Annotated in this window: 51 protein-coding genes and 2 pseudogenes (2 of these 53 cut by a window edge); 28 read left to right on the top strand and 25 right to left on the bottom strand. The window is 73.0% G+C overall.

What is annotated here, in order from left to right:
• Positions 1–306, bottom strand: partial view of an amino acid permease gene (locus ABZX30_RS03390; protein WP_355928212.1) — the beginning only. The gene continues 1071 nt to the left of window position 1, outside the view; 306 of the gene's 1377 nt are visible here — the first part of the coding sequence; the start codon lies at positions 304–306; the stop codon falls past the left edge of the window.
• Between the two features lie 126 nt (positions 307–432).
• Between ABZX30_RS03390 and mmuM the strand changes: the two genes are divergently transcribed.
• Entirely contained in the window at positions 433–1359 is a 927-nt protein-coding gene (mmuM, locus tag ABZX30_RS03385) for a homocysteine S-methyltransferase (protein WP_355928211.1), read from the top strand.
• A 249-nt stretch (positions 1360–1608) separates the two neighbouring features.
• On the opposite strand, the gene ABZX30_RS03380 is transcribed toward mmuM, so the two are convergent.
• A complete protein-coding gene (locus ABZX30_RS03380) occupies positions 1609–3174 on the bottom strand; it encodes a carboxylesterase family protein (RefSeq protein ID WP_355928208.1) in 1566 nt (521 codons plus the stop codon).
• A 350-nt stretch (positions 3175–3524) separates the two neighbouring features.
• On the opposite strand from ABZX30_RS03380, the gene ABZX30_RS03375 reads away from it, so the two are divergent.
• Positions 3525–4571, top strand: a complete 1047-nt coding sequence (locus ABZX30_RS03375) for a substrate-binding domain-containing protein (RefSeq protein ID WP_355928282.1) — start codon at positions 3525–3527, stop codon at positions 4569–4571.
• A 73-nt stretch (positions 4572–4644) separates the two neighbouring features.
• On the opposite strand, the gene ABZX30_RS03370 is transcribed toward ABZX30_RS03375, so the two are convergent.
• The 3 genes from ABZX30_RS03370 to ABZX30_RS03360 form a co-directional block, all read right to left on the bottom strand.
• Positions 4645–4899, bottom strand: coding sequence for a hypothetical protein (locus tag ABZX30_RS03370; RefSeq protein ID WP_355928206.1), 255 nt, complete (start codon positions 4897–4899; stop codon positions 4645–4647).
• Complete coding sequence (locus tag ABZX30_RS03365; RefSeq protein ID WP_355928203.1) at positions 4896–5759, bottom strand: isocitrate lyase/PEP mutase family protein; 864 nt, start codon at positions 5757–5759, stop codon at positions 4896–4898. Before ABZX30_RS03365 ends, ABZX30_RS03370 begins: the two co-directional genes overlap by 4 nt.
• 180 nt (positions 5760–5939) lie before the next feature.
• Positions 5940–6590 carry a ThuA domain-containing protein gene (locus tag ABZX30_RS03360; protein WP_355928200.1) on the bottom strand — a complete coding sequence of 217 codons (651 nt, stop codon included), beginning with the start codon at positions 6588–6590 and terminating at the stop codon, positions 5940–5942.
• A gap of 197 nt (positions 6591–6787) precedes the next feature.
• Between ABZX30_RS03360 and ABZX30_RS03355 the strand changes: the two genes are divergently transcribed.
• On the top strand, positions 6788–7189 hold the full coding sequence (locus ABZX30_RS03355; RefSeq protein ID WP_355928197.1) for a VOC family protein: 402 nt from the start codon (positions 6788–6790) through the stop codon (positions 7187–7189).
• On the opposite strand, the gene ABZX30_RS03350 is transcribed toward ABZX30_RS03355, so the two are convergent.
• The gene (locus tag ABZX30_RS03350; RefSeq protein ID WP_355928195.1) at positions 7172–7909 is read right to left on the bottom strand and encodes a helix-turn-helix domain-containing protein; all 738 of its coding nucleotides are present in this window, start codon (positions 7907–7909) and stop codon (positions 7172–7174) included. The two genes, ABZX30_RS03355 and ABZX30_RS03350, sit on opposite strands and share 18 nt — an antisense overlap.
• Positions 7906–9063 carry a YihY/virulence factor BrkB family protein gene (locus ABZX30_RS03345; RefSeq protein WP_355928194.1) on the bottom strand — a complete coding sequence of 386 codons (1158 nt, stop codon included), beginning with the start codon at positions 9061–9063 and terminating at the stop codon, positions 7906–7908. The genes ABZX30_RS03350 and ABZX30_RS03345 overlap by 4 nt, the downstream gene beginning before the upstream one ends.
• A gap of 95 nt (positions 9064–9158) precedes the next feature.
• Here ABZX30_RS03345 and ABZX30_RS03340 point away from each other — a divergent pair, with 95 nt between their 5' ends.
• The 16 genes from ABZX30_RS03340 (at position 9159) to ABZX30_RS03265 (ending at position 25344) form a co-directional block, all read left to right on the top strand.
• The gene (locus ABZX30_RS03340; protein WP_355928192.1) at positions 9159–10811 is read left to right on the top strand and encodes an acyl-CoA dehydrogenase family protein; all 1653 of its coding nucleotides are present in this window, start codon (positions 9159–9161) and stop codon (positions 10809–10811) included.
• Positions 10812–11234: 423 nt separating this feature from the next.
• Positions 11235–12521 (top strand): GAF domain-containing protein, encoded by a 1287-nt coding sequence (locus ABZX30_RS03335; protein ID WP_355928189.1) that lies wholly within the window; start codon positions 11235–11237, stop codon positions 12519–12521.
• 185 nt (positions 12522–12706) lie between these two features.
• On the top strand, positions 12707–14056 hold the full coding sequence (locus ABZX30_RS03330) for a hypothetical protein (protein WP_355928186.1): 1350 nt from the start codon (positions 12707–12709) through the stop codon (positions 14054–14056).
• A gap of 17 nt (positions 14057–14073) precedes the next feature.
• Positions 14074–14637, top strand: coding sequence for a GNAT family N-acetyltransferase (locus ABZX30_RS03325; RefSeq protein ID WP_355928184.1), 564 nt, complete (start codon positions 14074–14076; stop codon positions 14635–14637).
• 143 nt (positions 14638–14780) lie between these two features.
• Positions 14781–14864, top strand: coding sequence for a putative leader peptide (locus tag ABZX30_RS03320; protein ID WP_309486338.1), 84 nt, complete (start codon positions 14781–14783; stop codon positions 14862–14864).
• A gap of 126 nt (positions 14865–14990) precedes the next feature.
• Positions 14991–16691 (top strand): nitrite/sulfite reductase, encoded by a 1701-nt coding sequence (locus tag ABZX30_RS03315; protein ID WP_355928181.1) that lies wholly within the window; start codon positions 14991–14993, stop codon positions 16689–16691.
• Entirely contained in the window at positions 16688–16870 is a 183-nt protein-coding gene (locus ABZX30_RS03310) for a hypothetical protein (RefSeq protein WP_355928179.1), read from the top strand. Before ABZX30_RS03315 ends, ABZX30_RS03310 begins: the two co-directional genes overlap by 4 nt.
• Positions 16867–17577, top strand: a complete 711-nt coding sequence (locus tag ABZX30_RS03305; RefSeq protein WP_355928176.1) for a phosphoadenylyl-sulfate reductase — start codon at positions 16867–16869, stop codon at positions 17575–17577. Before ABZX30_RS03310 ends, ABZX30_RS03305 begins: the two co-directional genes overlap by 4 nt.
• A gap of 59 nt (positions 17578–17636) precedes the next feature.
• On the top strand, positions 17637–18173 hold the full coding sequence (gene cysC / locus ABZX30_RS03300; protein ID WP_355928175.1) for an adenylyl-sulfate kinase: 537 nt from the start codon (positions 17637–17639) through the stop codon (positions 18171–18173).
• Entirely contained in the window at positions 18170–19114 is a 945-nt protein-coding gene (gene cysD / locus ABZX30_RS03295) for a sulfate adenylyltransferase subunit CysD (protein WP_355928172.1), read from the top strand. The genes cysC and cysD overlap by 4 nt, the downstream gene beginning before the upstream one ends.
• Before the next feature lie 2 nt (positions 19115–19116).
• A complete protein-coding gene (locus ABZX30_RS03290) occupies positions 19117–20451 on the top strand; it encodes a GTP-binding protein (RefSeq protein WP_355928169.1) in 1335 nt (444 codons plus the stop codon).
• Between the two features lie 223 nt (positions 20452–20674).
• Entirely contained in the window at positions 20675–21778 is a 1104-nt protein-coding gene (locus ABZX30_RS03285) for an aliphatic sulfonate ABC transporter substrate-binding protein (protein WP_355928167.1), read from the top strand.
• A gap of 36 nt (positions 21779–21814) precedes the next feature.
• Positions 21815–22594 carry an ABC transporter ATP-binding protein gene (locus ABZX30_RS03280; protein ID WP_355928164.1) on the top strand — a complete coding sequence of 260 codons (780 nt, stop codon included), beginning with the start codon at positions 21815–21817 and terminating at the stop codon, positions 22592–22594.
• On the top strand, positions 22581–23465 hold the full coding sequence (locus ABZX30_RS03275; RefSeq protein WP_355928161.1) for an ABC transporter permease: 885 nt from the start codon (positions 22581–22583) through the stop codon (positions 23463–23465). Before ABZX30_RS03280 ends, ABZX30_RS03275 begins: the two co-directional genes overlap by 14 nt.
• 7 nt (positions 23466–23472) lie before the next feature.
• Positions 23473–24228 (top strand): sirohydrochlorin chelatase, encoded by a 756-nt coding sequence (locus ABZX30_RS03270; protein ID WP_355928160.1) that lies wholly within the window; start codon positions 23473–23475, stop codon positions 24226–24228.
• 246 nt (positions 24229–24474) lie between these two features.
• Positions 24475–25344 carry a transglutaminase-like domain-containing protein gene (locus ABZX30_RS03265; RefSeq protein ID WP_355928157.1) on the top strand — a complete coding sequence of 290 codons (870 nt, stop codon included), beginning with the start codon at positions 24475–24477 and terminating at the stop codon, positions 25342–25344.
• Here ABZX30_RS03265 and ABZX30_RS03260 read toward each other — a convergent pair.
• The 3 genes and pseudogenes from ABZX30_RS03260 to ABZX30_RS03250 form a co-directional block, all read right to left on the bottom strand.
• Positions 25310–25861 carry a DUF1697 domain-containing protein gene (locus ABZX30_RS03260; protein ID WP_355928156.1) on the bottom strand — a complete coding sequence of 184 codons (552 nt, stop codon included), beginning with the start codon at positions 25859–25861 and terminating at the stop codon, positions 25310–25312. The two genes, ABZX30_RS03265 and ABZX30_RS03260, sit on opposite strands and share 35 nt — an antisense overlap.
• A gap of 40 nt (positions 25862–25901) precedes the next feature.
• A pseudogene (locus ABZX30_RS03255) lies at positions 25902–26510 on the bottom strand (extracellular solute-binding protein); the annotation flags it as partial.
• Positions 26507–26887, bottom strand: a pseudogene (locus ABZX30_RS03250) (sugar ABC transporter permease); the annotation flags it as partial. The pseudogenes ABZX30_RS03255 and ABZX30_RS03250, both read right to left, overlap by 4 nt.
• A 150-nt stretch (positions 26888–27037) precedes the next feature.
• Between ABZX30_RS03250 and ABZX30_RS03245 the strand changes: the two are divergent.
• Complete coding sequence (locus ABZX30_RS03245) at positions 27038–27901, top strand: aminoglycoside phosphotransferase family protein (protein WP_355928153.1); 864 nt, start codon at positions 27038–27040, stop codon at positions 27899–27901.
• Positions 27902–28046: 145 nt separating this feature from the next.
• On the opposite strand, the gene ABZX30_RS03240 is transcribed toward ABZX30_RS03245, so the two are convergent.
• From ABZX30_RS03240 to ABZX30_RS03225, 4 genes are all read right to left on the bottom strand, one after another.
• Positions 28047–28772 (bottom strand): 3'-5' exonuclease, encoded by a 726-nt coding sequence (locus ABZX30_RS03240; RefSeq protein WP_355928151.1) that lies wholly within the window; start codon positions 28770–28772, stop codon positions 28047–28049.
• A 112-nt stretch (positions 28773–28884) separates the two neighbouring features.
• Positions 28885–30126: an SAV2148 family HEPN domain-containing protein gene (locus tag ABZX30_RS03235; RefSeq protein WP_355928148.1), complete on the bottom strand. Its 1242-nt coding sequence runs from the start codon at positions 30124–30126 to the stop codon at positions 28885–28887.
• 102 nt (positions 30127–30228) lie between these two features.
• Entirely contained in the window at positions 30229–31548 is a 1320-nt protein-coding gene (locus ABZX30_RS03230; RefSeq protein ID WP_355928146.1) for a copper amine oxidase, read from the bottom strand.
• Positions 31549–31623: 75 nt separating this feature from the next.
• Positions 31624–32445: a Tat pathway signal sequence domain protein gene (locus ABZX30_RS03225; RefSeq protein WP_355928143.1), complete on the bottom strand. Its 822-nt coding sequence runs from the start codon at positions 32443–32445 to the stop codon at positions 31624–31626.
• Between the two features lie 193 nt (positions 32446–32638).
• Between ABZX30_RS03225 and glgX the strand changes: the two genes are divergently transcribed.
• The 3 genes from glgX to ABZX30_RS03210 all read left to right on the top strand — a co-directional run bounded on the left by glgX (position 32639) and on the right by ABZX30_RS03210 (position 38834).
• Positions 32639–34756 (top strand): glycogen debranching protein GlgX, encoded by a 2118-nt coding sequence (glgX, locus tag ABZX30_RS03220; protein ID WP_355928140.1) that lies wholly within the window; start codon positions 32639–32641, stop codon positions 34754–34756.
• Between the two features lie 117 nt (positions 34757–34873).
• A complete protein-coding gene (gene treY / locus ABZX30_RS03215) occupies positions 34874–37276 on the top strand; it encodes a malto-oligosyltrehalose synthase (RefSeq protein ID WP_355928137.1) in 2403 nt (800 codons plus the stop codon).
• A gap of 304 nt (positions 37277–37580) precedes the next feature.
• The gene (locus tag ABZX30_RS03210; RefSeq protein ID WP_355928135.1) at positions 37581–38834 is read left to right on the top strand and encodes a M14 family zinc carboxypeptidase; all 1254 of its coding nucleotides are present in this window, start codon (positions 37581–37583) and stop codon (positions 38832–38834) included.
• Positions 38835–38887: 53 nt separating this feature from the next.
• Here the strand turns inward: ABZX30_RS03210 and ABZX30_RS03205 are convergent, their stop codons facing one another.
• On the bottom strand, positions 38888–39130 hold the full coding sequence (locus tag ABZX30_RS03205) for an SSI family serine proteinase inhibitor (RefSeq protein WP_355928280.1): 243 nt from the start codon (positions 39128–39130) through the stop codon (positions 38888–38890).
• Positions 39131–39238: 108 nt separating this feature from the next.
• Positions 39239–39790, bottom strand: coding sequence for a DUF1707 and FHA domain-containing protein (locus ABZX30_RS03200; RefSeq protein WP_355928132.1), 552 nt, complete (start codon positions 39788–39790; stop codon positions 39239–39241).
• 175 nt (positions 39791–39965) lie between these two features.
• Between ABZX30_RS03200 and treZ the strand changes: the two genes are divergently transcribed.
• Positions 39966–41714 carry a malto-oligosyltrehalose trehalohydrolase gene (treZ, locus tag ABZX30_RS03195; protein ID WP_355928130.1) on the top strand — a complete coding sequence of 583 codons (1749 nt, stop codon included), beginning with the start codon at positions 39966–39968 and terminating at the stop codon, positions 41712–41714.
• An 18-nt stretch (positions 41715–41732) separates the two neighbouring features.
• On the opposite strand, the gene ABZX30_RS03190 is transcribed toward treZ, so the two are convergent.
• The 6 genes from ABZX30_RS03190 to ABZX30_RS03165 all read right to left on the bottom strand — a co-directional run bounded on the left by ABZX30_RS03190 (position 41733) and on the right by ABZX30_RS03165 (position 49129).
• On the bottom strand, positions 41733–42758 hold the full coding sequence (locus ABZX30_RS03190) for an aminoglycoside phosphotransferase family protein (RefSeq protein WP_355928128.1): 1026 nt from the start codon (positions 42756–42758) through the stop codon (positions 41733–41735).
• Between the two features lie 82 nt (positions 42759–42840).
• A complete protein-coding gene (locus ABZX30_RS03185) occupies positions 42841–43968 on the bottom strand; it encodes an aminopeptidase P family protein (protein ID WP_355928126.1) in 1128 nt (375 codons plus the stop codon).
• 207 nt (positions 43969–44175) lie between these two features.
• Positions 44176–44736 carry a PDZ domain-containing protein gene (locus tag ABZX30_RS03180; RefSeq protein WP_355928123.1) on the bottom strand — a complete coding sequence of 187 codons (561 nt, stop codon included), beginning with the start codon at positions 44734–44736 and terminating at the stop codon, positions 44176–44178.
• 238 nt (positions 44737–44974) lie between these two features.
• Positions 44975–47134, bottom strand: a complete 2160-nt coding sequence (gene cyc2 / locus ABZX30_RS03175) for a germacradienol/geosmin synthase Cyc2 (RefSeq protein ID WP_355928121.1) — start codon at positions 47132–47134, stop codon at positions 44975–44977.
• A gap of 122 nt (positions 47135–47256) precedes the next feature.
• Positions 47257–48459 (bottom strand): damage-control phosphatase ARMT1 family protein, encoded by a 1203-nt coding sequence (locus tag ABZX30_RS03170; protein ID WP_355928118.1) that lies wholly within the window; start codon positions 48457–48459, stop codon positions 47257–47259.
• A 22-nt stretch (positions 48460–48481) separates the two neighbouring features.
• Positions 48482–49129 carry a ScbR family autoregulator-binding transcription factor gene (locus ABZX30_RS03165; protein ID WP_355928116.1) on the bottom strand — a complete coding sequence of 216 codons (648 nt, stop codon included), beginning with the start codon at positions 49127–49129 and terminating at the stop codon, positions 48482–48484.
• 444 nt (positions 49130–49573) lie between these two features.
• Here ABZX30_RS03165 and ABZX30_RS03160 point away from each other — a divergent pair, with 444 nt between their 5' ends.
• The gene (locus ABZX30_RS03160) at positions 49574–50533 is read left to right on the top strand and encodes a lytic polysaccharide monooxygenase (RefSeq protein ID WP_355928114.1); all 960 of its coding nucleotides are present in this window, start codon (positions 49574–49576) and stop codon (positions 50531–50533) included.
• 18 nt (positions 50534–50551) lie between these two features.
• Here the strand turns inward: ABZX30_RS03160 and ABZX30_RS03155 are convergent, their stop codons facing one another.
• The gene (locus ABZX30_RS03155) at positions 50552–51208 is read right to left on the bottom strand and encodes a Tat pathway signal sequence domain protein (protein ID WP_355928111.1); all 657 of its coding nucleotides are present in this window, start codon (positions 51206–51208) and stop codon (positions 50552–50554) included.
• 597 nt (positions 51209–51805) lie between these two features.
• On the opposite strand from ABZX30_RS03155, the gene ABZX30_RS03150 reads away from it, so the two are divergent.
• Both ABZX30_RS03150 and ABZX30_RS03145 read left to right on the top strand, forming a co-directional pair.
• On the top strand, positions 51806–52498 hold the full coding sequence (locus ABZX30_RS03150; RefSeq protein ID WP_355928108.1) for a DUF6230 family protein: 693 nt from the start codon (positions 51806–51808) through the stop codon (positions 52496–52498).
• Entirely contained in the window at positions 52498–52899 is a 402-nt protein-coding gene (locus tag ABZX30_RS03145) for a DUF6114 domain-containing protein (protein ID WP_355928106.1), read from the top strand. The genes ABZX30_RS03150 and ABZX30_RS03145 overlap by 1 nt, the downstream gene beginning before the upstream one ends.
• A gap of 137 nt (positions 52900–53036) precedes the next feature.
• On the opposite strand, the gene ABZX30_RS03140 is transcribed toward ABZX30_RS03145, so the two are convergent.
• Together ABZX30_RS03140 and ABZX30_RS03135 are read right to left on the bottom strand one after the other, a co-directional pair.
• Entirely contained in the window at positions 53037–54569 is a 1533-nt protein-coding gene (locus tag ABZX30_RS03140; RefSeq protein ID WP_355928104.1) for an aromatic amino acid ammonia-lyase, read from the bottom strand.
• 10 nt (positions 54570–54579) lie between these two features.
• A complete protein-coding gene (locus ABZX30_RS03135) occupies positions 54580–55539 on the bottom strand; it encodes an ABC transporter substrate-binding protein (RefSeq protein ID WP_355928102.1) in 960 nt (319 codons plus the stop codon).
• A gap of 307 nt (positions 55540–55846) precedes the next feature.
• Here ABZX30_RS03135 and ABZX30_RS03130 point away from each other — a divergent pair, with 307 nt between their 5' ends.
• Positions 55847–56699, top strand: the start of a protein-coding gene (locus tag ABZX30_RS03130; RefSeq protein ID WP_355928099.1) for an ATP-binding protein. 1700 nt of this gene lie beyond the right edge of the window; only the first 853 of its 2553 coding nucleotides appear in the window; it begins with the start codon at positions 55847–55849; its stop codon lies beyond the right edge, outside the window.

The following is a 56699-nucleotide window of genomic DNA, read 5'->3' as shown; positions in this document are numbered from 1 at the left end:
CGACAGGAAGCCCGCGAAGGGGCCGAAGGCGTCGCGGGGGTAGACGTACAGCCCGCCGGTGACGGGGCTGCGCCGGGCCAGCCTGCCGAAGAGCAGCGCGAGCAGCACGGCGGCGACGGACAGGACGAGGAAGGCGAGCAGGCTGACGGTGCCGTACGGGGCGACGGCCGCGGGCAGCGCGAAGATGCCGCCGCCGATGATGTTGCCCATGACGAGGGCGGTGGCGGCGGCGAGGCCGAAGGGGCGGCGGCGCGGAGCCGGGGAGAGCTCCGGTCGGGTGGTCTCGGTGGGGCTGGGGGAAGTCATGGCGGTTCCGGTGTGCACAGGGGCGGGGAGAGGCGCGATCGTAACCCGGTATCCCACATGGTGGGCTATCTGTTCACTTACTGGACACACTCGGCTGTCCGCACCCGCTTGGACTAGCGTCGGGGCATGACCAGCGACACCCCTGCCCCGCTCGCCGAAGCCCTCGCCGCCGGCACCGTCGTGCTCGACGGCGGCATGTCCAACCAGCTCGAGTCCGCCGGGCACGACCTGAGCGACGAGCTGTGGTCGGCGCGGCTGCTCGCCGAGCGGCCCGACGCGGTCGTCGATGCGCACCTCGCCTACTTCGAGGCGGGCGCCGACGTGGCGATCACCGCCAGCTACCAGGCCACCTTCGAGGGCTTCGCGAAGCGCGGGATCGCCCGGGAGGACGCGGCCCGGCTGCTCACTCTGAGCGTGGAGCTGGCCCGGGAGGCGGCGCGGCGGGCCCGTGCGAAGGGGCTCACCCATCCGCTGTGGGTGGCGGCTTCCGTCGGCCCGTACGGGGCGATGCTCGCGGACGGCTCCGAGTACCGGGGGCGGTACGGGCTGAGCGTGGCCGAGCTGGAGCGCTTCCACCGGCCCCGCCTGGAGGTGCTGGCGGCGGCCGGGCCCGATGTGCTGGCCCTGGAGACGGTCCCGGACGCGGACGAGGCGGCGGCGCTGCTGCGGGCGGTGCGCGGATTGGATACACCTGCCTGGCTTTCGTACACCGTCGACGGTGGGCGGACCCGGGCCGGGCAACCGCTGGAGGAGGCGTTCGCCCTGGCCGCCGACGCCGACGAGGTGATCGCGGTCGGCGTCAACTGCTGCGCGCCGCAGGACGTGGAGCACGCGGTCGAGACGGCGGTCCGGGTGACGGGGAAGCCGGTGGTCGTCTACCCCAACAGCGGCGAGGCCTGGGACGCCGGGGCGCGCGCCTGGCAGGGCCGTTCCAGCTTCACCGCCGAGCAGGTCGAGGGCTGGCGGAGGACGGGGGCCCGGCTGATCGGCGGCTGCTGCCGGGTGGGCCCGGAGGCGATCGCGTCGATCGCGCGAGCGCTGGGCACGGTCTGAGCCGGCGGCGGGCCGGACCGCGCCACGGCGCCAGGCCGTGAGCGCGGCCGCCTCGCCGCGCACCGCGCCCGCGGTCCGGCGGCCGGTCCTGAGCCGCGCCTGTGCTGCCCGACGGCTTCACCCGTAACCGCACGAGGCGGGGCTCGGCGTGCCCGGCGACGCGCAGCCGAGCGGGTACGACGGCGTCCGGGCCGCCTCCCCCGTGCGCACCGCGCTCCAGCCGCACCGCGCTCCGCGGCAGCGGGCGGCTCAGTGCAGGCGGGCGCCGACCGACCGGCGCAGTCTGCGTACGGTGGCCGCCAGTTCGGCGCTGCGGGCGGCGTGTGCGCCGTCGGCCCGGTCCGGCGCGCCGGCGACGGCCGGCCACAGGCCGACCTCGGGATCGCGGGGTCCGTATGCGGTATACGGTGCACCGTCACCGAAGATCCGCACGGGGTGGGCGGTGTCCCACGGCTCCCATCCCGGGTCCCCGTCGGTCACGAACCGCACCCACGCCGAGTGCATCGCGTCGGCCAGCTCCTGCGGCGCACCCTGGCCGGCCAGCCGGGCGGACTCCGGCGTCTCCCCGGTGTCGAAGACGAAGCCGAGCTCCAGGGCGTGGCAGGCGCCCAGCCGGGGGAGGTTCGAGGGCCACGCGAACTCGTAGACGTAGGACGACCCGGGCCGGGCGTCGGCCAGGCGGTGCATCGGGGCGCGCAGCAGATGGTCGGTGACGAGCTGGCCGACGAGTTCGGCGGGTGAGGCGTCCGGGTGCAGGGCGCGGTAGCCGCGCGGCACCTCGTGGCCGCAGTGGCAGCGGGCCATGGCGCCGGCCAGGGCCACCGCGCCGAGCCGGTCGACGTGCTCGACCAGCCCGCCCGGCACCAGCCACAGCCGGTACTCGTCCCGGGTCCAGCCCATGAGCAGGTCGACACCGCGTGCGGCGTCGCCGTCGACGAGGGCCCGCAGCGGGTCGCGCGGGACGAGGTCGCCGTCGACGACGATGCCGAAGGCCGGGCCGCCCAGCACCGGGCTGCTGAGCCGGCCGACCTCGGCCTGGATGCGCAACAGCAGGTCCCGGTCCACGGCGGCGAAGGCCTCGGCGGTGGCGGGGATCTTCAGCCGGCCGGCCATGCGGCGCACCATCCGCCGCACCTTGTCGCGCTCGGCGGCCTCCGGGGTGCCGCTCTGCAGCACGGCGCGCCGGACGAGGCCCTGGGCCTGGGGTGCGGCGACCAGGGCGCCGGCGCTGATGGCGCCGGCCGACTGCCCGGCCAGGGTCACCCGTGCGGGGTCGCCGCCGAAGGCCGCGATGGAGGTGTGCACCCAGCGCAGGGCGGCCAGCTGGTCGCGCAGGCCGGGGTTGGCGGGTGCGTCCGGGAACAGTCCGTAGCCCTCCGTTCCCAGCCGGTAGTTGACCGAGACGAGGACGACGCCGTCGCGGGCGAAGGCCCGCCCGTCGTACACCGGCACGGCGGAGGAGCCCCTGGTCAGGGCGCCGCCGTGCAGCCAGACGAGGACGGGGAGCCGGGCGCCGGGGCTCGGCTCGGGGGTCCATACGTTGAGGTTCAGGCAGTCGTCGCCGGGGATCACCGGGTCGGACAGGTAGCGGGCGAACGCCTCGGAGTAGGGCGGTTTCGGCGCCGTGGGCCCGAAGGCGCCCGCGTCGCGCACCCCGTCCCAGGGTTCGGGCGGCTCGGGCGGGAGGAACCGGCGCGGCCCGAAAGGCGGGGCGGCGTACGGGATGCCGCGGAAGACGGCGATGCCGTGCTCGTACCTGCCGCGCACCGCCCCGTGCGGCGTTCCGACGACGGGGTCCGTCCGGTCTGCTGCCATGTGACCACCAGCCCTTCACGGTGCTCACGCACCTCACGCACCGGCAACACCCACAGCACCACATCACTGCCGGGTATTCCGCCACTCGAACGCGCGTCGAGAGCTGTCCGGCGTGCGGGGGGCCGAAGCCCGGCCGGCCGGTCCGGCGCGTGTCCGGCCGACCGGGCTCGCTGTTCGAAGTTTCGAAAGTCCTGACTGCTTCGATCCCGTGGATTCCCATGTCTTCCCGCCGTCTTGGCACGCACCTATCGTAGGAAGCGCTTTCTGCCCGGTCGGTGCCCGGGCCACTCAAGCAGCGTTGGTCGCAACTTTCGATGGCCCTCGGGCGGGCCGGGGAGGCGGGTTCGACGATGGTCCGTACGGGGAGCACGGGTACGGCGACCGGTCCGACGCTGGCCGTGGTGGCGCGCGAGGCCGGGGTCTCGGTACCGACCGCGTCCAAGGTGGTCAACGGGCGCGAGGACGTGGCGCCGGAGACCCGCCGCCGGGTCACCGAGGCGCTGGACCGGCTCGGCTACGTCCGCAGACCGCGCTTCGACGCGGGCAGGACGCCCGCCCTGGTCGACCTCGTGGTGCACTCGCTGGACAGCTCCCGGTCGGGCGCGGTGCTGCGCGGCGTGGAGGAGGCGGCGCACGAGGCGGGCCTCGAGGTGGTGGTGTCCGCCGGGCTCAGCCGGACTCGGGGCGGACGGGCGGCGAGGGACTGGCGGGACAAGCTCACCGCGCGCGGCTCCTGCGGGGTGCTGTTCAACCTGGCCGAGCTGTCCCCCGCGCAGTACACCTGGCTCGACCAGCACCGCATTCCGTACGTGATGATCGACCCGGTGCACGAGCCCCCGCCGGGCGTGGTCTCGGTGGGAGCGCAGGACTGGCAGGGCGGGGTGACCGCGACCGAGCACCTGCTGGGGCTGGGCCACGAGCGCGTCGCCGTGATCGCCGGACACCGGCGCAGGATGTGCAGCGGCGCCCGGGTGGCCGGCTACCGCTCCGCGCTGGCGTCGGCCGGGGTGCGGCAGCGCACCGAGTACGTCCGGCACGCGGGCCACGACGAGGCCGCCGCGCGTCTGCACACGCACGAACTGCTGGACCTGCCCGAGCCCCCGACGGCACTGTTCGTCTGCTCGGACCGGATGGCGCTCGGGGTGTACGCGACGCTGGCCGAGCGAGGGGTGCGGGTGCCGGACGAGATGAGCGTGGTCGGTTTCGACGACCTTCCCGAGGCCCGCTGGGTCACCCCGGCGCTGACCACGGTCCGCCAGCCGCTGTCGGAGGTGGCGGCGACGGCGCTCAGGCTGCTGGTGCGGATGATGCACGGCGAGCGCCCGGAGGGAACGCGCACCGAGCTGTCGACGCGGCTGGTGCGGCGGGCGAGCACGGCGCCGCCGGGCGGGGGCTGAGCCGGGACGCGGACGGAGACGGCCGGGCACCTCCCGCACGGGGTGTCCGGCCGTTCCGTGCCTCGCGACGAGGTCAGTCGTCGTCCCGGTGCGGGGCGCCGGTGAGCGCCTCCATCAGGTCGACGGCGCTGCCGTCGTGGTCGCTGCCGGCGGTGCCGCTGCCGGTCGAGACGTTGCCGGTGCGGTCGACCTCGAGGATCGAGTCGGCCCGCGAGTTGTCGATGACGGTGACCACACTCCCGCCCGCGGCGGCCGGCCCGGCGGCGGCCCCGAGGACGGCCGCCGCGATCGCCGTCGCCGCACGCAGCCGGGGAACGGTCCGGGTCACACGCCCACGCCCTCGGGGGCGGGCCGGTGGCGGCCGATGTTCCGCTCCAGCAGACGGGTGGAGGCCTTGACGCCGATCCCGCTCGCGGCGTCCACCTCGGGCAGCCGTCCGTCGGCCGCCTTCAGGTCGCCCAGGGCGGAGTCCATCGCCTCGTGCGCGGCGAACAGGCACGGGGTGCTGTAGATCGCGACGTCCACGCCGAGGTCGGACAGCTCGCTCAGCGACAGGCGCGGCGACTTGCCGCCGGCGATCTGGTTGAACAGCAGCGGCTTGTCGCCGACGACCTCGCGGATCCTGCGGATCCACTCCACGCTGCGCACCCCGTCGACCAGGACGACGTCGGCGTCGGTGGCGGCCAGCCGCTCGGCCCGGTGCAGGATGTCGTGCTCGTCGGTGGCGTCCGTGCGGGCGACCACGAGCAGGTCCGTGCGGGTGGCGAGGACCTTCTGGAGCTTCTCCAGGTACTCGTCGAGCGGCAGCACCTGCTTGCCGTCGGCGTGGCCGCAGCGGCGGGGCCGCTTCTGGTCCTCGAGGATCACCCCGGAGGCGCCGATCCGCTCCAGTCCCCCGACGACGTGGCAGGCGACCTCCGGATCGACGTAGCCGTCGTCGATGTCGACCAGCAGGTGGTGGTGCGGGAACGCGCCCCGCAGCCGCTGGACGAACGCGACCATGTCCGGCCAGGCGATGAATCCGATGTCCGGCAGCCCGTAGTACGAGGCCGCGAAGCCGAAGCCCGAGACGAACATCCCGTCGTAGTGCTTGGCCGCGATCGATGCCGAGTACATGTCATAGACGCCGATCAGTGGGGTGGCCCCCGGCCCGGCGATCCGCTCGCGCAGCTTCTTCCCGTGAGTCAAGGTCCGGCTCCTCCTGTGGGTGGGTGGCGCGGCCGCCGGGAGTGGCGCCGCGTCGCGACAGCCCTTTACCAAAACAAGAGCATCTCTAGATATTCACGTGGGATTGCCCATAGAAGACCTTTACTCACTCGGATGGAGCATCCGGTTCACCGCAGAAACGTCACCGGCCCGGTGGAGACGTCAGGCGGCCCGGCCCGCCGCCCAGCCCAGACCGCCCGCGAGGTGGGCCCGGAAGACGGGGTCGGCGTAGGCGTCCGAGGCGTGACCGAGGGCGGTGTAGAAGACCCGGCCCGCTCCCTGCTCCCGGCACCAGGCCAGCGGGTGGTCCGCCCCCATGCCGCCGCCCTCGTACGACGACTCGTCGGCGCGCAGCAGGACCCGCACGGCACCGCGCGGGCTGGTCTCGAAGTCGTACCACTCGTCGGTGAAGTCCCAGCTCGCGGGCAGGTGCCGGGTGGCCGGGTGCGCGGGGTCCTCGACCACCGCGCGCCCCGGCTGGTACGCGGGGTGCCGGGCGAAGCGGGCGCCGAGCAGGTCGCCGTAGTACGGCCAGCCGTACTCGGTGCAGGCCGCCGCGTGCACCCCGGCGAAGCCGCCGCCCGCCTCCACGTAGCCGGCGAGCCGGTCCCGGCCGGCGGGGGTGAGCACCTCGCCGCTGGTGGAGAGGAAGACGACGGCCGCGTACCGCTGGAGCGGCTGTTCGAGTGCGGCGGGGTCCTCGGTGGCGTCCACCACGAAGCCGTCGAAGGAGCGTACGGCGGCGACGGCGTCCGGGATGGAGTCGTGGCGGTAGTCGGCGGTGCGCGTGTACACGAGCAGTCGGGCGATCATGGCGGGACCCTATGCCGCCGGGCGGTGCCAGGTCCCCTGGGGGCGGCGGGGATCGGGGACGCGGGGCAGGGCGAGGACCGGGCGGCGGGGATCGGGGACGCGGGGCAGGGCGAGGACCGGGCGGCCGGCCAGGGAGCACGCGCGGGTGCGTCCGATTCGTTCAAGACCGGGCGGCGGGCCGCGCCTACCGTGGCCGCATGACTCCACGATGCGCAGTGATCGGCGTGGTGGCCTCCGACCTGGCCGCCTCCCTCGCCTTCTACCGTCGGCTCGGGCTCGTCTTCCCCGACGGCGCCGAGGACCAGCCCCATGTCGAGGCCGAGCTGCCCGGCGGGCTGATCCTGGCCCTCGACACCGAGGACACCGTCCGCTCCTTCCACCCCGCCTGGCGGCCGCCGGCCGGCCCGGGCCGCGTCTCGCTCGCCTTCCGGTGCGGGACACCCGCCGACGTGGACGCGGTGTACGAGGACCTGGTGGGCGCCGGGTACCACGGGGAACTCAAGCCCTGGGACGCCTTCTGGGGTCAGCGGTACGCGACCGTGCACGACCCGGACGGCAACGGCGTCGACCTGTTCGCCCCGCTACCGGCGGCCCAGTAGCTCCCCGAGCGTCGTCCCCGCCAGTTCCCGCACGTCGCGGGCCAGGTGCGGCTGGTCCGCGTACCCGGCCCGCGCCGCGGCCTCGGCGAACGTCACACCACCACGGGCCAACGCCAACGCCCGCCGCAACCGCAGCACCCGGGCCAACGTCTTGGGACCGTAGCCGAAGGCACTCAGACAACGGCGGTGCAGTTGGCGCGCGCCGATGCCGAGGCCGTCGGCCGTGGCGGCGACCGGGCGGCCCGCGTCCAGCGCCGCGACGAGCAGCCCGAGCAGCGGGTCCGGCGGGCCCGCCCCGGCGGCCCGCTCCAGCGCGATCTCCTCCAGGGCCGTCGCGGGGTCCGCCGCCGCCTCGACGCGGGCGCCGAGCCGCCGCACCTCGGCGGCGGGCCACAGCTCGGCCAGTTCCACGCGGCGGTCGCGCAGTTCGGACGCCGGTACGCCCAGGAAGCCGGGCGCGGTGCCGGGGCGGAACCGGACACCCGCCCAGCGCCGGGGCGGGCCGGCGGGGACGTACGCGCGGGTGTCGGGGCCCGCGACCAGCAGGCGTCCCTCGCTCCACAGCAGGTCCATGCAGCCGTCGGGCAGCACGGGCCGCACGGGCCGCACCGCGGGGTCCTCCAGGGTGCGGCGCCACACCACCGCGCCGGTCAGCCGGGACGCCCGCTCCTCGTACCCGCGGTCAGGCTCCGCGGACGAGACGTCCCACGGGACGTTCACTTCTCCGGCCGGTCCCGGTCGCCGCCCGCCTTGTGGTGGGCGTTGTGCTGGCTCTTCACATGGGTGCGCAGCCGCGCCGTCACGTCCTCCGGGGGCAGAAAGCGGGACCAGCGCTCGGGGAACTCGGACGGCATGTCGGGGTCGTCGGGGTCTGCCTCGCGGGCCGCGGCGGCCCGGGCGACGTACTCGGCGACCTGGACCTCGCGCAGCCGCTCCTGGGCGGCGCGGGCCGCGGCCGTGGCGGCGGCCGGCCAGACCCGGTCGATGGCCGCGTTCACGGCGGCCCCGACCAGCACCGCGAACGCGGACACACCGATCCACAGCAGGACCGCGACGGCGGCGGCGAGGGAGCCGTAGATCGTGGCGCCCTCGATGGTGTGGGTGAGGTAGATGCGCAGCAGGAAGCTGCCCAGGGCCCACATGGCCAGGGCGACCAGCGCGCCGGGGATGTCCTCGATCCACGGCGAGCGCACGGGTACGGAGACGTGGTAGAGCGTGGTGAGGAAGGCGATCGACAGGACGGTCACCACCGGCCAGTACAGGATCTGCACCAGCGTCTCCGACCACGGCACGATCCGCACCACCGCGTCCGGCCCCGCCACCATCAGCGGCAGGGCCACCGAGCCGATCAGCAGCGCCACGACGAACAGCAGGAAGGCCATGATCCGGGTCTTCACGATGCCCCGGACGCCGTCGAGGCCGTACATCACGGTGATCGTGTCGATGAAGACGTTCACCGCGCGGGAGCCCGACCACAGGGCGAACACGAAGCCTATGGAGATGACGTCCGGGCGGCCGCCCTTCATCACGTCCTGCAGGATGGGCTGGGCGATCTCCCGCACGCCCTTGTCGGACAGGACCGTCCGGGAGGCATCCAGGAGGTTGGTCTCCAGGGACCGGATGGTGTCGGCGCCGGTCCAGGCGTCGACGTAGCCGAGCAGCCCGATCAGGCTCAGCAGCAGCGGCGGCACGGACAGCAGCGTGAAGAACGCCGCCTCGGCCGCCAGACCGAGGATGCGGTACTCCATGCACGAATTGACGGTGTCCTTCAGCAGCAGCCAGGCGGTCCTGCGCTTGGAGACGTTCCGGTAGAGGGCTCTGGCCCGGTGGAGCCGGCCGCCGGGCCGCTCGGGGGTTTCACTTGCTGCCTGCACGACCCAAAGGTATCCGCCGGGCGCGCCCCGCTCATCCCGCGGTCCTGTGCCAGTCTGAAGCCATCACCGCCGTCGCCCCGGGTAGGTTCGCTGACATGGCAGGCACCAGCACGCACACCGTGACGAACCAGCCACCGCCGCTGGTCGACTACGACCTTTTCACCGCGGACCGGGCCCTGTGCGAGGCGGTCGAGCGGCACACCGATCCCGGCCTCGTCGACGAGGTGCGCGAGGAGCTGTCCGGGCTCGGCCGGACCTCAGGCTCGGCACAGGTACAGGAATGGGGGGTGCTGGCCAACGAGAACCCGCCGAGGCTGCGCACCCACGACCGTTACGGCCACCGCGTCGACGAGGTGGAGTTCCACCCGGCCTGGCACCGGCTGCTGGGCAAGGGCGTCTCGGCGGGGCTGACCACCGCCTGGGTGCGCCCGGCCGGGCACGTGCGGCGGGCGGCCGGGTTCCTGATCTGGTCCCAGGTCGAGGCGGGCAACGGCTGCCCGCTGTCCATGACCCACGCCGCGGTGCCCGCGCTGCGCACCGACCCGGAGCTCGCCGCCGAGTGGGAGCCCCGGCTGACCTCCACGATCTACGACCGCGAACTGCGGCCCGCCCACCTGAAGGCCGGTGCGGTCTTCGGGATGGGCATGACCGAGAAGCAGGGCGGCAGCGACGTACGGGCGAACACCACCGCGGCGACGCCGCTGGCCGAGGCCGGGACGTACACGCTGACCGGGCACAAGTGGTTCTGTTCGGCGCCGATGTCGGACGGCTTCCTGGTGCTCGCCCAGGCGTCCTCCGCAACGGGAGCGGGGGGCCTGACCTGCTTCCTGGTGCCCCGGGTCCTGCCGGACGGCACCCGCAACGTCTTCCTCATCCAGCGGCTCAAGGACAAACTGGGCAACCGGTCGAACGCCTCCGGCGAGGTCGAGTTCGACGGGACCTGGGCGCGCCGGGTCGGCGAGGAGGGGCGCGGGGTGCGGACCATCATCGAGATGGTCGCCGCGACCCGGCTGGACTGCGTCCTGGGCTCGGCGGGGCTGATGCGGCAGGCGGTGGCCCAGGCCGTGCACCACTGCACCCACCGGGAGGCCTTCGGCGGCAAGCTGATCGACAAGCCGCTGATGCGCAACGTCCTCGCGGACCTCGCGCTGGAGTCCGAGGCGGCCACCGCGCTGGCGATGCGGCTCGCCGCCGCCTGCGACGACGGGAGCGACCGGGAGCGGGCGCTGCTGCGCCTGGCGGTGCCCGCCGCGAAGTACTGGGTGACCAAGCGGTGCGCGCCGCTGGTGGTGGAGGCCGCGGAGTGCCTGGGCGGCAACGGCTACGTCGAGGAGTGGGGCATGCCGCGGCTGGTGCGCGAGTCGCCGCTCAACTCCGTCTGGGAGGGCGCGGGCAACGTCCAGGCTCTGGACGTCGTGCGGGCGCTGCAACGCGAGCCGGAAGCACTCGACGCCTGGCTGATCGAGGTCGGCCGGGCGCGCGGCGCCGACCACCGGCTGGACGCGGCGGTGAAGAACCTGCTGTCCGAGCTCGGCGAGCTGGAAGGCGTGGAGGGGCGCGCCCGGCGGCTCGTGGAACGGCTGGCGCTGGTCCTGCAGGGGTCGCTGCTGGTGCGGTTCGCGCCACCGGAGGTCGCCGACGCGTTCTGCGCCTCCCGGCTGGGCGGCGACTGGGGCTCGGCCTTCGGCACCCTGCCGTACGGGACGAATCTGGCCTCCGTGGTGGAGCGGGCCCGCCCGGTGTCCTGAAGGCGGCCGGTGTCCTGAAGGCGGCCGGTGTCCTGAAGGCGGCCGGCGGCCGGGAGCCGTCGTGGCGGTCCCCGGCGCGGGGGTGGTGCTGCGCCGACACGGCACCACCCCCGCCCACGGCCCGTTGCAGGCCACGGCGCCGCCTGGGCGACGCTGCTCAAGTTTCGGCCACCGCGGGTCCGTTCACCAGGGTTGCAAGAGGTTGCAACGTGCCGTGGCCGGTGCGCGGACCGTATGTCCGTGAGGCGTTCCGGGGGGCACCATGGAGCGGACAGCCGGACCGGAAACCGCCGTCCGGACCGCTTGACAACCGCTTGCTCGCCCGGCACCGCGTATCCGTCCCGCACCTGACCTCGCACCTGACCTCGCACCTGACCTCGTACGTGCCCCGCACCTGTCCCCGCACCCGTCCGGGAGGACTCCGTGGCCGACTCGTCGATGGACGTGACGCGGCTCGCCGCCATGGACGTGCCGCGGGCGGCGCGGATGCTCAGCGAGGTGCGCGCGGCCGCGCTCGCGGGCCGGCGCGCGCCCCTCGCGCCCCGTCCGGTGATCGAGCAGTCCTGGGGGCGCATGCTGCGGGGTGGCGTCGATCCCGACCGCGGTTCCCAGGGCGGGCTGCTGTCCCCCGAGGAAGTGCGGCGCAGACGGGAGGAGTCGCCGCTCGGGCAGGTCCTGCCGGTGCTGCGGCAGGGGCTGTTGTCGGTCGCGGACGTCGCCCGGCACATCATGGTGGTCGCCGACGCCGACGGGCGGGTGCTGTGGCGGGAGGGCAGTGCGGCCGTGCTGCGCAAGGCCGACGGGCTGGGCCTTGTGGTGGGCGCCGACTGGCGGGAGGACGTCGTCGGCACCAACGGGGTGGGCACCTCGGCGGTGGCGCGCCGGCCCGTCCAGGTCTTCGCCGGCGAGCACTTCGTCCGTTCGCACACCTCCTGGACCTGCGCCGGTGCCCCGGTCACCGATCCCCGGGACGGCCGGCTGCTCGGCGTGGTGGACGTCAGCGGGCCGCTGGAGACGATGCACCCCGCGACGCTGGCCTGGGTGGAGTCGGTGGCCGGACTCGCCGAGGCCCGCCTGAAGGAGCTGCACCTGATCGCGCTGGAGCGGCTGCGGGCCGAGGCGGCGCCGGTGCTGGCCCGGCTCGGCGGGCGGGCGGTCGTGGTGGACCGGGACGGCTGGACGGCCGCGGTGACGGGGCTGCCGTACACCCCGCGGGTGGGGCTGCCCACCGCGCTGTCGGCGGGCCGCCGGTGGCTGCCCGTGCTCGGCCTGTGCTCGGTGGAGCCGCTGGCCGGGGGCTGGCTGGTGCGCGCGGCCGACGAGCCGCCGCCGGGCGCCGTTCGGATCGTGCTGGACCTCACCCGGCCGCGCCGCTGGACGGTGACGGCCTTCGGCCAGGCGGGCTCCTGGTCGCGGGAACTGAGCCCCCGGCACGCCGAGTTGCTCTACCTGCTGGCGCTGCGCCGCGCCGGCCGCAGCGCCGCGGACCTGGCCGCGGGCCTGTTCGGCGACCCGTCCCGTACGGTGACGGTGCGGGCCGAGATGTCGCGGGTGCGGCGGTACCTGGGGGCGCTCCTGCAACACCGGCCGTATCGTTTCTGCGATGAGGCGGAGGTCGAGTTGCTGCTGCCCGAGGACCCGCGGGAGCTGCTGCCCCACTCGACGGCGCCGGCCGTGATCACGGGCCGGACATCGCCACCCATGGAATGAAAAGCGGCAAACTGCACCCGCATGTGGCATATTCAGCGTATCCAAGGGTGCATCTTCCGCATATTTGCGAGGTCTTCGACCCGTGCCACCCCGACTGCCGTAGCATCCCCTGTACGGGCCTCCCCACCTGCTCCTCGGTCAACGCAATGACCAACAGGCGCAGTTGGCCCGCCTCGGGAGGAGACATGAAGCAACGCGGCAGACACCGTCGGCGCAGGCGGGGCGCGGCGCTGCGCGCGGTCCTGGCCGGGACCGCCCTCGCGCTCACCGCGGCAGCCACCCTGATCAGCGCCTCACAGGCCACCGTCGCCGGCGACCCGGGCGCCCTGAAGCCGCTGCCCTCCTCCGCCCGGACCGGCGTACTGCGGCTCCAGGAGCACCTGACGCCGGCCCGCTCGCTCGACCGGCTCGCCTCGGCCATGGGCCGCCCGGTCGGCGTCGGCGCGGTCCTGGAGAGTGCCGACCGCACCCTGCGCGAGGCGGCCGACTGCTCCTCCGGGGAGCGGGAGTCACTGCCCGTCACCCCGGCGGCCACGGCGGCCTACTGCTGGGACCCGGCGGACACCACCGGCACCGCGGGCACCCTGTGGCGGCCGGTCTCGGTGACCACGTCCGGCGACGCGGACGACGACGGCATGTGGGGCGCCCACCGCGTGATCCTCGCGGGCTGGACGCACAGCACGACGACCGGGCCGGCCGCCGAGCGGGGCCTGGCCCGGGTCGCCTTCGTCGACACCGACGACCCGCGCCACCCGGTCTACCGCTGGGTGCTGCTGGTCGTCCCGGACGCCGGGGGCCGCGACTACCGGGGGCTGGCCTCACCCGTCTCCGGCATGGTCTGGTACCAGGACAAACTGCTCGTCACCTCCGGCGCGGGCGCGGCCGAGGCGCTCTACGTCTACGACATGAACCGCATCCAGCGCACCACCGTCGACGGCCCGGCGGTCGGCCGGGTGCCCGGCGGCTGGTCGGCCGGCGGCTACGGCTATGTGATGCCGGCCGTCGGTTCCTACCGCTTCCCGGCCGGACGCTGCTCCGCCGCAAAGAGCGGCACCCCCTGCCCGGGCGGCCTCTCCCTGGACCGGGGGTCGGCACCCGACAGTCTGGTCGTCAGCGAACGGACCCCGGCCGGCGGCGACCGGGACGCCCGTCTGTGGCGGTACGCCTTCAGCGTGGACCCCGCGCGCGGCGGCCTGCTCGCCGCGGACCCGCTCGGCCGGGTGGACGCCGTCGAGGCGTACCGTACGGGGGCTTCCGGCATCCGGGGCGTGCTGTCCTACCGTCCGGCCGGCTCGGCGCGGTCCACGTGGTACATCGGGCATCCGCCCGGGGACATGGACGGCCACGGCACCCTCTGGCGGCAGGACACCGACGGCGCGAAGGCGGCGCACTGCGGCTCGGACGGCAGCCACCACTGCTGGGCCGAGGGTGCGGGCTCGCTGTCCTACTGGCAGCAGACGGGCGCGGTGTGGTCGGTCACGGACCGCATGCTGTTCTCCCTGCCCTTGGCCTCGATCGACAGGTCCCTGGGGTAGATGATTCCCTGACGCCCATGAGCAGCGTCATGGTCACCACCTGGTCCCTCGAGCAGACGTCCCCGGACGACGCCCTCCCGGCCGCCGTGCCCGACGGCGACGTGCGGATCGTCCGCTCCGAAGTCCCCTCCCCCGAGTTCAGCCGCTTCCTGTACGCCTCGGTCGGCGGCGACATCCGCTGGACCGACCGGCTGACCTGGAGCTACGACCGGTGGCGGGAGTACCTGGGCAGGCCGGGCGTGGAGACGTGGGTCGCCTACGACCGGGGCACCCCGGCCGGGTACGTGGAGCTGGACCCGCAGGACGAGGGAGTCGTGGAGATCACGTACTTCGGGCTGATCCCCGCCTTCCGCGGCCGGCGCATCGGCGGTCATCTGCTGACCCACGGCACGGCCCGGGCGTGGGACCTCGCCGACCGGTGGCCCGGGCGGGCGCCGACGAAGCGGGTGTGGCTGCACACCTGCAGCAAGGACGGCGAGTTCGCCATGGACAACTACCTGCGGCGGGGCTTCCGGCTCTTCGACACCAAGGTGGAGGAGGAGCGGGAGGTGCCGGCGCCGGGACCCTGGCCGGGGGCGTAGCGGCCGGCAGCCTGCCGCACCCGGCGCGGTGCCCGTGACGCCGCGCACATGACACAGATCACAGTGTCCACCATTCGGGACAAGCGTGTCCAGCATGCGGATTACGGTGGACTGGCCGGAGATCCCCATGACACGCTTCCGTCATGTCTGGAACTGGAATCGCCTTGGTGAGTCGGCGGCACGTCGACCTCGGCCGCATGTCCAGCGCCATCTGTCCGGCGAGCTGACCGCACCGGCGACGCCGACAGTCCCGACTTTTCCCTCCCCCTGCGCAACGATGCGCACGTATGCCCTATTGCGCCCGTACGCGCAGGTCAGAGCCGCATTCGCCTGTTCCCGAAGGACATCACACCATGGCCGCCACCCCGCAGAACCCTGCCGCCTCCGCGCCCCGCCGCAAGGTGAGTCGTCACCGCGGTGAGGGTCAGTGGGCCGCGGGTCACTTCACCCCGCTCAACGGAAACGAACAGGTCAAGAAGGACGACGACGGTCTCAATGTGCGGACACGCATTGAGACGATCTACTCCAAGCGCGGTTTCGACTCGATCGACCCCAGCGACCTGCGCGGACGTATGCGCTGGTGGGGGCTCTACACCCAGCGCAAGCCCGGGATCGACGGCGGCAAGACCGCGATCCTGGAGCCAGAGGAGCTGGACGACGAGTACTTCATGCTGCGCGTCCGCATCGACGGCGGCGCGTTGACCACCCGGCAACTGCGGGTGATCGGCGAGATCTCGCAGGAGTTCGCGCGCGGCACCGCGGACATCACCGACCGGCAGAACGTCCAGTACCACTGGATCCGCATCGAGGACGTGCCCACCATCTGGGACCGCCTGGAGGGCGTGGGCCTGTCGACGGTCACCGCCTGCGGCGACACCCCGCGTGTGATGATCGGCTCCCCGGTGGCGGGCATCGCCGAGGACGAGATCATCGACGGCACCCCCGCGCTGGAGGAGATGAAGCGCCGGGTCCTGAACAACAAGGCGTACTCGAACCTCCCCCGCAAGTTCAAGACGGCCATCTCCGGGTCGCCGCTGCTGGACGTGGTGCACGAGATCAACGACGTCGCGTTCGTCGGCGTGCGCCACCCCGAGCACGGCCCCGGCTTCGACGTGTGGGTCGGCGGCGGTCTGTCCACCAACCCCAAGCTCGGTGTGCGGCTGGGCGCCTGGGTGCCCGTCGAGGAGGTCCCGGACGTCTACGAGGGCGTCATCTCGATCTTCCGTGACTACGGCTACCGCCGGCTGCGCAATCGGGCCCGCCTGAAGTTCCTCGTCGCCGACTGGGGCGCGGAGAAGTTCCGGCAGGTGCTGGAGGACGAGTACCTGGGCGGGCGCAAGCTGATCGACGGGCCCGCTCCCGAGCAGCCCGTCCAGCAGTGGCGCGACCACATCGGCGTGCACCGGCAGAAGGACGGCCGCTTCTACGTCGGCTTCGCGCCGCGCGTGGGACGCGTCGACGGCGGCACGCTCACGAAGATCGCCGATCTCGCGGAGGCCCATGGCTCGGGCCGGGTCCGCACCACCGTCGAGCAGAAGATGATCATCCTCGATGTCGAGGAGACGCGGGTCGACTCGCTGGTCGAGGCCCTGGAGGCGCTGGACCTCACCGCCAGGCCGTCCACGTTCCGGCGCGGCACGATGGCCTGCACCGGTATCGAGTTCTGCAAGCTCGCCATCGTGGAGACCAAGCAGCGCGGCTCGCAGCTGATCGACGAACTCGAGCGCCGGATGCCGGACTTCGACGAGCCGATCACCATCAACCTCAACGGCTGCCCCAACGCCTGCGCGCGTATCCAGGTGGCGGACATCGGTCTCAAGGGGCAGCTGGTCCTGGACGATGACGGCAACCAGGTCGAGGGCTACCAGGTGCACCTCGGCGGCGCGCTGGGCCTGGAGGCCGGCTTCGGCCGCAAGGTGCGCGGGCTGAAGGTCACCGCGGAGGAGCTCCCCGACTACGTCGAGCGCGTCCTCAAGCGTTTCCAGGCCGAGCGCGAGGACGGCGAGCGGTTCGCCGTCTGGGCGGCCCGGGCCGGCGAGGAGGCACTGTCATGAGCGAGCGGGCGGCCCCCTTCTACTGCCCCTACTGCGGCGACGAGGACCTGCGTCCCGGGGACCAGGGCCACGGAGCCTGGGAATGCGCGGCGTGCAACCGCGCATTCCAGCTGAAGTTCCTCGGGCTGCTGGCCCGGGGACTGCAGCGAGCCGACAACGGAGGGGACGATCGGATATGACGACCGCTCAGGAAGAACGTACCGCCGAGGAGCTGAAGGCGCTCGCCGAGCAGGCGGGCCGTGACCTGGAGGACGCCTCCGCCCTGGAGATCCTCCAGTGGGCGGTGGACACCTTCGGCAAGGGCTTCTGCGTCACCTCCTCCATGGAGGACGCGGTGGTCGCCCACCTGGCGTCCCGCGTCCTGAAGGGCGTGGACGTCGTGTTCCTCGACACCGGCTACCACTTCCCCGAGACCATCGGCACCCGCGACGCGGTCGAGGCCGTGATGGACGTCAACGTCATCACCCTCACCCCGAAGCAGACGGTCGCCGAACAGGACGCCCAGTACGGCCCCAGGCTGCACGACCGCGACCCCGACCTGTGCTGCAGGCTCCGCAAGGTCCAGCCCCTGGAGGAGGGCCTCGAGGGCTACCGGGCCTGGGCGACGGGCCTGCGCCGCGACGAGTCCCCGACCCGGGCGAACACCCCGGTCGTCGGCTGGGACGACAAGCGCGGGAAGGTGAAGATCTCCCCGATCGCCCGCTGGACCCAGGACGACGTGGACGCCTACGTCGCCGAGCACGGCGTGCTGACCAACCCGCTGCTGATGGACGGCTACGCCTCCGTCGGCTGCGCCCCCTGCACCCGCCGGGTCCTGGCGGGCGAGGACGCCCGCGCGGGCCGCTGGGCGGGCCGCGCCAAGACCGAGTGCGGACTGCACGGCTGACCATGACCGCGAATTCCGCGAACTCTCCGACGAACTCTCCGACGAACAAGGAGACCCACGTGACGACCGGAGCCACCGTCTGGCTCACGGGTCTGCCGAGCGCCGGCAAGACCACCATCGCCCACGAGCTGGCCGGCCGGCTGCGCGAGGAGGGCCACCTCGTCGAGGTGCTCGACGGCGACGAGATCCGCGAGTTCATCTCGGCGGGCCTCGGCTTCAGCCGCGAGGACCGGCACACCAACGTGCAGCGGATCGGCTTCGTCGCCGAACTGCTGGCCCGCAACGGCGTCACGGCCCTGGTCCCGGTCATCGCGCCGTACGCGGACAGCCGGGACGCGGTACGCAAGCGGCACCAGGAGAACGGCACGGCGTACCTGGAGGTGCACGTGGCGACCCCGGTCGAGGTGTGCTCGGTACGCGATGTGAAGGGGCTGTACGCCAAGCAGGCAGCGGGCGAGCTGACGGGACTCACGGGCGTCGACGACCCGTACGAGGAGCCCGAGTCGCCCGACCTGCGCATCGAGTCGCAGCACCAGAGCGTGCCGGAGTCCGCGGCCTCCGTGTACGCCCTGCTGAGCGAAAGGGGACTGGCATGACGACCGTCACCAGGGTCAAGGAGGGCGACGAGGGCACGGACAGCCCGTACGCCCTCAGCCACCTGGACGCGCTGGAGTCCGAGGCGGTGCACATCTTCCGCGAGGTGGCGGGCGAGTTCGAGAAGCCGGTGATCCTGTTCTCCGGCGGCAAGGACTCCATCGTCATGCTGCACCTGGCGCTGAAGGCGTTCGCGCCCGCGCCGGTGCCGTTCTCGCTGCTGCACGTGGACACCGGACACAACTTCCCCGAGGTGCTGGAGTACCGCGACCGGACCGTCGAGCGGCACGGACTGCGCCTCCACGTGGCCTCGGTGCAGGACTACATCGACCGCGGCGTGCTCAAGGAGCGTCCCGACGGCACCCGCAACCCGCTGCAGACCGTCCCGCTGACGGAGAAGATCCAGGGCGAGCGGTTCGACGCCGTCTTCGGCGGCGGACGCCGGGACGAGGAGAAGGCCCGCGCCAAGGAGCGGGTGTTCTCCCTGCGCGACGAGTTCTCCCAGTGGGACCCCCGCCGGCAGCGCCCCGAGCTGTGGAACCTGTACAACGGCCGCCACGCGCCCGGCGAGCACGTCCGCGTCTTCCCGCTCAGCAACTGGACCGAACTGGACGTCTGGCAGTACATCGCCCGCGAGGGCATCGAGCTGCCGCAGATCTACTTCGCGCACGAGCGGGAGGTCTTCCAGCGGGCCGGCATGTGGCTGACGGCCGGTGAGTGGGGCGGCCCGAAGGACGGCGAGACCGTCGAGAAGCGGCTGGTCCGCTACCGCACCGTCGGGGACATGTCCTGCACGGGCGCGGTGGATTCGGACGCCGTGACGCTGGAGCAGGTGATCGCCGAGATCGCCGCGTCCCGGCTGACCGAGCGCGGCGCCACCCGCGCCGACGACAAGCTCTCCGAGGCCGCGATGGAAGACCGCAAGCGCGAGGGGTACTTCTAAGCATGAGCACGACGACGACCGAGGCACTCTCGGCCACCACCCTGCTGCGGTTCGCCACCGCGGGCTCCGTCGACGACGGCAAGTCCACCCTCGTCGGCCGGCTGCTGCACGACTCCAAGTCGGTCCTCGCCGACCAGTTGGAAGCCGTGGAGCACGCCTCACGGAACCGCGGCAAGGACGCACCCGACCTCGCCCTCCTCACCGACGGGCTGCGCGCCGAGCGCGAACAGGGCATCACCATCGACGTGGCCTACCGCTACTTCGCCACCCCGCGCCGCCGGTTCATCCTCGCCGACACCCCCGGCCATGTGCAGTACACCCGCAACATGGTCACCGGCGCCTCCACCGCCGAACTCACGGTCATCCTGGTCGACGCCCGCAACGGCGTCGTCGAGCAGACTCGCCGGCACGCGGCGATCGCCGCCCTCCTGCGCGTCCCGCACGTGGTCCTCGCCGTCAACAAGATGGACCTCGTCGACTTCCAGGAGTCCGTGTTCGCCGCGATCGCCGAGGAGTTCACGGCGTACGCGACCGAACTGGGCGTCCCGGAGGTCACCGCGATCCCGATCTCGGCGCTCACCGGCGACAACGTGGTGGAGCCGTCCGCGAACATGGACTGGTACGGCGGCCCGACCGTGCTGGAGCACCTGGAGACGGTCCCGGTCAGCCACGACCTGAGCCACTGCCACGCGCGCCTGCCCGTGCAGTACGTGATCCGGCCGCAGACGGCCGAGCACCCCGACTACCGGGGCTACGCGGGCCAGATCGCCGCCGGTTCGTTCCGGGTCGGCGAGGCGGTGACGGTGCTCCCGTCCGGCCGTACGTCCAGGATCTCCGGCATCGACCTGCTCGGCGAACCGGTCGACGTCGCCTGGACCACCCAGTCGGTGACGATCCTCCTGGAGGACGACATCGACATCTCGCGCGGCGACCTGCTCGTGCCGACCAAGGACGCCCCGGCGACCACCCAGGACATCGAGGCCACGGTCTGCCACGTCGCCGACGCCCCGCTGACCGTCGGCCACCGGGTGCTGCTCAAGCACGGCACCCGTACGGTCAAGGCGATCGTCAAGGACATCCCGTCCCGTCTCACGCTCTCCGACCTGTCCCTGCACCCGCACCCGGGACACCTCGCCGCCAATGACATCGGCCGGGTGAAGATCCGCACCGCCGAGCCGCTGCCGGTCGACTCCTACGCCGACTCGCGCCGCACCGGCTCCTTCATCCTGATCGACCCCAGCGACGGCACCACGCTCACCGCGGGCATGGTCGGCGAGTCGTTCGCTTCCCCGGAGCCCGTCAAGGACGAGGACGGGGACGACGGGTGGGACTTCTGACATGACCTGCACCGACTACTACTCCACGTTCGCGAAGGAGGGCGGCCGCGTCGGCAGCGGTGCCATCGGCAGCGGACAGGGCGGAGTGACGCGATGTGCGCGCTGACGTCCGCGCACTGCCCCGCGCGCCCGCACCCCGCACCGCCGTAGACGCAAGCCCGCCGAACTCCCGGCCACGACCTGAGAGACCGTGACCGCCGGGCCTCCGAGAGGAACACCTCCCGTGCCTGCACCGACCGCCCTCCGCCGCAGCCTCGCGGTGGCAGCCGTGCTGCCTCTGCTGGCCCTCGCCGCCTGCGGGTACGGCTCCGAGGCCAAGGACACCGACACCGCCGAGGTCGCCGCCGGGGCGGAGAAGACCGACGGCCTCGACTCCGTGAAGATCGGGTACTTCGGGAACCTGACCCACGCGACCGCGCTGGTCGGCCGTGAGCAGGGCATCTTCCAGAAGGAGCTCGGGGCGACCAAGGCCTCGTACGCCACCTTCAACGCCGGCCCGTCCGAGATCGAGGCGCTCAACTCCGGCTCCATCGACATCGGCTGGATCGGCCCGTCCCCGGCGATCAACGGCTACGCCAAGTCGGACGGCAAGAACCTGAGGATCATCGGCGGTTCGGCCTCCGGCGGCGTCAAGCTGGTCGTCGACCCGAAGAAGATCAAGTCCGTCGCGGACGTCAGGGGCAAGCGGATCGCCACGCCCCAGCTCGGCAACACGCAGGACGTGGCGTTCCTCAACTGGGCCGCGGACCAGGGCTGGACGATCGACCCGCAGACCGGCAAGGGTGACGTCACGGTCGTCCGCACGGACAACAAGATCACCCCGGACGCCTACAGGTCCGGCTCGGTCGACGGCGCGTGGGTGCCGGAGCCGACCGCGTCGAAGCTGGTCGCGGAGGGCGGCAAGGTACTGCTCGACGAGTCGGCGCTGTGGCCGGAGAAGAAGTTCGTGATCACGAACATCGTCGTGTCGCAGAAGTTCCTCACGGCACACCCGAAGGCCGTCGAGGCCGTGCTGAAGGCCTCCGTCGAGACGAACAAGTGGATCAACGCCAACCCGGACGCGGCGAAGAAGGCGGCGAACAAGCAGCTGGCGGCCGACTCCGGCAAGGCGCTGCCGGCCGAGGTCCTGGACCCGGCCTGGAAGTCGATCCGGTTCACCGACGACCCGCTGGCGTCCACCCTGAACACCGAGGCGGAGCACGCGGTCAGGGCCGGCCTGCTGGACAAGCCGGACCTCAAGGGCATCTACCACCTCACCCTGCTCAACAAGGTCCTCGAAGCCGAGGGCGCGAGCACCGTCGACGCCGCCGGTCTCGGCACCGACTGACGCAAGTCCCCGATGAGTCCCCAGGAGGTGACGAACATGGCCACGATCCTCGCCGAGGCCGCGGAGTCCGTCGAGTGCGCGGCTCGCATCGAGCACGTCTCGAAGTCCTTCGCGGTACCGGGTGGGCAGCAGCTCGTCCTGGACGACATCAGCATCGATGTCGCGCCCGGCGAGTTCGTCACCCTCCTGGGCGCCTCGGGCTGCGGCAAGTCCACGCTGCTGAACCTGGTGGCCGGCCTGGACAGGCCGACCACCGGCGCCATCACCACGGACGGCCGCCCGGCCCTGATGTTCCAGGAGCACGCCCTCTTCCCGTGGCTGACCGCGGGCAAGAACATCGAACTCGCCCTGAAGCTCAGGGGAGTCGCCAAGAACGACCGGCGCGACAAGGCCGAGGAGCTGCTCGAGCTCGTCCGGCTCGGGGGCGCGTACGGCAAGCGGGTGCACGAGCTGTCCGGCGGTATGCGCCAGCGCGTGGCGATGGCCCGCGCGCTGGCGCAGGAGAGCAGCCTGCTGCTGATGGACGAGCCGTTCGCGGCCCTGGACGCCATCACGCGGGACGTGCTGCACGACGAGCTGACCCGGATCTGGGCGGAGACGGGGCTGTCGGTGCTGTTCGTCACGCACAACGTGCGCGAGGCGGTACGGCTGGCCCAGCGGGTCGTCCTGCTGTCGTCCCGCCCCGGCCGGATCGCGCGCGAGTGGACCGTCGACATCCCGCAGCCGCGCCGCATCGAGGACGCGCCCGTGGCCGAACTGTCCCTCGAGATCACCGATGTACTGCGTGGGGAGATCCGCCGTCATGGCCAGCACTGAGACACCGCAGGTCCAGGACGCGGGAAGCGTCGAGGCGGGGCTCGACGCGCTGGAGACCTCGGCCACCGGCCGTACGCCCTTCCGGCAGACCCTCGTCCAGAAGATTCTCCCTCCCCTCACGGCGATCGTGCTGGTCCTGTTGATCTGGCAGGGTCTGATCACCTTCGGGATCGTCGACGACCCGACCAAGCTGCCCTCGCCGGGCGACGTCTGGCACGTCGTCCGCCGGTCGTGGCTCGAGGGCACCCTGCTCGGCTACATCTGGACCAGCGTCTCGCGCGGGCTGCTGGGCTTCTGCCTCGCGCTGCTCATCGGCACCCCGCTCGGCCTGGTGGTGGCGCGGGTGAGGTTCGTGCGCGCGGCCATCGGCCCGATCCTGTCCGGACTCCAGTCGCTGCCGTCGGTGGCGTGGGTGCCGCCGGCCGTGATCTGGCTGGGGCTGAACAACTCGATGATGTACGCGGTGATCCTGCTCGGCGCGGTGCCGTCCATCGCCAACGGCCTGGTGTCCGGCGTCGACCAGGTGCCGCCGCTGTTCCTGCGGGCGGGCCGCACCATGGGCGCGACCGGGCTGAGGGGCACCTGGCACGTCACCCTGCCCGCCGCGCTGCCCGGCTATGTAGCGGGCATGAAGCAGGGCTGGGCCTTCTCCTGGCGGTCGCTGATGGCCGCGGAGATCATCGCCAGCTTCCCCGACCTGGGCGTGGGTCTCGGCCAGCTGCTGGAGAACGCCCGCACCGCCAGCGACATGGCCATGGTGTTCGAGGCCATCCTGCTCATCCTGTTCGTCGGCATCGCCATCGACCTGCTGATCTTCAGCCCGCTGGAGCGGTGGGTGCTGCGCAGCCGCGGTCTGCTGGTGAAGGGCTGAGTCCGGCATGCGCACGCACCGCCCCGCCCTCGTCGTCATCGCGCACGGCAGCCGCGACCCGCGGCACGCCGCGACGGTGCACGCCCTGGTGCGGCTGGTGCGGTCGCTCAGGCCGCACCTGCGGGTGGAGACCGGGTTCCTCGACTTCAACGTCCCGTCCGTGCTCGGGGTGCTGGAGTCGCTGGCGGCGGAGGGTGTACGGGATGTCGTGGCCCTGCCCTTGCTCCTGACCCGCGCCTTCCACGCGAAGGCGGACATCCCGGCGGTCCTGCGGGACGCGCCGCCGCGGCTGCGGATCCGGCAGGCGGAGGTGCTGGGCCCCTCCCCGCTGCTGCTGGCGGCGCTGGAACGCCGGCTGTACGAAGCGGGACTGACACCCGCCGACAAGTCCTCGACCGGGGTCGTGCTGGCCTCGGCCGGGTCCACCGACCCGGAGGCGAGCGCAGTGATCGCTGATATCGCGCGGGAGTGGCGGCACACCGGTTGGTGCGCCGTGCGGCCTGCGTTCGCCTCCGCCGCTTCTCCCACGGGCATCCCGCGCACCGAGGACGCCGTGCGCGAACTGCGCGCCCTGGGCTGCGCGAAGGTCGCGGTCGCGCCGTACGTACTGGCCCCCGGCTTCCTGCCGGACCGCATCGCGCGCGGCGCGGCCGAGGCGGACGTACTGGCGGGTGTGCTCGGTCCGGCTCCGGAGGTGGCACGGGTGCTGCTGGAACGGTACGACGCGGCGCGCCACCCGGCGCTGGCGGCTGTCGGCGCCTGACGGCCGGGGTCCGCGGTCCGGCGCTCCCCTGTGACGCCGGTCCGCGGACGGCCCGGGGCACGGCGTCCGGCTGTGGCCAACCTTCTTTCCGTGCCCGGTACTTGGTACTGCGTTTCGTGCGGCGGAAGTGTCACAGCAGCGGGATGCGCGGCAGCGCCCAGCCGAAGGACGGCGAGCCACGGGGCCGAACCGCGCCGCGCCGTGCGGGTTGACCTTGCCCCTGGGGCAGGGAGCAGGGTCTGGCACATGGACGACTTCTACCTGCGGCAGACGCCGTACAGCGACCCGGGTGACCTGGACGTCGACGGCCTGCCGCGTGACGCGGGGGAACTCGCCGGCCTCGTACGTGACCTGATCATCCACCGGAGCGAGGGCGAGCGCTTCGGCTGGACCGTGCCGACCGCACGGCTGCACGAGGACGTGGAGACCAGATACGTCACCGGACTGCTGCGCGTCCTGCGCGCACGCGGGGACGGGCCGCTCACCGAACGGCGCCCGCCCGAGCAGCGGTTCGTGGGCACCTGCCGGGACTTCGCGCTGCTGCTCTGCTCGCTGCTGCGGGCCACGGGAACGCCGGCGCGGGTCCGCTGCGGCTTCGCGACGTACTTCACCGACGGGTTCCACGAGGACCACTGGGTCACCGAGTACCGCACGCCGCAGGGGAGGTGGCGGCGGGCCGACGCGCAGGTCCACCACGGGTGCGACCTGCCCTTCGACCCGATGGACGTACCGGCGGACCGGTTCCTGGTGGCCGGGGACGCCTGGCGGGCCTGCCGGGCGGGACGCGCCGACCCGCGGACGTTCGGGGTGCCCTGGCTCGACGGGGTCAGGGGGCTGTGGTTCGTCCGCGCCGACGTGCTGCGCGACCTCGCGGCCCTGCACGGGGTGGAGCTGCTCCCCTGGGACGAGTGGGGCCCCGGGATCCAGGACGACGCGTCGCTCACGGCGGACGACGTGGCCCTGGTCGACGCCGTCGCCGCCGCGCGCTCCGAGGAGGAGCTGCACCGGCTGTACGAGGACCCGCGGCTGCGGGTGCCGGACGTGATCACCTCGCACACCACCCATGGCGGCCCACGCAGGGTCAGGCTCGCGGAGCGGTCAGCTCCACCAGCTTGAGCACGGTGTTCCAGTTCCGGCTGGTGGCGATCACCCCCTTGGTGCCCCGCGGCCGGGACAGGGCCTCGGCCAGCTTGGAGCGGCCGAGGCCCTCCGGGGCGTACAGGTACAGCGCACGGTCGCCGAGGCGGAACTCCTCGGGGAGGTGGGCGGCCGGGTCGATCTCCGCGAAGCGCTCCGCGGTGACGGGCGAGGAGAAGTAGGTGACGTGCACCTGCTTGGCCGCCAGTTCGGCGGCGGGGAACGGGCAGCCCTCCGCCACCGCCCTCAGGTAGGCGTGGCTGCGCACGATCACGTCCACGGAGAAGCCGAACCGCTGCTGGAGCGCCCGCGTCAGCTCGGCGGCCAAGGACTCCTCGTCGCCGTGGCCGGAGGCGAAGACGGCCTGCCCGCTCTGCAGGTAGGTGCGGACGCCGTCGTGGCCGAGACCCGTCATCAGCTGTCGCAGGTCGGCCATCGGCAGCTTCCTGTTGCCGCCCACGTTGATTCCCCGCAGCAGCGCCGCATACGTCGTCATCCCGACACCATAGAGCGGCCGGCGTGCCCGGACACCCTGATCACCGCCCCCGAGGGCGCGGACAGAGGTAAGGGCCCGTTGTCCTCCCCGGCGGCGAGGGGACCTCGTCGTACGTGGGCGACCGGCTGAGCGTCTGATCCCGCCCGTCGACGTGAGGGCCCGCTGGTCTCCCGGGGGAACCAACGGGCCCTCGCCGTGCCCCGGTGAGCGCGGACGCCTCCGGCGAGCGGATGTGGACCGGGGGCAGCGCGGGGTCGGCGAGGGCCCGGGTGCCGGTGGGCAGCATCCAGTCCCCCAGGGCCGGCCGGACCATGTTCTGACGCCGCAGCAGGAAGGCGACGAACGCGGCGGCCTCCTTCTTGTGCGGGCTGTCGGCGGCGACGGACAGCGTCTGCGGGCTGACGCCCTGGGTGAGCCCGTCGGCGCCCGCCGGTGCGGGCAGCACCTGCCAGTCGAAGCCCTTGGGCGCCTGCTGGGCTATCTGCTGCCGGTAGGAGAAGCCGAGCGTGACCATGGCGTACCTGCCGCCGAAGAAACCGGGCAGCGTGTCCGAGCCGCCGCTGCCCAGGGTCGAGGCGGGCGCACTGTGGTCGGGGCCGGCCTGGTCGTGGATGGTGCGCGGCACCACCTGTTCGGCGGCTCCGAAACGACCTCGGGCATGGCCCACGGGACGATGGCGAGGGCGCGGGCGAGGGCGCGCAGCCGTAACTCCTGGTTCAGCAGCAGGGCCAGGCCGAGCGCCAGCAGGAACTGCGGCACGGTCACCCCGACGGCCCACACCAGCCCGATCCGGAACGACTCCCGGAACAGGGTGTCGTGCAGCAGGTCCCGGAAGTTGAGGGCGCCGGTCCACCGCGTGGGCGCGGTCCGGCCCGACTGCGCGTCCGTGAAGGCCAGCAGGATGCCGTACAGCAGGGGCCCGACGCTCAGGACCAGGATGGGCATCAGGGCGGGCAGGACGAGGAACCAGGCGCCGCGGTCCGGGGCGCGCCGCGGCGACCGCCCGGTCTCCACCGCCAAGGTCACGGAATCAGCCCCTTTGTCGCGACGCGGTTGGCGTGTTCATGTTCGTGAAGGCGTGGTGTTCCGTCAAGGGACCGCGCACACGGCCCGACCTGTGGGAATGCGAGACTGGTCGAGACCGGCGCAGGACGGGTCAGGACACGGAGGCGGACGATGGACGAGGCGCGGGCGCGGGACGTACTGACCGCGGCCGGGGTGCTGCCGGGGACGGCCGGGGACGCGCGGCTGCTCGCCCTGGGCGAGAACGCGGTGTTCGCCGCCGGTGACCTGGTCGTCAAGGTGGGGCGCGACGCCGAGCTGCTGGACCGGGCGCGGCGGGAGCTGGACGTCGCGGCCTGGCTGGCCGCGGCGGGTGTGCCGGCCGTGCGGGCGGCCGAGCCGGAGGCCCGGCTGGTCGAGGGGCACCCGGTGACCGTGTGGCACCGGCTGCCCGATCCCGTGCGGCCCGCCGAGCCGCGGGATCTGGCCGGACTGCTGCGGATCGTGCACGCACTGCCCTCCCCCTCCTTCACCCTTCCGCCGCGCGATCTGCTGGGCGGTGTGGAACGCTGGCTGCGGCTCGCGGGCGACGCGATCGACCCGGCGGACGCGGCGTATCTGCGCGAGCGGCGGGACGGGTTCACCGCGGCCGCGGCGGCGCTGACGCCCCGGCTGCCGCCGGGACCCATCCATGGCGACGCGCTGCCCCGCAATGTGCACGTCGGCCCCGAGGGCCCGGTCCTGGTGGACCTGGAGACCGTCTCGGCCGATCTGCGCGAGCACGACCTGGTGGTCATGGCCCTCTCCCGGGACCGCTACGGTCTGCCCGCCGAGGCCTACGACTCCTTCACCGACACCTATGGGTGGGACGTGCGGGAGTGGGACGGCTGCCCGGTGCTGCGCGGCGCCCGGGAGACGGCCAGCTGCGCGTGGGTGGCCCAGCACGCACCGGCCGGCCCCAAGGCGCTGGCGGAGTTCCGCCGCCGGGTGGCGTCACTGCGGGACGGGGACGAGACGGTGCGGTGGTATCCGTTCTGAGCGGGTCGCGGCGGGAGCGCGACAGGACCTGGAAGCCCGATGAAGATCTTGCTCCGGCCGCCCGGCTCGCCCTGGATTGCCGGTAAATGTCAATCGCCGTGAACCGGCGCAAGCCGGGCGCGATTTCAAGATCTTCAGGACGCTTCTAGGCGGGGCCGCTCCGCGTCAGTTCGCGCAGCGGCCACACCCCGTCCACCACCGCGTCCGCGTCTCCCTTCCGGCGCAGGAAGCTCTGGAAGTCCGCCGCCCACTCGGCGTACCACTCCACCTGGCGGCGATGCAGCTCCGCCGGGCCGAGGGCCGCGATCTTCGGGTGGCGGTCGGCTATCGCGGAGGCCAGACGGGCCGCGGCGAGGGCGTCGGCGGTGGCGTCGTGGGCGGAGTCGAGGACGACGCCGTACTCGGCGCAGACCGCTTCGAGGTTGCGCTTGCCGCGGCGGTAGCGGTCGGCCTGCCGGTCGATGGTGTACGGGTCGATCACCGGGGCGGGGTCGAGGCCGCCGAGGCGGTCGGCGAGCGAGGGCAGGCCGTGGCGCCGCAGTTCGGCGGAGAGCAGGGTGAGGTCGAAGGCCGCGTTGTAGGCGACGACCGGCACGCCCGTCCGCCAGTACCCGGTGAGGACGTCCGCGATGGCGTCCGCGACCCGGTCGGCCGGCGCCCCCTCGGCCGCGGCGCGTTCGTTGCTGATGCCGTGCACCGCCACCGCGTCGGCCGGGATCTCCACGCCGGGATCGGCCAGCCACTCCCGGCGCCCCATGGGCTGTCCGGCCCTGACCTCGATCACGGCCCCCGTGACGATGCGCGCCTCGCGCGGATCCGTCCCGGTCGTCTCCAGGTCGAAGCCGATCAGCAGCTCCCGGTGCCAGCCCATGGGCGGCCCCCCTTCTCGGTGGTGCGTTCCCCCGGTGATCTCTCAGTGGCTCCACCTTCGCACGCGCCACTGACAATCCGAGGGCCGCGTTCCGCTCACGGCCGGGGACGGTTCAGGACACCGGTCGCGAATCCGCCCACGCCAGCTCGAATTCCTCGCGGTATGTCGCGAACAGCCCGCCTTCGCCCGTGTCGTCCGACCTGACCACCCGGTCGCCGTTGCGCAGCACCAGCACCGGCGACTCCATCCCCCGCGCCCCGCGCAGATAGGACTGCACCACCGCGAGGCCGTCGGCGCCGTCGCCGTCGACGAGGTAGGCCGTGAAGCGCGGCGTCTCGTCGTAGACCTGGATGGCGAAGGCGTCCGGGTCCCGCAGCCGGGACCGCACCCGGCGCATGTGCAGGATGTTCATCTCGACGGACCGGCTCAGTTCGCCCCGTTTCATCCCCAGTTCCCGTTCGCGCCGCTTCACCGCGCTGGAGGCGGGGTTGAGGAAGAGCAGCCGGACCCGGCAGCCGGACTCGGCCAGCCGCACCAGCCGCCGTCCGGAGAAGTTCTGCACGAGCAGGTTGAGGCCGATGCCGGTGGCGTCGAGGCGGCGGGCACCGCCGAAGAGGTCCTCGGCCGGGAACTGGCGCATCAGCCGCACCCGGTCGGAGTGCACGGCGACCACGTCCGCGTACCGGTCGCCGACCAGGCTCTCGACCGCGTCGACCGGCAGCCTTCGCGCGGACGGCACGTCGCCGCTCGTGCCGAGCATCTCCAGCAGCCGGGCGGAGGCCCGTTCGGCCTGGTTCAGGACGGCCTCGGACAGGGCCCGGTTGCGGGAGACGACGTTGCGGGTGACCTCCAGCTCGTCCAGGGCGAGTTCGACGTCCCGGCGTTCGTCGAAGTACGGCGCGAAGCACGGCCAGTGCTGCACCATCAGCTCGCGCAGCTGGGGCAGCGTGAGGAAGCTGAGGACGTTGTCGTCGGCCGGGTCGAGCAGATAGCCCTTGCGGCGGCTGACCTCGCGCACGGCGGCCGCGCGCTGCACCCACTCCTGGCCGGCCGGGCCGGCCGCGGCGACCACCCAGTCGTCGCCGTGGACGGGTTCGTAGACGGGCCGCAGCACGGCGGCCACCACCGCGCGCAGCCGCTGTTCGACGAGGTTCAGCCAGATGTAGGCCCGCCCGGCCCGCTGGGCGCGGGTGCGCACCTCGAGCCAGGCGTCGGCGTCCCAGTCCAGTTCCGGCCCGATGGATCCCGCCGCGTCCATCGGCCGCGCCAGGGACACCGCGCCGGGCGGGACGTCCGTGGAGTTCCCCTCGTGACCCTCGTCACCAGGGGGCAGCTCCAGCCCTCCCGAGCCCACCCGCGCACCGCCTTCCGCTCCCCCGAGCTCTCCCCGTGCCAACGATCAAGGAAGGGTACTCCGCAAGCGGTCGGCGGTGCAGCCGGATGGACAGGTCGTTTCTCAACTGCGCGGCCTCCAGTGGCCGTTCTGCCAGGCGAGCTCGTCCGGAGTGAGCGGATTCATGGCCGTGACGTCGCGCGGGGCGATGGCGAATCCCTGCCAGTGGATCGGCATGGGCTGCTGGTCCTCGTCCCGGGCGATGTGGTGGAAGCCCACGTTCATCCACACGATCGGGTGGGTGAGGGTCTGGCCGTTGACCCATGTGTCGACCGACTTGCCCGTGCCGGCCGGGCAGTTGCCCGGGTTGTTGCTGGCGAACTGCTCGCACTTGTCGTACTGGGTGAAGTACACGTCGTGCTTGGTGAAGCTGCGGCCCGGGTACCGCGTGGTCGGGCCGGGGACGATCTCGTACGAGCGTGCGTGGCCGTCCTTGTTCTTGCCGGTCGCGCTGACCACCCGCCACCAGCGGTAGGCCTTGGCGTCGCCCGCGAGTTCCTTGGTGACCTTGGTGCGGGTGGTCTTCGCGGTCGGGGCCTCCTGGCCGTGGGCGGGGGCGCTGACCGCCGAGTCGTACTGCTCGACCTTCGTCTTGGAGGAGCCGTCGAGGCCGAAGTCCAGCCGCCAGAAGACGTTGTGGCTGTGGCTCGTGGCGTAGGCCTTGGCGCCCTTGCCGATGGGCCAGCCACGGCCGTCACCGGCGTCGTAGTCGTCGTAGGAGAGGCTGCCGGTGGCCCCGACGTTCATGTCGACCGTGCCGTCGTCCTGGAAGCGCCACTCGGTCATGTACTCGTACCAGCCGACCTGGTTGACCGTGTAGACGAGCAGGTCCTTGCCCTGGGCCTGGAAGACCTTGTTCGCGGTGTCGCCCTGCATGCGGTAGGCGTGGCCGCGGGAACGGGTGGTGGTGCACAGGCCGCTCACGTTCGGGTGCGCCGGGTCCCAGGCGTCGGGGACCTTGACGGTCTTGATGGTGCCGCCGGGGCACTCGCCGGGCGCCAGGTTCACCAGGCCCTGGGCGAAGCCGAAGCCGGTCAGGTCGTCGTACTCGACGCTGCCGTCGTCGTAGGGGACGTCGATCTGGGCGAGGCGGGCGCTGTTGAGGACCTGGATCGGCTTGGTCTCGCCCTTGGGCTGGTAGGAGACGTGCTCCAGGACGAGACCGGCCTTGCTGTCGTAGCGCCAGCACATCCGCCAGGTGGTGCCACCGGAGAGCTTCTGCTCGATCTTGTAGGCGGCGCTGCAGTCGGCGGCCGCCGCCGGGGCCGCCTTCGGCTGGGCGACGGCCGGTCCGGCGCCGGCCGTGGCGCCGGCGGCCAGCGCGGCCACGGTGAGGCCGACGGCCGCCCGCTCGCGGGCACGGCTGATTCTCTTGACGCGCATGAGGAGATGACTCCCTTGCAGGAGGAGCAGGTGGAAAATGGACGAGTCGTCCGGACCGCGTGTCCGGAGGGCGGCTCAGCCGCGGTCGAGCTCGGCGACCTTGCGGGCGCTCAGGTCGATGATCAGCGACCTGGCATCGATCCACGGACCGTTCTTGACCTTCGGGAACAGCCGCACGCAGCGGTGTTCGCCGCACTTGTCGAGCACGGCGGGCTGTGCACCCGCAGTGGCCCGGTAGACCGCGCCGTTGTACAGCATCTGGTCCGGGGAGGTGAGCTCCTTGCCGGTGGCGTCCTTGTAGTCCGCCCTGAGGCCCGCGCCCAGCGGGTCGGCGATGAGGAGCTCGGCCGCCTGCACGTTCTCGGCCCGGCTCAGCGGCGGCTGGACGCCGTGCTGGGTGCCGGACCGCTCGACCTTGCCGGTGTCGAGGTTCACCGTCTTGGTGATCAGCGCGTCGCTCTTGTAGTCGTAGAACGTCACATCGGCCCGGCGCGGTGCGTCCGGGTCGTCCAGCTCGTCGTTCTCCGGGTCGGCGAGGTCCACCGTGAGGCGCTGCGGCCCGCGGCCCCCGCCGACGTTCTCGCCCGCCGCGAGCAGCTGCCCGCTCGCGGCGATCCGCTCCGCCCGCCGGAGCTCGTCGTCGGTCAGCGGGTCGCCGCCGGTGCCCTTCTCGCCCTCGGCCGGCGCCTGCTGGACGACACCCGGCCGGGCGGCGCCGTTCGCCTGGTCCCGGCCCGGCTGCCGGCCGCTCTGCGTACCGCTGCCGTTCGCCCCGCCCGACTCGTCCGCCCCCGCCGTGCCCGGCAGGGTGATTGCGATCATCACGGCGGTCCCGGCCACCGCGATGGCGGTGCCGGCCACCACCTTGCCCAGATGGCGGCGCACTGTCTCGCGCACGTCTTCCCCCTGCTCCCCCTGGTCCATGGGAGTATTTCTGCCCCACTGTTTCGGCACACGGCTCACTCACCCCGCCGTATGCACTGGTCGCCCGGTAAGAGGGACGTAAGTCATAGGTGGTTCCCTCACTTTCCGGGAGACTCGGAAGATGAAGGCGGTCCGGCCGCACGGCACACCTGAGAGAGTCGTATCCATGCAGGTCTGGCCTGGAGAGGCGTATCCGCTCGGCGCCACGTACGACGGCGCGGGGACCAACTTCGCGGTCTTCACAGAAGCCGCGAACCGAGTAGAGCTGTGTCTGCTGCACGACGACGGCTCGGAGACGGCGGTGGAACTGCGGGAGAGCGACGCGTTCGTGCGGCACGCGTACCTGCCGGGCGTGATGCCCGGGCAGCGGTACGGGTTCCGGGTGCACGGACCGTACGATCCCGCGCGCGGGCTGCGGTGCAATTCGGCGAAGCTGCTGCTCGACCCCTACGCGAAGGCGATCAGCGGCTCGATCCGGTGGGGCGAGGAGGTGTACGGCTACCACTTCGGCTCGCCCGACAGCCGCAACGACCTGGACTCGGCGCCGCACACCATGACGTCGGTCGTGGTCAACCCGTACTTCGACTGGGGCGACGACCGCCGGCCCCGCACCGAGTACCACCACACGGTGATCTACGAGGCCCACGTCAAGGGCCTGACCATGCGCCATCCCGGTCTGCCGGAGGAGCTGCGCGGCACGTACGCGGCACTCGCACATCCGGCGATCATCGAACACCTGACGGAGCTCGGGGTGACGGCCCTGGAGCTGATGCCCGTACACCAGTTCGTCAACGACCACCGTCTGGCCGACATGGGCCTCAGCAACTACTGGGGCTACAACACCATCGGCTTCTTCGCCCCGCACAACGCCTACGCCTCCTGGGGCGACCGCGGACAGCAGGTCCTGGAGTTCAAGTCGGCGGTCCGGGCGCTGCACGAGGCCGGTATCGAGGTCATCCTGGACGTGGTCTACAACCACACCGCCGAGGGCAACCACCTTGGCCCGACGCTGTCCTTCCGGGGCATCGACAACCCCTCCTACTACCGGCTGACGGACGACCCCCGCTACTACATGGACACCACGGGCACCGGGAACTCCCTGCTCATGCGGTCCCCGCACGTGCTCCAGCTGATCATGGACTCGCTGCGGTACTGGGTCACCGAGATGCACGTCGACGGGTTCCGCTTCGACCTCGCGGCGACGCTGGCCCGGCAGTTCCACGAGGTGGACCGGCTGTCGTCGTTCTTCGACCTGGTGCAGCAGGATCCCGTGGTCTCCCAGGTGAAGCTGATCGCCGAGCCGTGGGACGTGGGCGAGGGCGGCTACCAGGTGGGGAACTTCCCGCCGCTGTGGACGGAGTGGAACGGCAAGTACCGCGACACGGTCCGCGACCTGTGGCGGGGCGAACCGAGAACGCTCGCGGAGTTCGCCTCCCGGCTGACCGGCTCCTCGGACCTCTACCAGGACGACGGGCGGCGCCCGCTGGCCTCGATCAACTTCGTGACCTGCCACGACGGGTTCACCCTGCACGACCTGGTGGCCTACAACGACAAGCACAACGACGCCAACGGCGAGGACAACCGGGACGGCGAGAGCCACAACCGGTCCTGGAACTGCGGGGCGGAGGGCGACACCGACGACCCCGGCGTGCTGGAGCTGCGGGCCCGGCAGATGCGGAACTTCATCGCGACGCTGCTGCTCTCCCAGGGCGTGCCCATGATCAGCCACGGCGACGAGTTCGCGCGCACCCAGCGCGGCAACAACAACGCCTACTGCCAGGACAACGAGCTGTCCTGGGTGGAGTGGCCCGAGGCCGGGACGGCCGCGGACGGGCTGCGGGAGTTCACGCGGGCCCTGGTGTGGCTGCGCAAGGAGCACCCGGTCCTGCGCCGGCGGCGCTTCTTCCACGGACGTCCGGTGGAGGGCACCCACGACGAGCTGTCCGACATCGCCTGGTTCACCCCGGAAGGCCGGGAGATGACCCAGCGGGACTGGGACTCGGCGCAGGCCTCGGCGCTGACCGTGTTCCTCAACGGCAACGCGATCTCCGAGCCCGGAGCGCGGGGGGAGCGCATCGCCGACGACTCCTTCCTGCTCATGTTCAACGCCTCGCCCGAGCCGCTGGAGTTCGTGGTGCCGGTCAACCACGGACGGCAGTGGCAGGTGGTGGTCGACACCGCCCGCCCGGACGGGGCGCCCCAGGACACGGACGCCAAGATCCAGGCCGGGGACCGGCTCACCCTGCCGGACCGCAGCATGACGGTGCTCCGGCGGCCCGCCTAGGTGTGCTGTCCCCGCGTCCCCCGGCCTCCTCAGGTGCGCGGCGGGGGGACGCGAGGGGGGTGCGGCGGGGGAAGGAGCGATGACACGAAAGGCGGCGGGTTGGGTACGTAGGTCTGCATGACATCCGATCGACCCGACCTCGCGGTACCGACGGCCACCTACCGGCTCCAGCTGCAGCCCGACTTCCCCTTCGCGGCCGCGGCGGCGGCCGTTCCGTACCTGGCGTCGCTCGGCGTCTCGCACCTGCACCTGTCCCCCGTCCTGGAGGCCGTCCCGGGCTCCGCGCACGGGTACGACGTCGTGGACCACGCGCGCGTGCGCGAGGAACTGGGCGGCGAGGAGGGCCTACGGGCGCTGGCGGCGACCGCGCGCGGGCACGGCCTCGGCCTCGTCGTGGACATCGTGCCGAACCACATGGCCATGGTCCCGCGTCACAACCGCGCCCTGTGGGAGGTGCTGCGCGAGGGACCCGGGTCGCCGTACGCCCGCTGGTTCGACATCGACTGGGACGCGCAGGGCGGGCAGGTACTGCTGCCGGTGCTCGGCCGCCCGGTCGGCGAGGAGCTCGGCCATCTGGTGGTCGACGGCGACGTCCTGCGCTACCACGACCACGCCTTCCCGCTCCGTGAGGGCACCGGAGACCTGCCGCTGCCCCGGCTGCTGGACGCGCAGTGGTACCGGCCGGTGTGGTGGCGGCTGGCCCGGACCGAGCTCAACTACCGGCGCTTCTTCAGCATCTCGGAGCTGATCGGGGTGCGCGTGGAGGACCCGGAGGTGTTCGACGCCACGCACGGCAAGATCCTCCAGCTGCTGCACGAAGGCGTGGTCGACGGGCTGCGGATCGACCACCCGGACGGCCTCGCCGATCCCGACGGCTACCTCCGGCGGCTGCACGAGGCGACCGGCGGGCGCTGGACGGTCGTCGAGAAGATCCTCTCCGACGGGGAACGGCTGCCGGCCTCCTGGCCCGTGGCGGGCACCACCGGCTACGACGCCCTGCGGCACATCGACGGCCTGTTCACGGACCCGGCGGGGGCGGGCGAGCTGGCCGGGCTGTACCGGCGGTTCGCGGCCCCGCAGACGGACCGGGGCGGCAACTGGCCGGCCACGGCGCGACGGGCGGCGTACAAGGTGCTCACGCACGAGCTGGCCGCCGAGACGGACCGGCTGACCCGGGTGGCGGCCCGGCTGTGCGCGGGCTCGGCGGACCCGGCGCTGCGCGACCGCGCTCCCTGGGCGCTGCGCACCGCGCTGGAGGAACTGCTGGTGCGGCTGCGGGTGTACCGGCCGTACGCCTCCGGGGACGCGGCCGCCGTCGTGACCGAGGAGGCCGCCGAGGAGGCCCGGCGGGCCTTCGTCGTGCCCGAGGAGGGCGAGGCGGTCGACCTCGTGCGCGGGCTGCTGCTCGGGCCGGCCGGTGTGGACGCGGTGCTCGCGGAGTTCCGGGCACGGTTCGCGCAGACCGCGTCGGCGCTGCGGGCGAAGTCCGTGGAGGACACCGCGTTCTACCGCTACGTGCCGCTGCTGTCGGCGACCGAGGTGGGCGGCGAGCCGGGCCGCCGGGGCGTGTCCCCGCAGGACTTCCACGCCTACTGCGCGCGCGTGCAGCGCGACTGGCCGGTCACCGGGACCGTGGTGTCGACGCACGACACCAAGCGCAGCGCCGACGTGCGCGCGGCGCTGGCCGTGCTCACCGAGTGCCCGGAGCGCTGGGCGGCCCTGCTGGCGGAGCTCACCCCCGAGGCAGGCGCGGCCGTGCCGGACGGGCAACTGGCGTGGGCGGCCTGGCAGACGGTGTTCGGACTCGGCCCGGCGGACACCGAGCGCGTCCAGCAGGCCCTGCTGAAGCACGTCCGGGAGGCCGGGCTCTACACCAGCTGGACGGAACAGGAGCCGCCGTACGAGGAGGCGGTGGCCGCGTTCGTGGCGGCGGGGCCGTGCGGGGCGCCCGGTGAGCGCGTGGCCGCCTTCCGGGACGTGCTCCGGGCGCACATCCGGGCCAACGTCCTGGGGACGGCCCTGGTCCATCTCACGATGCCGGGCGTACCGGACCTCTACCAGGGCACGGAGGGCGAGTACCGGGCGCTGGTGGACCCGGACAACCGGCGGCCGGTGCGGTTCCCGCCGGAGCCCTGCGCGGCGCACGGTGACGAGCTCGGTGAGGATGACAAGGGCGACAAGGGCGACAAGGTCACGCTGACGGCGGCGGCACTGCGGCTGCGCGCCCGGCGGCCGGAGGTGTTCGGCGCCGGGGCGGCGTACGCGCCGCTGCCCGCGGAGGGCACGGCCGCGGACCACTGTCTGGCCTTCACGCGCTCCGGCCGGGTGGTCACCGCCGTCACCCGGCTCTCGCTGCGGCTGGCCGAGGCGGGCGGCTGGGGCGAGACCCGGCTGCCGCTGCCGCCGGGCCGGTGGGCCGACGTACTGGATCCGGGCCGCGAGTTCGAGGGGCACGTGCGCGTGGCGGACCTTTTCGCGCCGCTGCCGGTGGCGTTGCTGGAGCGAGCCGGCGAGGGCTGAGCCGCGCGGCTCGGCCCGTCCGGGCCGCAGGGTGCGGCCCTGCCTCGCGCGGAAAGGTGACGAAAGCTTCGGCCGTGCCCGCGGGGGGGGCCACGCGCGCGCAGTCGGTCAGGGCGCGTTTCCAGGACGGGCCGGGGGCGAGGGGGACCCAGTCCTCGCCGGCCGCCCGCCGAACCTCCTCGCGGCGCGCTCGAGTGCCCCCGGGCGCCCCCTGGAGCCTCCCCCTGACTCCCCTTCCTTCTGCTTGACAGTTCACCCACGCCGTGCGGCACTGGGAGGGCGAAGCCGGACGGACAAGTCGGGGGTGAGTCCAGTGCCGGAGCCGCGTTACCTCAGTGTTGCCGAACTCGTCGCGTCCGCACAGGCGTTGGCCGCCCACGAGCCCGGTGTGTGCGCTCTGCGGCAGGTGGGCCTGTCCAGCGCGGGCAGACCCCTGCACCTGCTGTCCGTGGGGCACCGGCGGCGCGCCGTGCTGGTGGTCGCCGGCGCCCACGCCAACGAGCCCACCGGCGGCTCCACGCTCCTCGCCCTCGCCCGACGGGTACTGGACGAGCGGGAGCTGAGAGCCGACACCTCCTGGCACTTCCTGCTGTGCGCGGACCCGGACGGGGCGAGCCTGCACGTCGTCACGCCGGCCCCGCGCAGCCTGCTGGACTACCACCGCGGCTTCTACCGGCCCCCGCAGCCCGAACAGCCGGAGTGGTCGCCGTCGGTCCTGCCGCCCGACCGGCTGCCGCCCGAGACCCGGGCCCTGACCGGGGTGATCGACGAACTGCGGCCCTACCTTCAGGTGACGCTGCACGGCACCGACCTGGGCGGCAGCTGGGTGCAGCTGACCAGGGACGTGCCCGGTCTCGCCGAGCCGTTCGCCAAGTCCGCGGCGGAGCTGCACATCCCGGTGGAGACGGGCGCGTCGGACGCGGCGGGCTGGCCCGCGTCGGGGCCCGGCGTGCACGTGATGCCCGGCCCCGGCTCGGACGTCGCCTACCCGAGCATGCCGGACGACGCCCGGCGCAGCACCTGGTACCGCGTCCACCGCTACGGCGGCCTGACGGCGGTGGTGGAGGTGCCGATGTGGGCCAGCGACCTGGTGGACGATCCTGCGCCGCACCCCGCTCCGGCGGCGGCGTTGCGGGGGCTGGCGCACCGGCTGCTGCGGGACGCGCTGGAGGTGGAACGGGTGCTGGCCGAGGCCCTGCCCCGGCTCGGGGACACCGACGTGCCCCTGCTGCGCGCGGCCCGGTGGGTCCTGGAGGTGGTGCCGGGCCTGGCCGCGGACTGGGCCGGCACGGCACCCGCCGACACCACGATGGCGTACGTGGGCAGCGTGGACGCCTTCGGGCGCCGGCTGCCGCTGCGGGCGGCGGCGATGCTGCTGCGGGTCCTGCGGGAGGCGGACGACCGGGCGGCGCCCCGGCTGGAACGGCTCGTCGCCTCCTGGTGCGACGCGTTCGCCGAGCGCTTCCGCGCCCGCTGGGTGCCATTGGAGCACCAGGTCGAACACCAGTCCCGCACGGTGCTCGCGGCGGCACTGCACGCGCGCGAACGGGTGGCGTGAGGCCGGAACCGACCGCACACCACCCCTACCGGTCCCGCGCGGCCGTCCGGCGCTCAGCCGTCCAGCGCGAACACCGCCCCGGTCCGCGCCCCCATCGCGCAGGCGTTCGAGAACGTCTCCCGGAAGTCGACGGGACGGCCGTGCCACTCCCCGCGCGCGCGGACGGTCACCGGGGCGTAGACCATCGGGCAGAACACGTTCTTCTTCTGCGGGATGGCGCCGATGTCACCCTCCGCCTTCTTGAGTTCGGCGCAGGCCTCGGCCGCGCGCGCGTGTCCCTGCGGCGGGTCGCACAGCAGCAGGGCGTCGCGCGTGTCGCCGGAGAGTCACGGCTCGGAGGGTACGTCAACACCGCCCGGCCCAGCGGGTTCCGGTCGCCCGAGGGGCGTGCGGTGGGGCCGGGCTCAGTGGGCGGCGAGGCGGAAGGCCATCCGTCCGAAGGCGATCTGGTCGCCCTCGCGGACGACCGCGGCGCCGGTCACCCTCCGGCCGTTGACGGTGGTGCCGTTGGTGGAGCCGAGGTCTCTGAGGACCCACATGCCGCCCTGGCGGCGCAGTTCGGCGTGCACCCGGGAGACGGTCTCATGGGTGAGCCTGAGGCCGCTCGCGGGGTCGCGGCCTATGCGCAGCGGGTGGGTGCTGTCGGGGTGCGGCAGGAGCAGTTTGGGCAGCCGTTCGGCCTGCCAGGCCCGGCGCAGCCGTACCGTGAAGCCGGAGATCGCCTCCACGGCGCCGAACACCACGCGCGCGAGAGGGTTCTCCTGGCGCAGGTCGGCGGTGAGGACGGCGAGTTCGTCCGGCCGGCGGGCGGCGAGCGCCAGCTCCATGCGCCGCACGAACGTGTCGTGCGACAGCCGGCCCACGGCGACGCCGTCGCGGAGCACCCTCAGTGCCTTGTCGCGCTCCGCGTCGGACAGCCGCGCGGGATACGTGGAGAACTCCGGGGACGACGTCACGCTGGTGATTGTCGGTCAGTGAACCCCGGGTGTCCAGAAAACGGGGAAACGGCCGGCACGGGTGCACTTCCGGCGGCACCTGCCCGGAAAGCGCGGCGGCAAGGGCGCGCCGATCGCGTTTTGCAGCACGATGGACGGGCTACATCACGGTGAGCAGACGAAGGGGAACCGTCCCGTGCAGTTCGAGGTGTGGGCACCGCAGGCAGACCGTGTGACGCTCCATTGCGACGGCGCCACGCGCGCGTTGGAGCGCGATCCGGCGCGGGTCGGGTGGTGGACCGGTGAGGCGGAGGCGCAGGACGGGTCGCGGTACGGGTTCGCGGTGGACGACGGCCCCGTGCTGCCCGACCCGCGTTCGCGGCGGCAGCCCGACGGCCCGGACGGCCCGAGCGCGGTCGTCGACCACGAGCGGTACGCGTGGCGCACCGGGGCGTGGGCGGGGCGCGGGCTGCCCGGTGCGGTGCTGTACGAGCTGCACGTGGGCACGTACACCCCCGAGGGCACCCTGGACGCGGCGGCCGGGCGGCTGGAGCACCTCGTGCGACTGGGCGTCACGCACGTCGAGCTGATGCCGCTGTGCCCCTTCCCGGGGCGGCACGGGTGGGGCTACGAGGGGGTGTCGCTGTGGGCGGTGCACGAGCCGTACGGCGGACCCGAGGCACTGAAGCGGTTCGTCGACCGGGCGCACGGACTGGGCCTGGGCGTGGTCCTCGACGTGGTGCACAACCACCTCGGGCCGTCCGGCAACCACCTGCCGGCGTTCGGACCGTACTTCACCGAGACGCACCACACGCCCTGGGGCGCGGCGGTCAACCTGGACGCGCCCGGGTCGGACGAGGTACGCGCGTACTTCGCCGGCAGCGCGCTGGCCTGGCTGCGCGACTACCGGATCGACGGGCTGCGCCTGGACGCGGTGCACGCGCTGCGGGACACGCGCGCGTGCCACTTCCTGGAGGAACTGTCGGCGGCCGTGGACGCTCTGGCCGCCGAGCTGGGCCGGCCGCTGTTCCTGATCGGGGAGTCCGACCTCAACGACCCGCGGGTGATCACCCCGCGCGCGGAGCACGGCCTCGGACTGCACGCACAGTGGAACGACGACTTCCACCACGCCCTGCACACCGCGCTGACCGGCGAGTCCCAGGGCTACTACGCCGACTTCGCGCGTGACCCCTTCGCCGCCCTCGCCAAGACGCTCACGGGCGGCTACTTCCACGACGGCACGTACTCCAGCTTCCGGGGCCGGCACCACGGCCGCCCGCTGGACCGCGCGCGCACGGCCGGGCACCGGCTGCTCGGTTACAGCCAGACCCACGACCAGGTCGGCAACCGCGCCCAGGGCGACCGTCTGACGGCCGCGCTCTCCCCCGGGCTGCTGGCCTGTGCCGCCACGCTCACCCTGACCGCGCCCTTCACGCCGATGCTGTTCATGGGCGAGGAGTGGGCGGCCGGCACGCCCTGGCAGTTCTTCACCGACCACACCGATCCGGAGCTCGCCCAGGCCGTGCGGCAGGGCAGGCGGCGGGAGTTCGCGGCGCACGGCTGGGCCGAGGAGGACGTGCCCGACCCGCAGGACCCGGCGACCCGGGACCGTTCGTGCCTGGACTGGTCGGAGCCCGGGCGGGAGCCCCACGCGCGCGTGCTGGCCTGGTACCGCCGGCTGATCGCCCTGCGCCACGAGCGGCCGGACCTCACCGACCCCGACCTCGCCGACACCAAGGTGGCGTACGACGTCCGGGCCCGCTGGCTCGCCTTCCGGCGCGGGGACGTCCGGGTGGTCGTCAACCTGGGCAAGGCGGAGGCGGCGGTCCCGCTCGGCACCCGCCCGGCCGAGGTGCTCGCCGCGTGGGACCCGGTGGGCACGCCCGGGGAGGACGGGCTGCTGCAGGTGCCCGGGGAGTCGTGCGTGGTGCTGGCGCAGGAGTGACACCGGCGCCCCCGGCGGTCAGGACCGCGCCGGGAAACCGCCGTCCCCGGGCTTCCCGGCGTCCCCCTCCTCGCCGCAGTCCCGGTATGTCCCGTCCTCCCCGCCCCGCCCGTCGGCCCCGTTCTCCCTGAACTCCGTCACCCGCTCCAGCAGGATCGCCTCCCAGGCGCGCCGCAGCTGGGTCCTGAGGGGCGGGAGGGAGGCGGTGTCGCGGGCCTCGAGGCGGTCGGTGAGGCGGACGACGGTGTCGCAGCGGGCCAGCCACAGGCCGCGCAGGCAGGGGCGGGCGCCGTACCCGGCGAGGGTGGCGGCGCGGACGGCGGCGGGCGAGCCGACGGCGAGGGCGAGGGAGGCGATGTCCTCGGCGGGGTCGCCGACGACCGCGCCGGTCCAGCCGAGCACGCCGCGCACCCGCCCGTCGTCGCTGACCACGAGGTGCTCGCCCCTGAGATCGTGGTGGACCAGGACCGCCGTACCGGGCTGGGCGGCGAGCTGGGCCGCGGCGGGCGCGGCCAGCTGGGTCATCCGGGCGGGATCGAACTCGTCTGCGGCGCCGAGGCGTTCGGCCGCGTGCGCGGCCATCCGGCGCAGTGCCTCCAGGGAGCGCGGGGCGGTACGCGGGACGCCGAGCGTCTCGGCCTGCCGCACGGGCACCTCGCGCAGCCCGGCGAGCAGCCCGGCCAGGTCGGCCTCGCCGACCGCGGAGACGTCGTGCTCCTCGCCCGTGCCGCCGGGCACCCTGGTGTCGAGCGTGCAGCCGAGGCCGGGGGCCCACTCGCCGTGGGCGACGCTGGCCGGGACGGCGACGGGCAGGTGCGGCCGTACGAGGTCGCGCAGGCGCAGCTCGCGGCGCTGACGGGCGGCGGCCTCGCGGTCGGGGGCGAGGCGCAGCACGTGGCGGGCACCGACCCACCAGGTGAAGTGCCCGCCGCCCTCGGTGACGGGCCGCACGTCGGGCCCGGAGGTTCCCTCCGCGCCCTGCTCGAGCAGCGAACGGACCAGTCGGCGGACGGTGTCCGCGGTGGGTGTCGGTGCCTGGGTCATGGTCGCGCCGTCGTCGTCCCGGGGTCTGTCGGTGGGTACCCGCTGTGTGCTGTCGCTCGTGTGCCGGTCGTCGGTCGTCCTCTCAGTCCACTATGACCATCTCGCGGGTGGTGTTGTTGAGGCGGCGGCCACCGTCCTCGGTGACCGTGACGATGTCCTCGATGCGCACCCCGAAGCGGCCGGGCAGGTAGATGCCGGGTTCCACGGAGAAGCACATGCCGGGCACGAGGGGCTGCTCCTCGCCCTCGATCATGTACGGCGGCTCGTGCGTGGTCACGCCGATGCCGTGGCCGGTGCGGTGGATGAAGTACTCGCCGTATCCCGCGTCGGTGATCACGGCGCGGGCGGCCCGGTCGACGTCCTGGCAGGGGACGCCGGGCCGCACCGCGCGGAAGCCGGCCTCCTGGGCCGCGCGCACGACGTCGTGCACCCTGCGCTCCTCGTCGGTGGGCTCGCCGACGTGGACGGTGCGGGTGGTGTCGGAGCCGTAGCCGTCCTTCAGCCCGCCGAAGTCGAGGACGACCATGTCGCCGCGCTGGATGACGCGGTCGCCGACCTCGTGGTGCGGGTTGGCGCCGTTCGGGCCGGAGCCGACGATGGTGAAGTCGACCTGGGAGTGTCCGTGCCGGCGCAGCAGGCCGGCGAGGTCCTGGCCGACGTCGGACTCCCGGCGGCCGGCGAAGGGGACCTCGCGGATCTCCTCGAAGGTCGCGTCGGCGGCCGCCCCGGCCGCCGCCAGCAGTTCCAGCTCCGCCGGGTCCTTGACGGCGCGCAGCATGGGCAGGGCGTCGGTGAGGGCGGTCCAGGAGGTGCCGGGCAGCGTCCGCTGCAGGCCGAGCAGGTGCAGGGCCCAGGTGTTGTCGCTGACGCCGAAGCCGCCGCTGTTCGGGAGGAGGCCGGCGGTGACCGCGTACGGGTCCTTGCCGTCGGTCCAGTCCCGCAGGGTCAGGGCGGCGGCGCCGGGCGCCTTCCGGGCGTCCGGGGCCTCCAGCGTGGGCACGACCAGCACGGGGTCCCGGCCGGGGGCGAGGACGAGCACGGTGAGACGTTCGGTGACCGCGGTGGGCGCGTAACCGGTGAGCCACACCAGGTCCGGGCCGGGTGCCACGAGCAGCCCGGCCAGCCCGGCGTCCGCGGCGGCGCGCGCGGCGCGCTCCATCCGGGCCCGGTAGTCGTCGGCGGTGAAGGGCGCGGGCGTACTACCGGTCATCCGGGCCTCCGTGAACGCGGGGACGTGCTGGGCAAAGGACCACGGCAGCATCCTGCCCGGACACGGAGGGCGACGCGAGCCGGTTACGGACTCCCGGGGGCGGAACCCGGGCCTTGCCCCCGCCGCGTCCGGACCCGGGTCCGCCCCTGGCCCGTCAGTCGTCGCGCGCCGGCACGGCACCGCCCCGGCCGCGCGGGCACCGGCCGCTCACGTGACCACGCCCGGAACCGCGGTCAGCTGCTGGTAGCCGCCGCTGCGGTGGCGCACCGTGAGCGTGACCCGGGTGCCGGGCCGGGCCACGGCGACGGCCCGGGCGAGGTCGGCGGCCGTGTCGAGACGGGTCCCGCCGACCTGGAGGAGGACGTCGCCGCGCACCAGGCCCGCCGTGTAGCCCGGGCCGGGGACGTGGACGCCGACGACCAGCGCACCCGCCTTCTGCGCGTCCATGACCTCCAGACCGAGGGTGGCGGCGGGCGCCGTGCGGGCGGCGCTCGGGGGGACGGAGGGCGTGGCCGGGGCGGACTGGCCGGAGGGTGCCCGGTGGCCCGGTTCGGCGAGCCTGCTCAGGCCGATGACGGTGGCGCCGACCGTGCCGAGTCCGACGCCGCAGAGCACCAGGACGGTGCCGATGAACACGCGGAACAGCACGGTCCGCAGCCGTCGGCCGCGCCGGCGCGCGGCGTGCGGGCGCCGTGCGGGCCCGCTGGGGCCGCCGTCCCTCCGTTTCTGGCCCGGGATCGGCTTGGGGCGCAGCGCAGTCTGTTCCATGGTTCGCCTCCGGCTGGTGCTCTCCCAGCGACTACCCGGCGCACCGGGGCGCGACGAGCCACGAACGAGTGAGACTGCGCCACGGGCGATGACGGACGTCATCACGGCCGCGGCCCGGGGAGCCGGGCACGCTCGCCGCCCGGCCTGCCAGGCCGGCGACCGCGGCGAGGCGGGTGCGCTCACCGCGGTCCCCTTCCCCCTGGTCACGTCGTTCCGGCCGGAGCTGTCCGGCGGCGGGTCAGCCGACGGGCAGGGCGGGCGCCGGGGGCCGGTCCGGGAGGAAGCCGTGGGCGCGGCGCTCCAGGTAGCCGGCCTTGTACCGGTCGACGCTCCGGTGCCAGTTCAGGATCCCGGCCAGCCAGTTGCGCAGGTCGGCGACATAGCCGTCCATGAGCTCGCGCGCCTCGGCAGAGAGCCCGAAGTCCTCGTACAGGACAGGCAGTTCGTGCGCCACGACGTGTTCGAACTGCTGCATGCGCTGGGTCATCAGGTCGTGCACGACCCCGAGGGCGGCCGGATAGCCGACGCCGAAGAAGTTCTGCACGACGAGGACGGCGTTGTGGATCTCGCCCTCGTACTCGATCTCCTTCTGGTACGAGAAGACGTCGTTGACGAGGCAGGCGTAGTCGATGGCGGCGTTCTCCAGCGAGCGGACCGGGCCGCTGCGGTACACCTCCGGCGGGATCACCGGGCCGTGTCCCATGCGGCACAGGCTCAGGGTGAGGTCGGAGCCGAAGGTGGCCCGCCGCATCTCCAGGTAGTCGACCGGATCGGGGATGCGGTTCTGGAGCTGGTTGGACAGTTCCCACAGCCAGCTCTCGGTCATGGTGTCGACAGCCTGTCTCAGGGTGCGCCGCTGGCCGGGGGTCATCCGGACGGTCGTGCGCGCCCACAGGTCGGCCAGGCCGCGCTCCATGGCGTTGACCGGGACGGGGGCCGCCTCGCCCGCCACGGGCATGCAGGCGGACAGCCGGGCCGTGGTGAGCCGGGCGGCGGCCAGGTCCCGGCGGTGGCCGTACACCAGCGGGTAGTAGTCGTCGCCGTACGTGCCCCAGGCGAGCCACTGCGAGCTGAGGTCGAGGGCCTCCTCGGTGGCGTCGGGATCCAGGCCGGCCGCGCACAGCGGCAGGTCGCAGGCGGCGAGTTTGTCCTCGTCCCAGACGCCCTCCCCGAGGATCCCCATCCGGTGCGCCCAGGCGGTCAGCCGGGGACGGGCCCCTGCCAGGTGCGGGCTGAGTTCCAGCGGGAAGGGCATGTGGAAGTCGGGCAGCAGGGACGGGCCGACCTTCTGGAACGGCACATGGGAGTACGCGCGCAGGTGTTCGGCCGCGGCCGAGGCGAGCAGGGCGCCGACGTCCGCGGCCGAGGTGCCCGGGCCGGTCAGGCCGTGCCAGGGCGCGGCGGGGGCGGCGCCCGCGTTCATGTAACGGCTGGACCGCAGGTGCCAGGCGTGGCCGCCGGACTGCCAGTCCTGCAGTCCCTTGGTCCAGGCCGCCACCGCCGCGACCTGGTCCGGGGTGAGGTCCTGGTCCAGGGCGAGGGCGGGCACCTCGGTGAGCGCGGTGTGCTCGAACTGGTGGAGACGGGAGGTGAGGATGTCGTTGACGGTGTCGGCGGCCTCCTGGGTGGTGCAGCCGAAGAAGGTCTCCAGCACCAGCACTCCGTTGCTGTTCTCCCCCTCGTCCTCCACCTCCCGCTGGTAGGAGAACAGGTCGTTGCGCAGGTGGACGGCGTCGGCGAAGGTCTCCATCAGGACCCGCAGCGGCCGGGACCCGGCGACGCAGGCGGGCACTTCGGCGGTCGCGTACTCGACGAGCCCCGCCGACCAGGGGGCGCCGCCCACCTTGCGGCGCATCTCGATGTACTCGACGGGGTTGGCGATCCGCCCCTCGTCGATGTTGGACAGCTCCCACAGGGACTCGTTCAGCAGGTGTTCGGTGGCCACGGCGAACCGCCTGCGCCAGTCCACCGACATCGAGGGCACCGTGCGCGCCCAGAGGTCGGCGAGGCCCGCCTCGACCGGGTTCCGCGGCTCGGGCACGGCGGCCCGGAGGTCCAGCGGCATGAACAGCGGCAGCCGGTCGAGGTGCGCCTTGCCGGCGGCGCGGTCCGGGGTGCGCTTGTACCTGTCCAGGAAGTGGTCGTCGAAGAAGAACACCCACACGTACCAGTCGGTGATCAGCGAGAGCGCCGGGCCGTCGCAGTCGGGGTGGGTGTAGGCGCACAGGAGCCCGTAGTCGTGCGCTTCGAGGTCGGCCTGCTCCCAGATTCCGGAACCCTCCAGCATGCCCGTCTCGCGCGCCCACGCCGTCGAGTGGGCGCGTGCCTCGTCGACGTGCGGGTTGAGCCGCGCCGGGTACGGCATGTAGAAGTGCGGCAGTTCGAACGGCTGCGTCATGGCCGGGGCCCTACCCGCGGGCCCCACCAGGCATCCGGGGCGCGGCACATGATCACACCATCGCGTGAAACGGCGGGGAAAACGGCACCTTCCGGGGCGGCACCGCGCTCCCGCCGGTCACGTCACTGCCGCTGCGGGCCGGCCGGCCTCCCGCCGACCTGGATCAGCGCGTGTGTGCCCGCGGTGCGCCAGCGCCGGCCCTGCGCGGCGACCAGGGCCGCCTCGGTGCCCGCGTCCAGGCCGGTGATCACGTCGGACTTCAGCGTGCGCAGCGCGGCGACCGGGCCCGGGAAGTACCCGGTGACGTCCCGGAAGGGCGTGGTCGGCGGCCATCGCCGGTCGCCGACCAGGCGCCGGTAGTTGAGGTCGCCCTTGACCACGGTCAGGGTCGCGGCGGCGAACTCGGCACGCAGGTCGTCCGGCATGTCCGCGTACGGCAGCGGGGCGCAGGAGAAGGGGTGGGCGCGCACCGAGAGCCGTCCGTCGGCCATGGCCGCCCACAGGCGCCTTCCGTGTCCGGCCGCCGCGCCCTGCGCCGAGGTGAGCCGGCGCAGGGCGTCCACCACATCGGCGGTGGTGGCGTCGGAGACGTAGTACGGGTGGGGCTTGACGTGCAGTACGGCCCGTGCGACGCGGCCCTCGGCGAGGAGGTGGGCGATCAGGAGCAGGTCGGGGACGAGTTCCCGGCCCGCGTTGTCCGCGACCAGGCAGAGCGTGCCGGTCCCGGAGGCGGGCAGCAGGGACCACAGGGCGTCGCTGTCGTCCGCCACCAGGGCGGGGACCGCTTCCCGGGTCCCGGCGCCCGCGGCGGAGAGGCGGAAGCCCAGGTCGGCGCGGTTGCCCCAGAGCGAGCCGTGCAGCAGGGCGCGGGCCCGTTCCTCGGCCGGCAGGTCCTCGAGCGCGTCGAGCGCGGCCAGTTCCCCGTCCGTCTCCTGCGCGTCGAGTTCGGCGCGCTTGAAGGGCCGGAAGGGGTCGATGCCCGCCCAGGGACCGGTGCCGAAGTAGGCGACGGCGTCGAGGAGCCGGCGGTAGAAGTGGCTCTCCGACCACAGCCAGGGCACGTCGAACCAGGAGCGGCCGGTCCAGGTGTCCGCGCCCCAGGCCCGCCACCGGTCGCGGTCGGGCGCGTCGGCGGGCAGCGGCTCGATGACGCCCTCGGTGCAGCTCTTCAGCAGCGCGTCCAGCGCGCGGTGCTGACCGGGGCCGTACGGGAAGGCCTCGCGTACCTGCCGGATGATCGCGGGATGCCGCTCGGCCAGGACGCTGCGCGGGAAGGAGCCGGGTTCGTCGCCGAGGATCACGGGGGCGGCGGGGGTGTCGGGCATACGCGTCACCGTACCCCGCGGGTCAGCCGGTTCTGGTCTCCCGTTCCAGCTGGGTGGTGAGGGTCAGGTAGCGGGCGCGCCGGGGTACCGGCACCAGGCCCCGGATCATCAGGTGCCACATCTCGGCGACCCTGCGGGGCAGCCGTCCGTCGGGGTCGAGGGAGCGGCCGGCGATCCGGGTGCCGACGAAGAAGTACACGAGGGAGTGGGCGGCGGCGTCCACATCGATGTCCGGGTGCAGGTCGGACTCCCTGACCGCGCCGATGAGTTTGCGGGTGGAGAGCTCCAGCAATTCCGAGAACGGGTGCTTCATCGGCGGCCGGACCGCCACGTCCGCGGTGGCCAGGCGGAGTCCCGCCCGGGGGATCGGGTCCTCGACCGCGAGGCGGGCGATCCCGAACGTGAGGCGGATCAGGAACTCGAGCGAGGAGCAGCCGCGGCTCTCCACCTCCTGCGCCACCTGCCGCGACGCCCGGGCCTGCAGCTCCATGACGGCGCGGGCCAGGTCCTCCTTGGCCGCGAAGTGGAAGTAGAGCGCGCCCTTGGTGACTTGGGCGTGCTCGACGATGTCGCTCAGGCTGGTCGATTCGTAGCCATGACGGTCGAACAGGTCGGCCGCGGCCGTGATGATCGTCGTCCGGGTCTGCTCGGCGCGTAACTGCCTCGCCATCTGCTGGACACTCCTTGAAGTCAGAAACGTACGGGACGTGCCGTTTGTTTTTTACCCCGTGCACACGATAACTCACCCTGCGCCAACGAATCAGATATGTGCAGAGTCGGTGAGCGACGCGTGCAAGCCCGGTACAGAGCCGTCCCGGGGCCGGTGAAGGTCAGTAAGCGGACGATGCCAATCGAGGCTCCTCCCTCGGCTTTTGCCGTCTTCCGGAGGCCATGCCGAGCGATCGGACCCCCGCGCCCGTGATCGCCACGATACGAGGAGGTCGGGCGGTTCTCAATGGGACCTCAAACGGACGGGCCGGTCGGTGCGTGTCTGCACCGACCGGCCCTGTGGTCCGGCGGACCCGCACACGGCGGGCCGAACTGAACGCCGGCGCCCCGTTTCCCGTACTGCACCGGACAACCCGTTGCCGCGCCGCCGAGGAGGCGTCCTGCGATGAGTCGGATGACCGCACACGTGAGGGTCACGGGGGCCGCCGCGGCGGCCTCGGCCCTGCTGTCGCTGGGGGCGGCGGGACCGGCACAGGCGCACGGCGCGCCGACCGACCCGGTCAGCCGGGTGTACGCCTGCTCCCCCGACGGTGGCGGCGCGGCCCGGTCCGCGGCGTGCCGGGCGGCTGTCGCCGCCAACGGGACGCCCTTCACGATGTGGGACAACCTGCGGGTGGCGGGCGTGAACGGCCGGGACCGGCAGGTGATCGCGGACGGGAAGCTGTGCAGCGGCGGCCTGCCCGCCTACAAGGGGCTCGACCTGGCCCGTACGGACTGGCCGTCGACCCGGCTGGCCCCGGGCGCCAGGCTGACGATGAGGTACGCCTCGACGATTCCGCACGCCGGCACGTTCAAGCTCTACCTGACCAAGCCCGGCTACGACCCGTCCAGGCCGTTGCGCTGGTCCGACCTGCCCTCGCAACCCTTCGCCCAGGTCACGGACCCGGCGCTGACCGACGGCTCCTACCGCATCACGGCCACGCTGCCGTCGGACCGGACGGGGCGTCAGGTGCTCTACACGATCTGGCAGAACAGCAGTACGCCGGACACCTACTACTCGTGTTCCGACGTGGTCTTCCCGAAGGCGGAGGCGGGCAGGGCCGGCACCGCGTCGCCCTCGGCTCCGGCTCCGGCCGCCGCGGCGACCGGGAAGGCGTCCCGGCCGGCGGCCGGCGCCTCCGGACGGCCGGCGTCCGCGGAGACGACCGGTACCGCGACCGGTACCGCGACCGGTGAGCCGACGGCCGCCCCCCGGACCGAGGGGGGCGCCGCCGACAGCACTCCGGTGGCCTCCACCACCGACGCCGGCTCAGGGCCCTCCGCACCGCTGCTCGCGGGCGGCGCCGCCGCGGTGCTGGTGCTCACCGGGGGCGCCGCCCTCGCCGTGCGTCTGCGTCGGCGGTGAACGCCTTGGCTGTGAGACTCAGTTGACGTAGACCGAGGCGCCCGAGTCGGTGACCGGGGCGTACTTGGCGGTGAAGTAGCCGCTGGCGAAGCACAGCGAGGAGCCGGAGGTCTTCGTGAACTGCTGGTTGGTGAAGTTGATGCTGTTGTCGCTGTTGTCGGCCGTACCGGTGAGGCTGGCCGCCTGGTAGACACAGCTGATGGAGCCCAGCAGCGTCTTCAGCTTGACGGTGGTCTGGATGGTGGACCCGCTCGCCGGGAGCACGGTGAGCGTGCCGTCGGAGGCCACGGTGGTGGTGTAGGGCAGGTTGTCCACCGTGATGCTGGTGACGCCGGTGACACCGAGGACGTTGCTGGTGCAGCTGCTGGAGTCGAAGGTCTGCGCGCCGACCGACTCGGTGGCCGTGCCGGGCGCGCCGGGGTTGTCCGTGACGGTGGCGGTGAACTGCGACGACGTGCACGTCACGCCGCTGGTGCCGGTCGCGCTGGAGTAGAGCGTGGCCGAGGTGCCGCTCGCCAGCGGAGCGGTGAGCACGTCGCCGACCGCGACGGGCGTGCCACCGGTGCTGCCGGTGGTCAGCACCGCGGTGCCGTCCGCGGAGGCGGGCACGGCGGCCAGCGGGAGCGCGAGGGCGGCGACGGCTCCGGCGAGGGTGACGAGGGTACGGGTGCGCATGCGGGTGCCTTCTTTCCGAGTGGGGGGCGTGAGGGTGAGGTGGGGGGTCGGGGCGCGCTGGGCGCCGGCCGTTGCCGGTCCGTGACGCCTTCTCCGTACGTGACGGACCGGCAACGGCTGCTGGACACCGGCCGGAGTCTCGGGAGGAGACTTCCGGCCGGGCCGGACGGGGGCGGACCGGGGCACGGGCCGAGAGACGGGGAAGGGCCTGTGCCGGGACCGCGCTTGCGAGAGGTGGCGGCGTGGAGTGCCGTGCCGGGAACACCCATGGAGACGACCTACGGTGCCGCACGGCGGATCCGGCGCCACGGATCCGGTTGAGCCAGGGCAGTTGTAGACCTGAGGATCAGTCAACGTCAAGGTCGATCAAGCGAGTTGTCGCACTTGAAAGCCAGCGGCTCATAATCGACACTCTTTTTTCACAACTCTCTTGACCCCTCATGTAACCCCCGGTAACTTCCTCGGAGGCTACTGCTGCGTAACGTGAAAGTCCTTGCAATCGCCGGGAGTGCGAGGAGGCGTGCGCCGCAGCCGATGTCCGCGCCAGGACAACGCGCCACGAGCCCAACCCGCATGACTATGCCCATGGGAGCAGACATGGCCTCGTCCCCGGACCTCTCGTCCGCCGACAACACACCGGAGAACCCCGAAACAGGTTCCGCACCCGAAACCTCCGAAGCCACCGGGAGGGCCGGGAGAGGAGGGCGGGTCCGGCTGCGCCGGGCCGCGGTGATGGCGGTGCCCGCCGCCGCGGTCACCGCAGGACTCGCGATCCTCACCTCGCAGGGCGCCCTGGGCGTTCAGTTCTTCATCTCCGGCATGCCGTTCGTGGTCACCGCCGACAAGCTCGAGGGCACGGGCTTCGAGCAGTTCGGCGCGCTGGACAACATGATCGAGAACAGCCCCAACGCCGGCGACACCGGCGGCCAGGAGCTGGTCGTCACCTCGGTGGTGAAGGACGGCAAGATCACCAACATGTGCCAGAGCGTCGACCTCGGCGGCATCCAGCTCGTCCTCACCGCCGGCACCGGGTCCACGCCGGTGAAGGTGTCGAACCTGGCCATCGACTCCGACGACATCAAGGGCGACGCCTCGTTCAACAACATCGAGATCGGCCGCGACGCCAGCACCTTCGACAAGGCCGGGGTCCAGGGCCCCAAGGGCGTCTACGGCCAGCAGGCCGACGGGGTCGTCATCAACAACCTGTACCAGCACAACTACGCCGCCACCGCGGGCGTCTTCAAGCTCCCCGACCTGCACATGCGGTTCGACAGCGACGGCTGCTCGTGATGGACCGTTTCCGGGAGTGGAAGAAGGACCGGCCCTTCATCGGGGGCCTGTTGCTGGTGCTGGGCGGCGCCGAGATCCTGGTGACCATGAAGGCACCGCTTCCCGTCGTCCTGCACATCGGCATCCAGGGCCTGGCGGGTTACCTCCTGCCGACCCTGATGCTGGTCGTCGGGCTGCTCGTCGTCTTCAGCCCGGCCCAGCGGCTCTTCTACTCCGTCACCGGAGTCCTGCTCTCCCTGGGCACCTGGCTCACCTCGAACATGGGGGGCTTCTTCGTCGGCCTCCTCCTCGGCGTCACCGGCAGCTGCATGACCTTCGGCTGGCTCCCGGACCAGGAACCCCGTGTGAGCCGCCGCGAGCGGAAGCGGAAGGACCGGCAGGCTCCGGCCCAGGTCGCCTGACCTCATCGGCGTACCGGACACGGCCGGGTGCGGTGCACCCGGCCGTGCGGCGCGTGCGCCGGACGCGGAACGGTCGCCCCTCGTCGCGGAGTTCACACACCGGGCCGCCGGGCGCCGCCGCCCCGCGCCGCGGGATCTCACAACGTGGCGAGCACCGGCAGCAGTTCGGCCGCCGCCGTGACGTCCCCGGTCAGCGGGCGGTCCTCCGTGTCGGGCGGGAGGGCGGCGGCGGCCACGGCGAAGGCGGGGACGGGAGGGGGTACCGGCAGCAGCCGCAGGGCCCGTACGGCGGCGACGAGTTCACAGGCCAGGACGGTGACGTGGGCGGCGACGGACCGGCCGGTCTGCCGGGCGGCCTGGCCGGCGAAGCTGGCGGCCTCCTCCAGACCGTGCGAGAGGACGGCGTGCCCGGCGGAGGCGGGCGCGGCACACGAACGCATCTCGGCGAGCGCGGAGTTGGCCGTGTACTCCAGGATCATCGTGCCGGAGCTGCCGGCGGGCCCGGCGGCGAGGAACGCGGGCAGGCCCGTGAGGTCGGTGCGGCCGAGCGCGGCGAGGCGGGCGGCGGAGAGCTGGGCCGTCTGCAGCACGGCCAGGTTCAGCGCGTCCAGGGCCTGCCCGAGCGGGGCCGCGAAGAACCCGCCGTGGTGGTAGGCGCGGCCGTCCGGGGCGAAGACCGGGTTCTCCGACGGGCAGTTGACCTCGACCTCGATGATCCGGCGCAGTCTGTCGAAGGCCTCGAGGGCGGCGCCGTGCACCTGCGGGAAGGCACGGAACCCGTACGGGTCCTGGATCCGGCGCCCGGCGCCGCGCGGCCGCTCGGGCATGCCGAGCAGCCGCCGCACCTCGGCGGCCGCGCGGGCCGGGCCGGGGTAGGGCCGCAGGGCGTGCACCTCGGCGGCAAAGGCCTCCGCGGAGCCGGAGACGGCGGCCAGCGAGAGGGCGGCGACCGCGTGGCCGGCCCGCAGCAGCACATCGGCCTCGTGCGCGGCGAGCGCGGCCCGGCCGAGCGCGAGGGCGTTGCTGCTCAGCAGCGCGAGCGCGTCCCCGGGCCCGAGCGTCACGGGAGCCGGCAGGGGCGGCGTGCCCGGCGGGGTGTCCGGGCGGGGGTGGCCACCGCCCTCCGCCGCCGAGGTCAGCCAGGGCCGTTCCCCGATCAGGGTCAGGCCCGTCTGGGCCAGGGCGGTCAGGTCGCCGGTGCCGAGACCGCCGTATTCGTTGATCGCGGGGTGGACGCCGAGGCGGAGTGCCTCGGTGAGGGCGGTGACGAAGGCGGGGTGGATGCCGGAGCCGCCGGCGAGCAGCTGGTTGGCGCGGACGGCGAGCATGGCCCGGGTCTGACGGGCGGGCAGGAGCGGGCCCGCGCCGCCCGCGTGGCTGCGCAGCAGCCGCAGCCCGTGCCCGGTCTCGTCGTCCGGGTCGACCGGCACCGAGCGGTGGGCGCCGACGCCGGTGCCGCGCCCGTACAGCAGGCCGGTGGCCGCCAGCCCGCCCGCGGTCTCCCAGGCGTGGCGCACCCGCTGAAGCGCCGCGGGCGGTACGGCGGGGTCGGCGGCGGCGTCGGCGAGCCGGACGATCCCGGTCAGGCCGAGGCCGCGGCCGTCGAGCACGACGCGGGTGTCCCCGGCGTCCGGGGGCACCCGCGTCGTTCCGTCGGCGGTCGTGTCCAAGGGCCGGAGGTCAGTCGAGGCCGGCCGACTTCAGCCAGGCCTTGGCGACGTCCAGCGGGTCCTTGTTCTGCGACTGCACCTGGGTGTCGAGGTCCAGCAGCGTCTTCGTGTCGAGCTTGGCCGAGACGGCGTCGAGGGTGTCGGCGCCCTTCTGGCTCAGCGCGCTCTTGTAGACCAGCGGCTGCACGTTCTCGAAGCCGAAGAGGTTCTTCGGGTCCTGGAGGACGACGAACTTCTCCTTGGAGATCGCCGGGTCCGTGGTGAAGATGTCCGCGGCCTGCACGGTGTTCTTCTTCAGCGCCGCCAGGGTCAGCGGGCCACCCGCGTCCAGCGCCTTGAAGGTCTTGAACTCCAGCCCGTACACGGACTTCAGGCCGAGCAGACCCTGCTGCCGGGTCTGGAACTCCGGCGAGCCGCCGATGACCAGGTCCTTCGCGGCGTCCTTGAGGTCGGCGATGGAGGAGTCGGCGGTGAGGTTGTACTTGGCGGCCGTCTCCTTGTTGACGGTGACGGAGTCCTTGTCCTGCGCCGAAGCCGGCTTGAGCAGCGCGAGCTTGGAGTCGAGCTTGGCCTCGATCGCGGCGGTGGTCGCCTCGACGGTCTTCGGGGTGGCCTTCGGGTCGAGGTAGGCCAGCAACGCGCCGTTGTACTCGGGCAGGACCGAGATGGTGCCGTTCTTGATCAGGCCGTAGGTCGTCTCGCGGCTGCCGATGTTGGGCTTGTAACTGACTTTGATTCCCTTGGCCTTCAGAGCCTCGCCGTAGATGTCGGCGATCAGGATGCTCTCGGGGAAGTTGTTGGATCCGACGACGACGGTGCCGCCGCTCGCCTTCTCGCCCGCGAGCGGGTCGTCGGACTTGTCGGAGGAGGAGGAACAGCCCGCCAGCAGGGCCGTTGCCGCGGCCAGCGCGATGATCGCGGCGCCGTGGTGTCTCCGGGATGACCTGCTGGTGTGGGTGTAGGAAGTCACGGTTCCGTTCCGGGATCAGATGGTGCGGTGGACGACGTGCAGCGGTGGACCGCTCTGTGACTGATCCAATCCAGGCGGTTCTCAGTCAGTCAAGAGTCTCATGGTCACCGATTGGCTTCACTTGGTGGCTAGTTGTGTAGTACATGCGGTCATCTTGTAACGGATTCTTGACATCGAGTGAGCTGATCAACACTTCTGGGACGTTGTAGTCTCACCGCAGTTGACGTCGGTCACAGCGGTGTACGGGGCCCGCTTCGGTGTCGCTTCGCATCAGTTCGGGTGGAGACACCCCTACCAAGGAGGCCCGGTGTCCACGACTGTGGACGCGCACACCCTGGGCTTTGCCGACCGCTGGCCCTTCCGGCGCAAGCTGAACGTCCTGGTCGGCGTGCCGCTCGCGGTGATCGCCGTATTGCTGTCCTATCTCATCACCGACCTCGTCCAGCAGTCCGTCACCGCCCGGACGGCGGCGCAACTGGTGCGCGACAGCGCCCAGGTCGCCCGGCTGGCGAACCTGGTGGAGGCCGAGCACCAGCAGGCCGTCCTGCTCTCCGTGCGCTACGAGGCAGGCAGCGGCACCCCCTCGCCGCACGACTACCTCGCCGCGCAGAACGCGGTGAACACCCAGGTGCAGAAGGTGCGCGACACCTTCGGCGACCGGCTCGCGGACACCGAGGCGCAGGCCCTGCTCCAGATAGAGGGCCTGTCCAGCCTGCGCCGGACCATCGAGGCGGGCTACCTCCCGGCCGACAACATCGACCCGGCGTACACCAACGCCGCCCAGGACCTGATCGACGGGCTGGGCCTGGACCGCAACGCGTCCCTCGCCTCGACCTTCACCGGCAACCTGCTGGACTCGCTGCTGCGCGCGGACGCCGCCCACAGCTCCTTCGAGACCAGCGTGTTCTCCGCGACCACCGGGGACACCAACGCGCTGATCGAGTTCACAGGCGCGGTCGGCGCCTACGACCAGTACGACCACCAGGCGGACCGGTTCGCCCGGTTCGCCAGCGAGGACCAGGCGGAGACGCTGGCCGGGATCGAGCACACCCCGGCGCAGCGCAACATCGCCGAGTCGTACGCGGAGCTGCAGATCGAACCCGGCAAGCTGGAGGCCGGCAGCCAGGCGGCGATCCGCGCGGCGGTCAAGGACGCGCTGA

The organism is Streptomyces sp. NPDC004542, from assembly GCF_040610035.1.
Lineage (GTDB): Bacteria > Actinomycetota > Actinomycetes > Streptomycetales > Streptomycetaceae > Streptomyces.
This window is presented reverse-complemented; position numbering and strand designations above follow the sequence as displayed.

Excerpts from the sequence above, each read along its gene's own strand:
- mmuM (WP_355928211.1), top strand. The coding sequence starts at position 433 with ATGACCAGCGACACCCCTGCCCCGCTCGCCGAAGCCCTCGCCGCCGGC.
- ABZX30_RS03380 (WP_355928208.1), bottom strand. The coding sequence starts at position 3,174 with ATGGCAGCAGACCGGACGGACCCCGTCGTCGGAACGCCGCACGGGGCG.
- ABZX30_RS03375 (WP_355928282.1), top strand. The coding sequence starts at position 3,525 with ATGGTCCGTACGGGGAGCACGGGTACGGCGACCGGTCCGACGCTGGCC.
- ABZX30_RS03360 (WP_355928200.1), bottom strand. The coding sequence starts at position 6,590 with ATGATCGCCCGACTGCTCGTGTACACGCGCACCGCCGACTACCGCCAC.
- ABZX30_RS03355 (WP_355928197.1), top strand. The coding sequence starts at position 6,788 with ATGACTCCACGATGCGCAGTGATCGGCGTGGTGGCCTCCGACCTGGCC.
- ABZX30_RS03340 (WP_355928192.1), top strand. The coding sequence starts at position 9,159 with ATGGCAGGCACCAGCACGCACACCGTGACGAACCAGCCACCGCCGCTG.
- ABZX30_RS03330 (WP_355928186.1), top strand. The coding sequence starts at position 12,707 with ATGAAGCAACGCGGCAGACACCGTCGGCGCAGGCGGGGCGCGGCGCTG.
- ABZX30_RS03325 (WP_355928184.1), top strand. The coding sequence starts at position 14,074 with ATGAGCAGCGTCATGGTCACCACCTGGTCCCTCGAGCAGACGTCCCCG.
- ABZX30_RS03320 (WP_309486338.1), top strand. The coding sequence starts at position 14,781 with ATGTCTGGAACTGGAATCGCCTTGGTGAGTCGGCGGCACGTCGACCTC.
- ABZX30_RS03315 (WP_355928181.1), top strand. The coding sequence starts at position 14,991 with ATGGCCGCCACCCCGCAGAACCCTGCCGCCTCCGCGCCCCGCCGCAAG.
- ABZX30_RS03310 (WP_355928179.1), top strand. The coding sequence starts at position 16,688 with ATGAGCGAGCGGGCGGCCCCCTTCTACTGCCCCTACTGCGGCGACGAG.
- ABZX30_RS03305 (WP_355928176.1), top strand. The coding sequence starts at position 16,867 with ATGACGACCGCTCAGGAAGAACGTACCGCCGAGGAGCTGAAGGCGCTC.
- cysD (WP_355928172.1), top strand. The coding sequence starts at position 18,170 with ATGACGACCGTCACCAGGGTCAAGGAGGGCGACGAGGGCACGGACAGC.
- ABZX30_RS03290 (WP_355928169.1), top strand. The coding sequence starts at position 19,117 with ATGAGCACGACGACGACCGAGGCACTCTCGGCCACCACCCTGCTGCGG.
- ABZX30_RS03280 (WP_355928164.1), top strand. The coding sequence starts at position 21,815 with ATGGCCACGATCCTCGCCGAGGCCGCGGAGTCCGTCGAGTGCGCGGCT.
- ABZX30_RS03275 (WP_355928161.1), top strand. The coding sequence starts at position 22,581 with ATGGCCAGCACTGAGACACCGCAGGTCCAGGACGCGGGAAGCGTCGAG.
- ABZX30_RS03270 (WP_355928160.1), top strand. The coding sequence starts at position 23,473 with ATGCGCACGCACCGCCCCGCCCTCGTCGTCATCGCGCACGGCAGCCGC.
- ABZX30_RS03265 (WP_355928157.1), top strand. The coding sequence starts at position 24,475 with ATGGACGACTTCTACCTGCGGCAGACGCCGTACAGCGACCCGGGTGAC.
- ABZX30_RS03260 (WP_355928156.1), bottom strand. The coding sequence starts at position 25,861 with ATGACGACGTATGCGGCGCTGCTGCGGGGAATCAACGTGGGCGGCAAC.
- ABZX30_RS03245 (WP_355928153.1), top strand. The coding sequence starts at position 27,038 with ATGGACGAGGCGCGGGCGCGGGACGTACTGACCGCGGCCGGGGTGCTG.
- ABZX30_RS03240 (WP_355928151.1), bottom strand. The coding sequence starts at position 28,772 with ATGGGCTGGCACCGGGAGCTGCTGATCGGCTTCGACCTGGAGACGACC.
- ABZX30_RS03230 (WP_355928146.1), bottom strand. The coding sequence starts at position 31,548 with ATGCGCGTCAAGAGAATCAGCCGTGCCCGCGAGCGGGCGGCCGTCGGC.
- glgX (WP_355928140.1), top strand. The coding sequence starts at position 32,639 with ATGCAGGTCTGGCCTGGAGAGGCGTATCCGCTCGGCGCCACGTACGAC.
- treY (WP_355928137.1), top strand. The coding sequence starts at position 34,874 with ATGACATCCGATCGACCCGACCTCGCGGTACCGACGGCCACCTACCGG.
- ABZX30_RS03190 (WP_355928128.1), bottom strand. The coding sequence starts at position 42,758 with ATGACCCAGGCACCGACACCCACCGCGGACACCGTCCGCCGACTGGTC.
- ABZX30_RS03185 (WP_355928126.1), bottom strand. The coding sequence starts at position 43,968 with ATGACCGGTAGTACGCCCGCGCCCTTCACCGCCGACGACTACCGGGCC.
- ABZX30_RS03180 (WP_355928123.1), bottom strand. The coding sequence starts at position 44,736 with ATGGAACAGACTGCGCTGCGCCCCAAGCCGATCCCGGGCCAGAAACGG.
- cyc2 (WP_355928121.1), bottom strand. The coding sequence starts at position 47,134 with ATGACGCAGCCGTTCGAACTGCCGCACTTCTACATGCCGTACCCGGCG.
- ABZX30_RS03170 (WP_355928118.1), bottom strand. The coding sequence starts at position 48,459 with ATGCCCGACACCCCCGCCGCCCCCGTGATCCTCGGCGACGAACCCGGC.
- ABZX30_RS03165 (WP_355928116.1), bottom strand. The coding sequence starts at position 49,129 with ATGGCGAGGCAGTTACGCGCCGAGCAGACCCGGACGACGATCATCACG.
- ABZX30_RS03160 (WP_355928114.1), top strand. The coding sequence starts at position 49,574 with ATGAGTCGGATGACCGCACACGTGAGGGTCACGGGGGCCGCCGCGGCG.
- ABZX30_RS03155 (WP_355928111.1), bottom strand. The coding sequence starts at position 51,208 with ATGCGCACCCGTACCCTCGTCACCCTCGCCGGAGCCGTCGCCGCCCTC.
- ABZX30_RS03150 (WP_355928108.1), top strand. The coding sequence starts at position 51,806 with ATGGCCTCGTCCCCGGACCTCTCGTCCGCCGACAACACACCGGAGAAC.
- ABZX30_RS03145 (WP_355928106.1), top strand. The coding sequence starts at position 52,498 with ATGGACCGTTTCCGGGAGTGGAAGAAGGACCGGCCCTTCATCGGGGGC.